This is a genomic window from uncultured Clostridium sp. (assembly GCF_947036855.1).
In the GTDB taxonomy this organism is placed as follows: domain Bacteria; phylum Bacillota; class Clostridia; order Clostridiales; family Clostridiaceae; genus Sarcina.
Genome location: NZ_CAMQRY010000001.1, coordinates 57,672 through 108,150 on the forward strand (window position 1 = coordinate 57,672; position 50,479 = coordinate 108,150).

57 protein-coding genes, 1 tRNA gene and 1 pseudogene (1 of these 59 running past the window's edge) are annotated in these 50,479 nt (G+C 28.9%); 57 read left to right on the forward strand and 2 right to left on the reverse strand.

Annotation, left to right across the window (positions count from 1 at the left end; all coding sequences use genetic code 11):
- From ychF to Q0V15_RS00280, 3 genes are all read left to right on the forward strand, one after another.
- On the forward strand, window positions 1–503 hold the 3' portion of the coding sequence (gene ychF / locus Q0V15_RS00270; RefSeq protein WP_297434987.1) for a redox-regulated ATPase YchF. The gene continues 595 nt to the left of window position 1, outside the view; only the last 503 of its 1,098 coding nucleotides appear in the window; its start codon lies off the left edge, out of view; it ends in the stop codon at window positions 501–503.
- A 153-nt stretch (window positions 504–656) separates the two neighbouring features.
- Window positions 657–875, forward strand: a complete 219-nt coding sequence (locus Q0V15_RS00275; RefSeq protein ID WP_297435044.1) for a helix-turn-helix transcriptional regulator — start codon at window positions 657–659, stop codon at window positions 873–875.
- Window positions 859–1,263, forward strand: a complete 405-nt coding sequence (locus Q0V15_RS00280) for a hypothetical protein (RefSeq protein ID WP_297434988.1) — start codon at window positions 859–861, stop codon at window positions 1,261–1,263. Before Q0V15_RS00275 ends, Q0V15_RS00280 begins: the two co-directional genes overlap by 17 nt.
- Window positions 1,264–1,307: 44 nt before the next feature.
- Here the strand turns inward: Q0V15_RS00280 and Q0V15_RS00285 are convergent.
- Window positions 1,308–1,404, reverse strand: a tRNA-Sec gene (locus Q0V15_RS00285).
- 256 nt (window positions 1,405–1,660) lie between these two features.
- Here Q0V15_RS00285 and Q0V15_RS00290 point away from each other — a divergent pair.
- From Q0V15_RS00290 to Q0V15_RS00385, 20 genes and pseudogenes are all read left to right on the forward strand, one after another.
- Window positions 1,661–1,903: pseudogene (locus Q0V15_RS00290) on the forward strand (hypothetical protein).
- Window positions 1,904–1,930: 27 nt separating this feature from the next.
- Entirely contained in the window at window positions 1,931–2,863 is a 933-nt protein-coding gene (rsmH, locus tag Q0V15_RS00295; RefSeq protein WP_297434989.1) for a 16S rRNA (cytosine(1402)-N(4))-methyltransferase RsmH, read from the forward strand.
- Window positions 2,864–2,908: 45 nt separating this feature from the next.
- Window positions 2,909–3,313, forward strand: a complete 405-nt coding sequence (locus tag Q0V15_RS00300; protein WP_297434990.1) for a septum formation initiator family protein — start codon at window positions 2,909–2,911, stop codon at window positions 3,311–3,313.
- 81 nt (window positions 3,314–3,394) lie between these two features.
- Window positions 3,395–5,620, forward strand: a complete 2,226-nt coding sequence (locus tag Q0V15_RS00305) for a stage V sporulation protein D (RefSeq protein ID WP_297434991.1) — start codon at window positions 3,395–3,397, stop codon at window positions 5,618–5,620.
- A gap of 77 nt (window positions 5,621–5,697) precedes the next feature.
- Window positions 5,698–7,875 (forward strand): stage V sporulation protein D, encoded by a 2,178-nt coding sequence (locus tag Q0V15_RS00310; protein WP_367173759.1) that lies wholly within the window; start codon window positions 5,698–5,700, stop codon window positions 7,873–7,875.
- 88 nt (window positions 7,876–7,963) lie between these two features.
- Window positions 7,964–9,412, forward strand: a complete 1,449-nt coding sequence (locus tag Q0V15_RS00315) for a UDP-N-acetylmuramoyl-L-alanyl-D-glutamate--2,6-diaminopimelate ligase (RefSeq protein WP_297434992.1) — start codon at window positions 7,964–7,966, stop codon at window positions 9,410–9,412.
- 13 nt (window positions 9,413–9,425) lie between these two features.
- The gene (gene murF, locus Q0V15_RS00320) at window positions 9,426–10,781 is read left to right on the forward strand and encodes a UDP-N-acetylmuramoyl-tripeptide--D-alanyl-D-alanine ligase (protein ID WP_297434993.1); all 1,356 of its coding nucleotides are present in this window, start codon (window positions 9,426–9,428) and stop codon (window positions 10,779–10,781) included.
- A gap of 51 nt (window positions 10,782–10,832) precedes the next feature.
- Window positions 10,833–11,816 carry a phospho-N-acetylmuramoyl-pentapeptide-transferase gene (gene mraY, locus Q0V15_RS00325; RefSeq protein WP_297434994.1) on the forward strand — a complete coding sequence of 328 codons (984 nt, stop codon included), beginning with the start codon at window positions 10,833–10,835 and terminating at the stop codon, window positions 11,814–11,816.
- A gap of 35 nt (window positions 11,817–11,851) precedes the next feature.
- Entirely contained in the window at window positions 11,852–13,021 is a 1,170-nt protein-coding gene (gene ftsW / locus Q0V15_RS00330) for a putative lipid II flippase FtsW (protein WP_297434995.1), read from the forward strand.
- 179 nt (window positions 13,022–13,200) lie between these two features.
- The gene (locus tag Q0V15_RS00335) at window positions 13,201–14,043 is read left to right on the forward strand and encodes a cell division protein FtsQ/DivIB (protein WP_297434996.1); all 843 of its coding nucleotides are present in this window, start codon (window positions 13,201–13,203) and stop codon (window positions 14,041–14,043) included.
- A gap of 19 nt (window positions 14,044–14,062) precedes the next feature.
- The gene (locus tag Q0V15_RS00340) at window positions 14,063–14,779 is read left to right on the forward strand and encodes a DUF881 domain-containing protein (protein WP_297434997.1); all 717 of its coding nucleotides are present in this window, start codon (window positions 14,063–14,065) and stop codon (window positions 14,777–14,779) included.
- 2 nt (window positions 14,780–14,781) lie between these two features.
- Window positions 14,782–15,126, forward strand: a complete 345-nt coding sequence (locus Q0V15_RS00345; protein WP_297434998.1) for a DUF1290 domain-containing protein — start codon at window positions 14,782–14,784, stop codon at window positions 15,124–15,126.
- A complete protein-coding gene (locus Q0V15_RS00350; protein ID WP_297434999.1) occupies window positions 15,123–15,827 on the forward strand; it encodes a DUF881 domain-containing protein in 705 nt (234 codons plus the stop codon). Before Q0V15_RS00345 ends, Q0V15_RS00350 begins: the two co-directional genes overlap by 4 nt.
- Window positions 15,828–15,905: 78 nt before the next feature.
- On the forward strand, window positions 15,906–16,568 hold the full coding sequence (locus Q0V15_RS00355) for a YggS family pyridoxal phosphate-dependent enzyme (RefSeq protein WP_297435000.1): 663 nt from the start codon (window positions 15,906–15,908) through the stop codon (window positions 16,566–16,568).
- Between the two features lie 23 nt (window positions 16,569–16,591).
- On the forward strand, window positions 16,592–17,065 hold the full coding sequence (locus tag Q0V15_RS00360; protein WP_297435046.1) for a cell division protein SepF: 474 nt from the start codon (window positions 16,592–16,594) through the stop codon (window positions 17,063–17,065).
- Window positions 17,016–17,834: an RNA-binding protein gene (locus tag Q0V15_RS00365; protein ID WP_297435001.1), complete on the forward strand. Its 819-nt coding sequence runs from the start codon at window positions 17,016–17,018 to the stop codon at window positions 17,832–17,834. Before Q0V15_RS00360 ends, Q0V15_RS00365 begins: the two co-directional genes overlap by 50 nt.
- A 15-nt stretch (window positions 17,835–17,849) precedes the next feature.
- Window positions 17,850–18,470: a DivIVA domain-containing protein gene (locus Q0V15_RS00370; protein ID WP_297435002.1), complete on the forward strand. Its 621-nt coding sequence runs from the start codon at window positions 17,850–17,852 to the stop codon at window positions 18,468–18,470.
- An 85-nt stretch (window positions 18,471–18,555) separates the two neighbouring features.
- On the forward strand, window positions 18,556–19,476 hold the full coding sequence (locus Q0V15_RS00375; RefSeq protein WP_297435003.1) for an RluA family pseudouridine synthase: 921 nt from the start codon (window positions 18,556–18,558) through the stop codon (window positions 19,474–19,476).
- Window positions 19,466–20,002, forward strand: coding sequence for a bifunctional pyr operon transcriptional regulator/uracil phosphoribosyltransferase PyrR (gene pyrR / locus Q0V15_RS00380; RefSeq protein WP_297435004.1), 537 nt, complete (start codon window positions 19,466–19,468; stop codon window positions 20,000–20,002). Before Q0V15_RS00375 ends, pyrR begins: the two co-directional genes overlap by 11 nt.
- A gap of 14 nt (window positions 20,003–20,016) precedes the next feature.
- Window positions 20,017–21,135 (forward strand): class I SAM-dependent RNA methyltransferase, encoded by a 1,119-nt coding sequence (locus tag Q0V15_RS00385; protein WP_297435005.1) that lies wholly within the window; start codon window positions 20,017–20,019, stop codon window positions 21,133–21,135.
- Between the two features lie 34 nt (window positions 21,136–21,169).
- Here the strand turns inward: Q0V15_RS00385 and Q0V15_RS00390 are convergent, their stop codons facing one another.
- Window positions 21,170–22,906 carry an NFACT family protein gene (locus tag Q0V15_RS00390; protein ID WP_297435006.1) on the reverse strand — a complete coding sequence of 579 codons (1,737 nt, stop codon included), beginning with the start codon at window positions 22,904–22,906 and terminating at the stop codon, window positions 21,170–21,172.
- A gap of 250 nt (window positions 22,907–23,156) precedes the next feature.
- Here Q0V15_RS00390 and Q0V15_RS00395 point away from each other — a divergent pair, with 250 nt between their 5' ends.
- The 34 genes from Q0V15_RS00395 to Q0V15_RS00560 all read left to right on the forward strand — a co-directional run.
- Window positions 23,157–24,161, forward strand: coding sequence for a hypothetical protein (locus Q0V15_RS00395; RefSeq protein WP_297435007.1), 1,005 nt, complete (start codon window positions 23,157–23,159; stop codon window positions 24,159–24,161).
- A gap of 76 nt (window positions 24,162–24,237) precedes the next feature.
- On the forward strand, window positions 24,238–25,587 hold the full coding sequence (locus Q0V15_RS00400; RefSeq protein WP_297435008.1) for a GspE/PulE family protein: 1,350 nt from the start codon (window positions 24,238–24,240) through the stop codon (window positions 25,585–25,587).
- Window positions 25,580–26,611, forward strand: coding sequence for a type II secretion system F family protein (locus Q0V15_RS00405; protein WP_297435009.1), 1,032 nt, complete (start codon window positions 25,580–25,582; stop codon window positions 26,609–26,611). The genes Q0V15_RS00400 and Q0V15_RS00405 overlap by 8 nt, the downstream gene beginning before the upstream one ends.
- Window positions 26,604–27,011, forward strand: a complete 408-nt coding sequence (locus Q0V15_RS00410; protein WP_297435010.1) for a Tfp pilus assembly protein FimT/FimU — start codon at window positions 26,604–26,606, stop codon at window positions 27,009–27,011. Before Q0V15_RS00405 ends, Q0V15_RS00410 begins: the two co-directional genes overlap by 8 nt.
- Complete coding sequence (locus Q0V15_RS00415; protein WP_297435011.1) at window positions 26,992–27,390, forward strand: hypothetical protein; 399 nt, start codon at window positions 26,992–26,994, stop codon at window positions 27,388–27,390. The genes Q0V15_RS00410 and Q0V15_RS00415 overlap by 20 nt, the downstream gene beginning before the upstream one ends.
- Window positions 27,375–27,875 carry a hypothetical protein gene (locus Q0V15_RS00420; RefSeq protein WP_297435012.1) on the forward strand — a complete coding sequence of 167 codons (501 nt, stop codon included), beginning with the start codon at window positions 27,375–27,377 and terminating at the stop codon, window positions 27,873–27,875. The genes Q0V15_RS00415 and Q0V15_RS00420 overlap by 16 nt, the downstream gene beginning before the upstream one ends.
- On the forward strand, window positions 27,865–28,272 hold the full coding sequence (locus Q0V15_RS00425) for a hypothetical protein (protein WP_297435013.1): 408 nt from the start codon (window positions 27,865–27,867) through the stop codon (window positions 28,270–28,272). The genes Q0V15_RS00420 and Q0V15_RS00425 overlap by 11 nt, the downstream gene beginning before the upstream one ends.
- 257 nt (window positions 28,273–28,529) lie before the next feature.
- Window positions 28,530–29,090 carry an elongation factor P gene (gene efp / locus Q0V15_RS00430; RefSeq protein ID WP_297435014.1) on the forward strand — a complete coding sequence of 187 codons (561 nt, stop codon included), beginning with the start codon at window positions 28,530–28,532 and terminating at the stop codon, window positions 29,088–29,090.
- 60 nt (window positions 29,091–29,150) lie between these two features.
- Window positions 29,151–29,510, forward strand: a complete 360-nt coding sequence (locus Q0V15_RS00435; protein ID WP_297435015.1) for a hypothetical protein — start codon at window positions 29,151–29,153, stop codon at window positions 29,508–29,510.
- 143 nt (window positions 29,511–29,653) lie between these two features.
- On the forward strand, window positions 29,654–30,538 hold the full coding sequence (gene spoIIIAA, locus Q0V15_RS00440; protein WP_297435016.1) for a stage III sporulation protein AA: 885 nt from the start codon (window positions 29,654–29,656) through the stop codon (window positions 30,536–30,538).
- Between the two features lie 13 nt (window positions 30,539–30,551).
- On the forward strand, window positions 30,552–31,070 hold the full coding sequence (spoIIIAB, locus tag Q0V15_RS00445; RefSeq protein ID WP_297435017.1) for a stage III sporulation protein SpoIIIAB: 519 nt from the start codon (window positions 30,552–30,554) through the stop codon (window positions 31,068–31,070).
- Window positions 31,071–31,091: 21 nt separating this feature from the next.
- A complete protein-coding gene (locus Q0V15_RS00450) occupies window positions 31,092–31,286 on the forward strand; it encodes a SpoIIIAC/SpoIIIAD family protein (RefSeq protein WP_297435018.1) in 195 nt (64 codons plus the stop codon).
- A 9-nt stretch (window positions 31,287–31,295) separates the two neighbouring features.
- Window positions 31,296–31,685 (forward strand): stage III sporulation protein AD, encoded by a 390-nt coding sequence (spoIIIAD, locus tag Q0V15_RS00455; RefSeq protein WP_297435019.1) that lies wholly within the window; start codon window positions 31,296–31,298, stop codon window positions 31,683–31,685.
- Window positions 31,686–31,688: 3 nt separating this feature from the next.
- On the forward strand, window positions 31,689–32,876 hold the full coding sequence (spoIIIAE, locus tag Q0V15_RS00460; protein WP_297435020.1) for a stage III sporulation protein AE: 1,188 nt from the start codon (window positions 31,689–31,691) through the stop codon (window positions 32,874–32,876).
- A gap of 1 nt (window position 32,877) precedes the next feature.
- Window positions 32,878–33,441 carry a stage III sporulation protein AF gene (gene spoIIIAF / locus Q0V15_RS00465; protein WP_297435021.1) on the forward strand — a complete coding sequence of 188 codons (564 nt, stop codon included), beginning with the start codon at window positions 32,878–32,880 and terminating at the stop codon, window positions 33,439–33,441.
- A gap of 3 nt (window positions 33,442–33,444) precedes the next feature.
- On the forward strand, window positions 33,445–34,053 hold the full coding sequence (spoIIIAG, locus tag Q0V15_RS00470) for a stage III sporulation protein AG (RefSeq protein WP_297435022.1): 609 nt from the start codon (window positions 33,445–33,447) through the stop codon (window positions 34,051–34,053).
- 23 nt (window positions 34,054–34,076) lie between these two features.
- Window positions 34,077–34,598 carry a SpoIIIAH-like family protein gene (locus Q0V15_RS00475; protein ID WP_297435023.1) on the forward strand — a complete coding sequence of 174 codons (522 nt, stop codon included), beginning with the start codon at window positions 34,077–34,079 and terminating at the stop codon, window positions 34,596–34,598.
- 88 nt (window positions 34,599–34,686) lie between these two features.
- Window positions 34,687–35,070: an Asp23/Gls24 family envelope stress response protein gene (locus Q0V15_RS00480; protein ID WP_297435024.1), complete on the forward strand. Its 384-nt coding sequence runs from the start codon at window positions 34,687–34,689 to the stop codon at window positions 35,068–35,070.
- 113 nt (window positions 35,071–35,183) lie between these two features.
- The gene (gene nusB, locus Q0V15_RS00485) at window positions 35,184–35,645 is read left to right on the forward strand and encodes a transcription antitermination factor NusB (RefSeq protein WP_297435025.1); all 462 of its coding nucleotides are present in this window, start codon (window positions 35,184–35,186) and stop codon (window positions 35,643–35,645) included.
- 23 nt (window positions 35,646–35,668) lie between these two features.
- Window positions 35,669–36,505, forward strand: a complete 837-nt coding sequence (locus tag Q0V15_RS00490) for a tetrahydrofolate dehydrogenase/cyclohydrolase catalytic domain-containing protein (protein WP_297435026.1) — start codon at window positions 35,669–35,671, stop codon at window positions 36,503–36,505.
- Entirely contained in the window at window positions 36,506–37,705 is a 1,200-nt protein-coding gene (gene xseA / locus Q0V15_RS00495) for an exodeoxyribonuclease VII large subunit (protein ID WP_297435027.1), read from the forward strand.
- A 10-nt stretch (window positions 37,706–37,715) separates the two neighbouring features.
- On the forward strand, window positions 37,716–37,934 hold the full coding sequence (locus tag Q0V15_RS00500; RefSeq protein WP_297435028.1) for an exodeoxyribonuclease VII small subunit: 219 nt from the start codon (window positions 37,716–37,718) through the stop codon (window positions 37,932–37,934).
- Window positions 37,934–38,809: a polyprenyl synthetase family protein gene (locus Q0V15_RS00505; RefSeq protein WP_297435029.1), complete on the forward strand. Its 876-nt coding sequence runs from the start codon at window positions 37,934–37,936 to the stop codon at window positions 38,807–38,809. Before Q0V15_RS00500 ends, Q0V15_RS00505 begins: the two co-directional genes overlap by 1 nt.
- A gap of 24 nt (window positions 38,810–38,833) precedes the next feature.
- A complete protein-coding gene (gene dxs / locus Q0V15_RS00510) occupies window positions 38,834–40,693 on the forward strand; it encodes a 1-deoxy-D-xylulose-5-phosphate synthase (RefSeq protein ID WP_297435030.1) in 1,860 nt (619 codons plus the stop codon).
- Between the two features lie 74 nt (window positions 40,694–40,767).
- Window positions 40,768–41,577 carry a TlyA family RNA methyltransferase gene (locus Q0V15_RS00515; protein WP_297435031.1) on the forward strand — a complete coding sequence of 270 codons (810 nt, stop codon included), beginning with the start codon at window positions 40,768–40,770 and terminating at the stop codon, window positions 41,575–41,577.
- A 12-nt stretch (window positions 41,578–41,589) separates the two neighbouring features.
- Window positions 41,590–42,435, forward strand: coding sequence for an NAD(+)/NADH kinase (locus tag Q0V15_RS00520; protein ID WP_297435032.1), 846 nt, complete (start codon window positions 41,590–41,592; stop codon window positions 42,433–42,435).
- A gap of 1 nt (window position 42,436) precedes the next feature.
- Window positions 42,437–42,886 carry an arginine repressor gene (locus Q0V15_RS00525; RefSeq protein ID WP_297435033.1) on the forward strand — a complete coding sequence of 150 codons (450 nt, stop codon included), beginning with the start codon at window positions 42,437–42,439 and terminating at the stop codon, window positions 42,884–42,886.
- Between the two features lie 16 nt (window positions 42,887–42,902).
- The gene (gene recN / locus Q0V15_RS00530) at window positions 42,903–44,606 is read left to right on the forward strand and encodes a DNA repair protein RecN (protein WP_297435034.1); all 1,704 of its coding nucleotides are present in this window, start codon (window positions 42,903–42,905) and stop codon (window positions 44,604–44,606) included.
- Window positions 44,607–44,757: 151 nt separating this feature from the next.
- Window positions 44,758–45,864, forward strand: a complete 1,107-nt coding sequence (spoIVB, locus tag Q0V15_RS00535) for a SpoIVB peptidase (protein WP_297435035.1) — start codon at window positions 44,758–44,760, stop codon at window positions 45,862–45,864.
- Window positions 45,865–46,047: 183 nt separating this feature from the next.
- The gene (spo0A, locus tag Q0V15_RS00540; RefSeq protein WP_297435036.1) at window positions 46,048–46,866 is read left to right on the forward strand and encodes a sporulation transcription factor Spo0A; all 819 of its coding nucleotides are present in this window, start codon (window positions 46,048–46,050) and stop codon (window positions 46,864–46,866) included.
- A gap of 201 nt (window positions 46,867–47,067) precedes the next feature.
- A complete protein-coding gene (gene spoIIM / locus Q0V15_RS00545; protein WP_297435037.1) occupies window positions 47,068–47,685 on the forward strand; it encodes a stage II sporulation protein M in 618 nt (205 codons plus the stop codon).
- 52 nt (window positions 47,686–47,737) lie between these two features.
- Complete coding sequence (locus Q0V15_RS00550; protein ID WP_297435038.1) at window positions 47,738–48,610, forward strand: site-specific tyrosine recombinase; 873 nt, start codon at window positions 47,738–47,740, stop codon at window positions 48,608–48,610.
- 150 nt (window positions 48,611–48,760) lie between these two features.
- Window positions 48,761–50,062, forward strand: coding sequence for a pyrimidine-nucleoside phosphorylase (locus tag Q0V15_RS00555; RefSeq protein ID WP_297435039.1), 1,302 nt, complete (start codon window positions 48,761–48,763; stop codon window positions 50,060–50,062).
- 112 nt (window positions 50,063–50,174) lie between these two features.
- The coding region (locus Q0V15_RS00560; protein WP_297435040.1) for an AAA family ATPase at window positions 50,175–50,479 on the forward strand (305 nt) is incomplete at its 3' end.

The window sequence follows — 50,479 nt, forward strand, 5'->3', positions numbered from 1 at the left end:
CAGTTCTTTATGCTTGTAATATATCAGAAGATGATATGATGGAAGGAAATCTTGAGAATGATATGGTTCTTAAAGTTAAAGCTTTCGCAGAAGGTGAAGAAGCTGGAACAACTATAGTATCAGCTAAACTTGAAGAAGAATTATCAGGACTTGATGATGATGAAAAGGCTGAAATGTTATCAGAGTATGGTTTAGAAGAATCAGGACTTGATAAATTAATCCAAGCTAGTTATAAATTACTAGGATTAATCAGTTACCTTACAGCTGGTGTTAAAGAAGTAAGAGCTTGGACAATAAAAGAAGGAACAAAAGCTCCTGCTGCAGCAAGTAAAATCCACTCAGATATTGAAAGAGGATTTATCAGAGCTGAAGTTGTAGGATATGAAGATTTAGTTGCATGTGGTTCAGAGCCAGCAGCTAAAGAAAAAGGTCTTTACAGATTAGAAGGTAAAGAGTACGTTATGAAAGATGGAGATGTAGTTCAATTTAGATTTAACGTATAATATATATTATAAGTAGCTATCAAAGAAAAATTTCTTTGATAGCTACTTTTTTATTGAAATAAAAATAAATGGAAAGCTAACTTTACAAATAATGGAATTTTATGGTATTGTAAATATAAAGCAAACTTGACATTTGAGATTGAGGTGAGAAGTATTAAAAATAAATTAGAAGCTATAAGAAAAGATAAGAAGATAGGGCAGGAGGAACTTGCAAAAGCAATGAGCGTGTCAAGACAAACGATAAGTTCACTTGAAAATGGAAGGTATAATCCATCTATAATATTAGCTTTTAAGATAGCTAAGTATTTTGACTTATTAATCGAAGAAATTTTTATTTATGAAGAGGGGATTAAATTTGAAACAAGAAGGTGAAAAAAATTTGGGTAGTAAAAAGATTTTAAATGGTGTTTTGGTAATTATAGCAGGAATAATTCAAGGGATAGGCTTGCTTGCATACTTTTTAAGTAAGGATATAAGAGTTGCAGTTATATGTACGGTAGTAGCAATAGGACTTGGAGGTTTAGTCTTAGCAAATACAACAACAGAAGAAAAAATAGAAATTAATGATGAAAGAAATGTTTATATTAGGCGAAAAGCAGTTTCAAGTGCTAGTAATATAACAATACTTATTGAGATTTTTGTAGCTTTTATATTAATGTTTTTGGGTGAAAAAGAGATAGCTACTTTGATATTTGGTTTTGTACTAATTAATTCATTTTTAACAGCTATGTTTTTAAAAAGATATGAAAAAAGATTTTAAGTAAATGAAAAGGTATGAGTTTTATAAAAAACTCATACCTTTTTTGGCGGGAATATGTGAGAATTGAACTCACCAATGATAGTATTAGTACCACAACTAGGTTTTGAAGACCCGTAGGGACACCAGCCCCTATCTACTCCCATATATCTACTTTATTTTATAATAGTCGATAGATAATGTCAAAAAAAAATATCGTATTGTAGTATAATATATGATATTGTATATAATTTGTTGAATTAATTAACAAATTATATAATAAAATTAATATTTTCCCAATAGTTTTTTAAAAAAAGTGGGTAAAAGTGGTTGAAAGTACTTGGCAGATAGTGTAAATTATATATATAAGGATAATTTATAGTTATATAAATTACTAGTATATGAAAAACAGGTGGAAAATATGTTCATAGGAGAGTATAATCATAATTTGGATTTAAAAAATAGAATAATTATACCCTCAAAGTTCAGAGAGCGTTTAGATGATATATTTTATATGACTAAAGTGCTTGATGGATGTGTATCATATAAACGAATGGGAAGAATTAAATAAGAAACTAAAAACTTTACTAAACTAAGTAGTAAAGAAAAATGGGACGAATATAATAATGAAAATATTGATTTTTCTGAAATTGCAGAAAAATGATGGATTTAGGAATATAAGGAGAACAAAATGGAATTTAAACATATATCAGTACTTTTAAATGAATGTATAGAAGGTTTGAATATAAAAAAAGATGGAATTTATGTTGATTGCACACTTGGTGGAGCAGGACATTCATCAGTTATTTTAGAGAACCTTGGAAATGAAGGAAGATTAATAGGTATAGATCAAGATAAAGATGCACTTAAAGCAGCTGGAGAAAAACTTAAAGATTTCCCAAATGCGACTTTAGTTCATAGTAATTTTGAAGAAATAAAAAATGTTTTAGATAATCTTGATATTGAAGGTGTAGATGGTATCTTAATAGATCTTGGAGTTTCATCTTATCAACTTGATACAGCTGATAGAGGATTTAGTTATATGAAAGATGCACCACTTGATATGAGAATGAATAGAGAAGAAACACTTAGCGCACATGAAGTTGTAAATGGTTATACAGGTGAAATGTTATATAGAGTTATTAGAGAGTATGGGGAAGAAAAATTTGCTAAGAGAATAGTTGGATTTATAATTAAAGCAAGAGAAGAAAAGGAAATAGAAACTACTTTTGAACTTGTTGAAATAATTAAGTCTGCTATACCAGCAAAAGCTAGAAGAGAGGGACCTCATCCAGCTAAAAGAACATTCCAAGCTATAAGAATAGAAGTTAATAGAGAACTTGCAATTATTAAAGATACTATTAAAGATGGAGTAAGTAAGCTTAATAAAGGTGGAAGAATGGCTATTATAACATTCCACTCATTAGAAGATAGGATTGTTAAAACAACATATAAAAGCTTAACAAATCCATGTACATGTCCAAGTGGATTCCCAATTTGTGTGTGTGATAGTGATCCTATCATAAAGATACTTACAAAGAAACCATTAGAGGCATCAGCAGAAGAACTTGAATATAATCCAAGAAGTAGAAGTGCAAAACTTAGAGTTTTAGAAAAATTATAATATAAGGTATAAAAAATAGGGTGAAATTAAGGGTGGTTTTATGTTATGGGTATAGAAAAATTAAAGCATAATATACAAGGAAATATAACCAATCCAAAGATAAAGGAACAAAATAACAAAAGAAGAAAACTAAGAGAGAAAAAATATTTAGAGAATCATGCATTAAGGGAAGAGCAGAAGAAAAATAGAGTTATATTTGGAACTTCAATCGTGATGTGTATATTTGTAGCTACATCAATATTTATATTAAGTAGATACAATGCAATATATACAATACAAACTGATATAACAAATCTTAATAATCAGATAAAAGTTATGTCAGAAAAGAATGAAGATTTTAATATAAAAATATCAGAAAGTGGGTCTTTAGAAAAAATAGAAAAGATAGCTTTTGATAAATTAGATATGGTCTACCCAAATAGAAATGATTCAATGAATATAGTTCCTTAAATAGTCTTAATAAATGGATGTACTTTAATAGAGTGCATCCATAATTTTTTATTTTAAAATATTATATTATCGGGGGAAAATATGTTGAAAGATAAAAAGACATCAAAAAATGGACAGTTTAAGTTAAAGGTTAGAGAGAGAAGTTCAAAAGTTCTTATAATATTTGGGGTAGGATTTTTATTTATACTATGTTTTTTAGTATATAGAGTAGTATTTAGAGGTGAAGTATATAAAAAAAGAGCTGATGAGCAAGTTATAAGTGAAATAGAAATAGAGGCTAAAAGAGGGCGTATATTAGATAGAAATGGTCATAGCATTGCTGTTAGTGGGGATGTTTATAGAGTTGATTTAGATATAGTTAGTATAAATCAAACATTAGAAAGAAAAGCTACTAGTGAGAATAGCGAAGAAAGTTTAGAAAATGTTTTAATAGAAAAACTAGCAAGTATTTTAAATCTTGATAAAGAATTTGTAGATAGTAAGGTGAATGCAAAACTTAAATCAGGTGCAGATGCAACAAGCTCTATTCTTGCAAGAAGAATTAGTAAAGAACAGGCAGATGCGATAAAAGAACTTGATACTTATGGAATTTTAATATCATCAGATACAAAAAGATATTATCCAAATGATGAATTTGCATCTTATGTTGTAGGAAATGTAAATGCTGATGGTAAAGGGCTTAATGGCATAGAGATGTATTATGATTCAGTTTTATCTGGTATATCAGGATATAGAATTGCGGGTATTGATGGTGACAAGGAGCATGAACTCCCACTTGAAGGTGCTAATTATATAAATCCAATCAATGGTAAGGATGTAATATTAACAATTGATGAGAAGATTCAATATTTTGCAGAGAAAGCAGCAGAGAAAGCGTTAAAGGCACATAAGGCTGATTCAGTTAGTGTTTTGGTTACAGAACCAAATACTAATGAAATATTAGCACTTGTTACAAATCCAGATTATAATCCTAATAAACCATATGAGGGTTTTGAAGGATTTAAGGGAGAAACAGAAAGTGAAAAAATACAACAAATGTGGAGAAATAGAGTTATATCTAATACATATGAACCTGGTTCTACATTTAAAATAGTTACAGCATCAGCTGGAGTGCAAGAAGGTATTGCTAATAGAGGTGAAACATATGTGTGTGGAGGATATAAGCTTATACAAGGGACAAGAATAAATTGCTGGAAGAGAGAGGGACATGGACCACAAACATTTAGTCAGATTATAGAAAATTCTTGTAATGTAGGTTTTATGGAGATTGGTGAAAAACTTGGTAAAGAAAAATTGCATGAATATATTACAAAGTTTGGTTTTGGAAAAGAAACGGGGATTGATATTACTGGTGAAGCAATTGGAATTATTAAGACTCCTGAAACAATGAGTGATGTTGACCTTGCAACTATATCTTTTGGACAAGCTAACACAGTTAGTATGATTCAACTTTTAACAGGTTTTAATGCTAGTATAAATGGTGGATATTTAGTTAAACCACATTTAATGAAAGAAATTTCAAGCACAACAGAAAATGGCACACTTGTTATAAATGATTCTTATAAAACAGAAAAAACACAAGTTATAGATAAAAAAACTTCAGATGTAATAAAAGGTGCTTTAGAGGAAACAGTTGCAACGGGTACTGGTAAATCTGCTTTTATTGAAGGCTTTAGGGTAATTGGTAAGACTGGAACAGCAGAGATGATAGATGAAGAAAATGGTGGGTATGGGCAAGGTAGAATTGCTTCATTTATAGCAGGGGCACCTGCAAATAATCCTAAAATAAGTATTTTAGTAGTAGTAGAAAATCCTAAAGTTGGAGCAGCATCAGGAAGTAGTATGGCAGCACCTGTTGTTAAAGAAGTTTTAGAGGGGATTTATACTTACAAGGGGATTGAGGATTTAGATTTTACACAGGATAATAATTCATCGATAATAATGCCTGAAGTAAGAGGACTTGAAGTAGAGGAAGCAAAAGATATATTTAAACGTGAAAATATCGAAATGAAAATTAGTGGTAAAGGCAGTAGAGTTAAAAGTTTAGATGTTTTACCAGGAAGCTTAATTAAAAAGGGCGCAGTAGTAAATGTAAAACTTACAGAGGGACAAAATTTTGAAAGTAAAGTTGTTGTACCAAACTTTATAGGTTATACAAATGATATGATTGAGAGTGTTTTTAATAAAATTGGTTTGAAGTATAAATTAGACAATAAAATAGGAATAGTTGAAAGGCAGAGTATTGAAGCAGGCGAAGTTGTAAATACTGGAGATACAGTTAAATTAATTTTAAAAAAGAAAGAGTAATTTAATTAAGTTAATCAACATATTATTTAAGGATATATCAAATTGATATATCCTTATTTTAATTTTGGAGGTTAATTATGGCGAGGAGTTTTAAAGATAGGGCTACAATGAAAAAGAGAATGCATTTTGGTTTGGTATTTTTAATTGTGATATTTCTTTTGTTAATAATGAGAGTTGTATATATTACAGTATTCAAATATGAAGAGTATTCAAGTAAGGCAATAGACCAGTGGACTAGTGATGTAAAGATAGCAGCGAAAAGAGGGAAGGTTTATGATAGAAATGGTAAAGAATTAGCAGTGAGTGGGAATGTATATAGGGTAGATATAGACTTAAAAACAGTTGCTAAACATAATAAAGATAATAAAACAACTAATGAAAGTCTAGCACCGGGACTTGCAAAAGCATTAGAAATTGATGAGGCAAAAGTATTAAAACAATTGAATTTTAGACTTCCGTCAGGTGCACCAGCTCAAAGTTCTATTTTAGCTAGAAGAGTTGATAAAGAAAAAGCAGATAAGGTTAAGGATTTGGACATAAGTGGGATTATGGTATCGGCAGATACTATGAGATATTACCCAGAAGAGGAAGTTTTGTCACATGTACTTGGAACTACAAATTCGGATGGAAAAGGGCTTACAGGAGTTGAGCTTGTATATGATGAAATACTAGCGGGTTCACCAGGTAGAAGAATAACTGAAATTGCAAAAGATGGAGCTGATATAACGGATACTATATCTAGATTTTCAGCACCTATTGATGGTAAAGATGTTACGCTTACTATAGATTTACAAATTCAAGAGTTTTTAGAAAAAGCAGCAGAGATAACAAAGGAAAAAAATAAAGCAGATGCAGTAAGTATAATAGCTATGGACCCAAGAAATGGAGAAATACTTGGAATGGCTAATTCACCAGGGTATGATTTGAATGATGCTCATGAAGGATTAGAATTATTTAAAGGTGAAACAGATGGTGATAAAGTTCAGAAAATGTGGAGAAATAGAGCGGTATCAGATACTTTTGAGTTAGGTTCTATATTTAAGGTTATAACAGCAACGGCTGCAATGGAAGAAAATCTTATTGGTGATGAAGACAAGTTTAATTGTAGTGGAAATAGAAAAGTTGGAGATAGAAATATAAGATGTTGGAAAAGGACAGGTCATGGGGAACTTGATTTTCATGGAATTGTGAAAAATTCATGTAATGTAGGTTTTATGGAACTTGGGCAAAGACTTGGACCAGAAAAAATGACTGAATATATAAAGAAGTTTGGGCTTGGTAGTAAATCAGGAGTTGATTTACCAGGAGAAGCTTCAGGTATTATTAAAAAAGCAGAAAAAATTACAGAAACAGATCTTGCAACAATTTCATTTGGACAAACTAATACTGCTAATATGATACAATTCATGACTGCATTTAATGCAATTGCAAATGGAGGGGATTTAATTCAGCCACATGTTATGAAAGAAGTTGGCTATACAGCAACAGATGGAGAAAAAATAATTACAGATGAATTTAAACCAACTGTAAAAGAGAATATTATAAGTGAGGAAACAGCAAAAGAATTTAGAGAAATACTAGAAAGTGTTGTTTCGGAGGGGAGTGCTAAAAATTCATATATTGAAGGCTATAAGATAGGTGGAAAGACTGGAACAGCTCAAAAGGTTAAGGAAACAGGTGGGTATGGTGGTGGATATGTATCATCATTTATTTCAATGGTTCCAGCAGATGACCCTAAACTTACTTTATTTGTTTCAATAGATAACCCTACTGCTGGTCAATATTATGGTGGGGTAATAGCTACGCCAGTTGCTAAAATGGTTTATGAAGATATTTTTAATTATTTAAAACCTTCATATTTTAATGCAGAGATTACAACGGAATGTGATATAATAATCCCTGAGGTCAGAGGTCTTAAAGTTTCTGATGCTAAGAAAATTTTAAAAGAATCAGGTTTAAAATTTGAAATAGAAGGCGAAGATGAATATATAGGTGATATGCTTCCAAAAGCAGGCTATATGGTTGCAGATGGAAGTAAGATAAAACTTTACACAGGTGGTAGTTCTAATTATAATAAAGATGTTATAATTCCAGACTTTCAAGGATATTCAAAGGAAATGGTAGAAAGTCTCATTAAAAAAATAGGACTTAATGCTAAATTTGAAGGCGAGGGAATAGTGAAGTCTCAAAATCACGAAAAAGGTGATGTAGTTAGAAAAGGAGAAACCATAACGTTTGTATTAACCACAGATTAGTTTGATAGTAAATTAGCATGTGGAGTACGCATGCTAATTTTCATGAATTAAAAAAGTTAATTAAGCATAATAATTAAGGAGTGAAATCATGCTTTTAAAAGAATTATTAAAAAAATTAGATTATAAATTAATAAATGGTAATGATGATATAATCATAGGGAATGTAAGATATGATAACAGACGAGTAAATCAAGGAGATTTATTTGTTTGCGTTAAAGGATTTAAAGTTGATGGGCATAGTTTCATAGGGGATGCTAAAAATAAAGGTGCTGTAGCAATTATAGTTTCAGAGGATATTGAAGCAATTGATGGAGTAACTATTATAAAAGTTGAGGATACAAGAAAAGCGTTAGCTATTGTATCATCTAATTATTTTGAAAATCCAAAAGATAAACTTAAAATTATAGGAATAACAGGTACTAATGGTAAGACAACTTCAGCTTTTATGATAAAAGCTATGCTTGAAAAAGCAGGGAAAAAGGTTGGGCTTATAGGAACGATTGCTAATTATATTGGTGATAAAAAAATTGATACTGAGAGAACAACTCCAGAATCATTTGAATTACATGAATTATTTAGTCAGATGGTAAATGAAAATGTAGAATATTGTGTTATGGAAGTTTCATCTCATTCTTTAGAACTTGATAGAGTTTATGGACTTGAGTATGAAGTTGGTATATTTACAAATCTTACAAGAGATCATTTGGATTTCCATAAGACATTTGAAAATTATTATAAAGCTAAGTTTATATTATTTGAAAGATCTAATATTTCAGTAGTTAACTTAGATGATGAATATGGAGTTAATGTTTTAGCTGATTTAAATAAGCTAGAAAAAGATACTATGACATTTTCTATTAAAGGTGATTCAGATTTTAAGGCTTATGATATAGAAATGAATGAAAATGGTTCTACTTTTAAACTTAATATAAAGGGTGAAGAAGTAATTTTTAATATGAATATACCTGGAGATTATAATGTTCAAAATGCACTAGGAACAATACTTATGGGTATTTCTTTAAATATTGATATGAAATTTATAAAAGAAGGTCTTGAAAATATTTTAATACCTGGTAGATGTGAAATGGTTGCTAAAGATAGAGAGATAAATTATAACATAATAATTGATTATGCTCATACACCAGATGGTCTTGAGAATATACTTGAAACAGTTAAAGGTTTTGCTAAAGCTAGAATTATAACTGTAGTTGGGTGTGGTGGAGATAGAGATAAAGTTAAAAGACCTCAAATGGGTAAAATAGCTTGTGATTTATCAGATATAGCAATAATAACTTCAGACAATCCAAGATCAGAAGAGCCAATGAGTATAATAAATGATATAATAAAACCTCTTGTAAATACAAATTATGAGGTTATAGAAGGCAGATATGATGCAATAGAAAGAGCTATGATGATTGCAAAACGTGGAGATGTTGTTTTAATTGCAGGTAAGGGACATGAAACATACCAAATATTAAAAGAAGAAACAATCCATTTTGATGAAAGAGAAGTAGTTAATGAAATATTAGATAAATAGGGAGATTTCTATTATGTTAGAATTAAACTTTAATGAAATTTTAGAAGCTGTAAGTGGTGAAAGTATAAAAGTACCTAAGACTTATAGTGGGAAAGAAGTATCAACTGATACAAGAAAAATAAAAGAGGGTAGTATATTTATTGCTTTAAAAGGTGAGAATTTTGATGGTAATAAGTATGCACTTGATGCAATAAATAAAGGTGCTGCACTTGTTATAGTTTCAGAGATAACTTTTGATATTGAATCTCTAGGTGAGAATATTGGTATTATAAAAGTTGGAAATGGTGAAAAAGCACTTGCAGAGCTTGCACATTTTTATAGAAATAAGTTAGATGTTAAAATTGTAGGGGTTACTGGTTCTACTGGTAAGACTTCTACAAAGGATATAATGTCTGCAGTTTTAAGTTCAAAGTATAAAGTTTTTAAAACTAAAGGGAATTTCAATAATCATATAGGACTTCCACTTATGATATTAGAACTTGATAGTAGTTATGATATAGCGATACTTGAAATGGGAATGAGTGATTTAAAAGAAATTAACTTCCTTGCCAATATTGCTAGACCAGAAGTTGCAGTTATAACAAATGTAGGATTATCTCATATAGAAAACTTAAAAACTAGAGATAATATATTAAAGGCTAAAATGGAAATTGTAGATTTCTTTAATAAAGAAAACACTCTTATAATTAATGCTGATGATGATATGCTTAAAACTGTTAAAGATACAGAGTATAAACTTATTAGATGTGGTATAGGAGAAAATCTTAGTATAAGAGCTAAAAATATGGAATTTGATAAATTAAGTTCAAGTTTTGATATTATTGATGAAAGCAAGTGTGATAGATTTAACCTTTCAATGCCTGGAAAACATAATGTAGGAAACTTTATGCTTGCATATTGCATTGGAAAATACTTTGATGTTTCTGTTAAGGAAATGCAAGAAGGTATGGATAATATAGAAGTTACATCAATGAGACTTGACCTTAAGGATGCAAAAGGCTTTAAAGTTTTGGATGATTGTTATAATTCTAGCCCAGATTCAGTTAAGTCAGCTATAGATGTTTTAATTTCATTAAAAGGTAATAAGAAAATAGGTGTTCTTGGAACTATGAGAGAACTTGGACTTGAGTCTGGAAATTCACATAGAGATATAGGAACATATGCTAAAAATAAAAAATTAGATAAAATATTTGTTTTTGGAGAATTTTCAGAGTTTATAAAATCTGGATTTGGAGAAGGTGCAAGTATTTATGATAGCAAAGAAGCTTTAATAACAGAGTTGAAAGAGTATATATCAGAAGATGATATAGTGCTTGTTAAAGCATCAAGAGGATTAAAATTTGAAGAGATAGTAAAATCTTTAGTTTAAAGAACATATTAGGAGGTGAAGCTGCCTAAAGTTTTAGGCAGTAGATTAATAATGGATATAATAAAAAATTTAATAGATGCAAAGATAGTCATAGCTTTAGGTTTAGGTTTTATAGTTTCTGTAATAATGGGACCTTTATTTATACCACTTTTACACAAATTAAAATTTGGACAAAACATCAGAGAAGATGGACCAAAGAGTCATCTGAAAAAAGCAGGAACACCGACAATGGGTGGAATAATATTCATAGTTTCAACAAGTATAGTAGCTTTAGGAGTAGGATTTGCAACTGATAGTACAAATATATCAGAAATAATAGCAGTAGTACTTGCATTCCTAGGATTTGGAGTTATAGGATTTATAGATGATATATTAAAAATAATTCACAGGAATAATTTAGGTCTTAGATCATGGCAGAAAATGATTTTACTATTAATAGTTTCAACAGCGATAGCAGTTTATGCACAGCGTACAGTAGGAACAGTTATAGCAATACCATTCTTCAATATTAATCTTAATCTTGGATATGCATATGTAGTACTTGCAATATTCTACTTTGCAGGAGCGAGTAATGCTGTTAACTTAACAGATGGACTTGATGGACTTGCTACATCTATTACTGTATTAGTAGCTACTTTCTTTGCTATAGTTAGTTATAATACAGGACATATGAGTCTTGCAATATTCTGCGTAGCACTTGCAGGAGCATTACTTGGATTCCTTAAATTTAATGCATTCCCAGCTAGAATATTTATGGGAGATACAGGTTCACTTGCTCTAGGGGGAGCAATTGCAACTGTAGCATTATTATTAAAAATGCCAATACTTCTTGCGATTGTTGGAGGGATATATGTTTTAGAAACAGTATCTGTTATTTTACAAGTTGGGTCATATAAACTTAGAAAGAAAAGAATTTTTAAGATGGCACCAATACATCATCATTTTGAACAAGTAGGATGGAGTGAAACAAAGATTGTTTCAATATTCTCAGTTATAACTGTAATTCTTTGCTTCATAGGATTCTTGTCTATTTAATTATTTAGGGGTAAATGTGTTTTAGGAGGAACTTTATGAGAGGGATTTTAAAAAATGGTAGTAAAAAAATAGTCAAAAAAGAAAAAAGAAAAAAGTATGATAGTTTTGATTTCACACTTTTTGCAACTATCCTAATTTTATTAGGATTTGGAGTTGTTATGGTATATAGTGCAAGTTTTTATAAAGCTACTATTAGTGAGAGTGATGGTATGTATTTCTTTAAAAGACAAGCAGGATTTGGTGTAATAGGACTTTTATTGATGCTTTTTATTTCAAAAGTAGATTATCATAAATTTAAAAAATTAAAGTGGCTTAGGTGGTTAGGGCTTGGAGTTTCAGCAACATTGCTTGTGATTACAATTTTAAAGATTCCAGGACTTACACATTCAGCATATGGTGCAACAAGGTGGATTAAGGTACCTATTATAGGGCAATTTCAACCATCAGAGATTGTAAAATATGCAGTAATTTTGTTTGTTGCAATTGAACTTTCAAGATTTGGTGTTAGAATAAAAAAATTTAAAGGACTATGGACAACACTTATTACCGTAGGTTTCTTTGCAGGGCTTATATATGCACAGAATAGTCTTAGTGTAGCTATGATAACTGCTGTTGTATGTGGAATAATGATCTTTGCAGCAGGAGCTGATCTTAGAATGATAGGTGGAGTTGCAGGACTTGGTATTATAGGAATACTTGGTATTGTTAATAAACCAGGATTTAGATCGGGAAGAATGGCGACATATTTTGATCCATGGAGTGATCCAACAGATAATGGATATCAAATTATACAATCATTCTTTGCACTAGGCTCAGGAGGGATATTTGGTCTTGGTCTTGGTGAGTCAAGACAAAAGACAATGTACCTTCCAGAACCACATAATGATTTTATTTTTGCAATAATAGGTGAAGAACTTGGTCTTGTTGGATGTTTATTTGTAATAGCGCTATTTATATTATTTGTATATAGAGGTATTGTTATTGCAATTACAGCAAAAGAAGTATATGGAACATTACTTGCAATTGGTATAACAGGTATTATTGGTATTCAAGCAATTATGAATATAGCAGTTGTAACAGGTGCAATTCCAGTTACAGGAGTACCACTTCCATTTATAAGTTATGGTGGAACAGCTCTTGTTATAAATTTATGTGCAATGGGTGTGTTACTTAATATTTCTAGGCAGTGTGAAAGAGAATATTAAAATATTAAATCTCTATGATAAAATGTTTATCATAGAGATTTTTTTTGCTTTAAAATAATAAATTGATTATAAAAAGCTAAATAACTTATCATATATAACAAAAATTAACACAAAAGTAATGAAAAAAGCAAATTTAAGTGATATTATTTACTTATATTAATTATGTTAAGGGGTTAATTATGAGTGTAATGACAAAAAAGAAGAGAAGTAAAAAAGTTGATGCTTATTTTCAAATTAAAGCAAGAAGAAAAAGAAGAAAAAAAATTATGTTTTTAATAATGATATTTATAATAGTTACAATTCTAGTTCTTGTTAAGGCACCTATGTTTGCAATTAAGGGAGCAAAGGTAACAGGAAATAAAATGATTAAAAGTGAGGGTGTTATTAATCAGAAAAATATTAAGGGACAAAATATTTTTTTAGTTGACACTAATGTTATAAAAAATGAAATATTAAAAAATCCATATATCAAAAGTGCGGAGGTTAAGAGGAAACTTCCTAATTTATTAGATATAAATATAAGTGAGAGGAAGATGTTTTATAAGATAAAGTTAGATTCTAAGATATATGTTTTAAATAATGAGTTGTATATAATGGATATTTTAGATGATGATAAAGACTTAGCCATTGTAGAAGTTAAAGGTTTAAAAGTTGAATCAGTTAAAATTGGAGAAAGAATAACAAGCAATGAAAAAGTGTCCCTTATATTATTAGATATTGCAACAAAACTTATTGATAAGAATAAGGATAGTATATTTACAAGTGTTGATGTTTCAAATAAGAGTGATATAAGCATTTTTAAAGGGGATATTGAAATCATTTTAGGACAAGCAATAGATTTAGATGAAAAATATAAGAAGGCAATGAAAATATTGGGTTCAAGTAATATTAAACTTAAAGATGGGTATATTGATGTTAGTGTAGTAGATGCTCCAGTTATAAAGGATAATTTGAAAACTGATAATGAAAAAGATGAAAATGCTAAAATTAAAAGTGAAGAAGAGAATATAGAAAGAGAATAAGTTTCTTTATGGGGGAGATATGAAAAAAAAGTATATACAATTATCAATAGGGAGTATTTGTGCAATAGTAGGTTTTCTTATGGTTTCACAATTTAAAATATTGAAAAACAATTCAGTAGACACTTTAAGTATGACTGATAAAGAAGAAATTATGATTGAAATAGATAATTTGAAGAATGAAAAGAGTGAACTTGAAAAGAAAAATTTAAATCTTTCACAGAAGTTAAGTAGTATTGAGGATAGTGCAGTAGATGAAGGAGATATAAGTAAAGTGGTTAAAGAAAGCCTTGATAAAACAAGGATGATACTTGGTGAGGAAGATGTTGAAGGCAGTGGGATTATAGTTAGTATAAATATTAAGTCACCACTTGTTATAGGACAAAATGCAGATACTATAAAAGAATACGAACTTACTCATTTAGTTAATCTACTTAATTTTTCAGAGGCACAGGCAATATCAATTAATGATTATAGAATAACACAGCAAACAGGGATTAAAAATGCTAGTGATTTTATATGGGTTGGTGATGGTAGGATTTCAAGTATAAAACCTATTGAAATAAAAGTAATAGGTAATATAAATAAACTCAAGGAAGGAATAACATTTCCTGGTGAAATGGAGTTTGGTTCGCTTATTAACTATGACTACAAAATGGAAGAATCAGATGAGGTTAAAATTAAAAAAAGTAATAAACCATTAGAAAGTAATTACTTAAATGAGTATAAGGAGGAGTAGAAATGTTGATTTTTTTAGGTATATCAATTGGGATAATACTAGGGGTAATATCACCAATTTATATAACAGATGAATTTTCTCCATATATAGCAATTATTATTTTAATAGGTGTTGATACTATATTTACAGGAATAAGAAATAATTTAAATCAGAGTTTTAAACAAGATATATTTATTTCAGATTTTATTGGAAATTCAATTCTTGGTGTTAGCTTAGTTTTTATTGGTGAAAAATTGGGAGTTCCAATTCATTTAGCTGTTTTAATAGTTGTGGTTGGAAGAATATTTAAGAATTTTTCACTGATGAAAAAAGGTATTATTATTGGTATGAGGAAGAAAGAAAAATGAAGAAAATTTTGATTTTAATTTTAGCAGTAATAAGTGGGTTTATAGTATCAATGGGTTTTAATATTAATAGACGTGGTGAAGTTATAGGTGTTAATGAGTATGAAGAACTTTATGAGGAAAGAACTAAAATACTGTCAAAAATAGGGGTGCTTGAGAGAGAAAATAAAGAACTTAATGAGAAAATAGATGTATATGAAGAGGGAAAAAGTGATGAGGATGAAACGGCTAGAATAATAGAGGAAGAACTTAAGATAAATAGGATGCTTATAGGTGAGGATAAAGTAGCTGGAGAGGGTGTTATTATAAAGCTAGAAGATGGATTTAAAACTTTAAATAACAAGCAAATAGATAGTTTTATAAGAAGACAAAGGACTATACACAATAATGATATTGTAGATATATTAAATGATATTAAAATAGCGGGAGGGGAGGCTATCTCTATAAATGATAGAAGGATAATTTTAAAAAGTTCGGTATACTGTGCAGGACAATTTTTAGTTATTGATGGTTATAAAACTCCTAGTCCATTTTATATAAAAGTTTTAGGTGATTCTGAAATGTTAGAAGAAAGTTTAATGGCAGATAATAGTTCAATTAAAAAATTAATTAATAGAGAGATAAAAATTGATATTAATAGGGAAAAAAACATAAAAATAACTGAGTTCACTGGAAAGATAGACTATACTAATATTAAAAAATAGAATAACCATGAAAAATGTAAATAAAATTTGAAATTTTTGAATAATAGTATAAAATAGTATATAGAGAGGTGAATTAGCATGGACATTAAAAAAAATATAGACATAGTAAAAGAAAATTTACCACAAGAGGTAACACTTATAGCAGTTTCTAAAACTAAACCTTTAGAAGATCTTGAAAAAGCATATGAACATGGAATAAGAGATTTTGGTGAAAATAAAGTTCAAGAAATTTGTCAAAAGTACGAAAATTTCTATAAGGATGTAAGATGGCATCTGATAGGAAATTTACAGAAGAATAAGGTTAAATATATTGTAGGTAAGGTACATCTAATTCATTCTATTGACAGTGCTTCTTTAATAAAAGAGATAGAAAAGAGATATAGAAAAGAAAATATTGTAGCAAATGGATTAATTCAAGTAAATATTGGTAGAGAAACACAAAAATATGGTGTCTTAGAAGAGGATATTTATGATATAATTGAGTTGATAGAAAATTGTAATAATATACGAATTAAAGGAATAATGGCAATTATACCCAAGGGTAGTGATGAAGAAAATAGAGAATGTTTTAAAAGAACAAAAGAACTTTTTGAAAAGCTTAAAAGTAAGGACTACAAAAATATAGAGATGGAAATTCTTTCAATGGGAATGTCAAGTGATTATAAAATAGCAATAGAAGAAGGTAGTTCTATGGTTAGAGTTGGGTCTGGTATTTTTGGAGCAAGGGATTATAATATTTAAAGTTTAAAGGAGGATATTTAGTGATGGAAGTTAAGGAAAAAGTGAGGAATTTCTTTGGGTTAAATACAGTGGATGTAGAGGAATATGATGATTATGAGGATATTGAAGAGGAAGAAGAGTATGAAGCACCAGTAAGAGGTGGAAATACTCCAGTAACACCAATTAATCAGTCAAATAACAATAATAATGGTAAGGTTCTTAATATACATTCAGCAGCAGATGCTAAAGTTATAATAACAAGACCTACTAAATATGATGATTCAGTTGATATATGTACAGCTCTTAGAAATAGAAATATTGTTATAATAAATACTAGTGCATTAGAAACAAAAGTAGCAAGAAGATTATTAGACTTTGTTAGTGGAGCAGCTTATGCTTTAGATGGAAATCTTGAAGATATAGAAACTAGAGTTTATGTAGTTTCACCATCAAATGTGCATGTAAGTAATGAGCTTAAAACAGAACTTAGTTCTAAAGGTATCTTTAACTGGAAATAAGATGAATAGAGATAGCTTTTTTAAGCTTTTAGATAATAAGCTAGATTTTGATATTGCAAAACTTTATAATACCTATGAAAAGGCAAGTAGTAGAGGAATAACTCTGTTTACAGAAGAATTTTACCCTCCTGCTATATGGAAAGCACTAGAGAAAATGTCTAACAAAGGATTAAATATAGAGTCTTATGGGATATTTGATGAATCTGATAGAAGAATACTAGCATTTAATAAATCTGAATGGGATTATTATCCTATAAGAATTTTAGAGATTAGATGCAATACTAAATTTACTAAACTTGAGCATAGGGATTATTTAGGGTCTATAATGTCTCTTGGAATAAAAAGAGAGAAAATGGGAGACCTTATTTTAAAAAATGATGATGTTTGTTATTTAGCAACTGATGATAAAATTGCAACTTTTATACAAAATAATTTACATAAGATAAAGAAGTTAAGTTGCGAGTGTACTATTTTGGATGAGTTTATTGAAATACCAAAAATAGAATTTAAAGAAGTAGTAGTAAATATAGCATCATTAAGGCTTGATTGTATTGTTTCAGAAATTGCGAATATGTCTAGAAATAAAGCTGTTGATTTGATTTCAAAAGGTTTAGTTCTTGTAGATTATATTGAGGTAGCAAGTAAGAGTTATGAAGTTGAAGAAGATGTAAGAATTACCATTAGAGGTGTAGGGAAATTTAGAGTAAAAGAAGTATCTGGAACTACAAAGAGTGGTAGGCTCAAAATTACAGTTTTAAAGTATGCATAGGGGGAGTTTGAGAATATGAAATTAACACCAATGGAGATAAATAATAAAGAATTTAAAAGAACTATAAGAGGTTATGCACAAGATGAGGTTGATGAGTTTCTTGATAGAATAGTTGAGGAATATGAAGCTTTATATAAAGAAAATACAAAAGTTAAAGAAAAACTTGAAAATGCAAATGAGAAGCTTGACCATCATATGCAAATTGAAAATACAATACAAAATACATTGATACTTGCTCAGGAAACAGCAGAGCAATCAAGAAAGACATCACAAGATGAAGCTGATAGAATAATAAGAAAAGCTAATGATACAGCTCAAAAGATTCTTGATAAGGCTCATAATGATGTTCTTCAAATTAATGATGATTATGATATTATTAAACAAGAATTTATAAAGTTTAGAGCTAAATTTAGAAACTTTATGAATTTCCAAATGGAAACATTTGATGATTTAGAGAAAGATTTTGTTAAAAACTTTAATGTAACTAAGCCAGAAATTCAAGAGCCTATTGAAGAAAAAGGTATAGAGATTAGTGGTTTTGACCAAAATAAAGAAATAAGTATTAAAGATATAGATGAAGATGTTATAATGGATGATGATATGAATGAAATCAAAAGTTATTTTGCAGAAAATTAATTTAATAAAATCTCACTTCTAATAATATGTTAGGGTGAGATTTTTGTTTGTTAAATAAAAAAAGAACACGAATAGGAGAAAAAATATGGAAACAAAAGAAATAATAGTTAGTGAAGCTGGTAATGGAGTAAGAGCAGATAAATATTTATCAGAAGTTTTAAATGATTTATCAAGAAGCTTTATAAAAGGACTATTTGATGATGGAAGTGTAATTGTAAATGATAAAACAGAAAAGGCTAAATTAAAGCTTAAAGAAGGCGATAAAATATTGATTTCTATACCAGAAGTTGAGATTTTAAAAGTTGAAGCTGAAGATATTCCTCTTGAAATAATATATGAAGATAGTGATATAATTGTTGTTAATAAACCTAAAGGTATGGTTGTACATCCTGCAATAGGGCATTTTAATGGAACTTTAGTAAATGCACTTTTACATCATTGTAAAGATCTTTCAGGAATTAATGGTGTTGCAAGACCAGGAATTGTACATAGAATAGATAAAGATACATCAGGAATTCTTGTTGTTGCAAAAAATGATAATGCACATAATGACTTAGCTAGACAGTTTAAAGAACATACAATAAAAAGAGAATATGTAGCTATAGTTGAAGGTAGAATGGGAAAAGAAGAAGGAACAATAGATGCACCACTTGCTAGACATGCTAAAGATAGAATGAAGTATGCAGTGGTTAGAGGTGGGAAAAATGCTATAACTCATTATAAAACGTTAGAAGTTTACAATTCTTGTTCACTTATAAAATGTAATCTTGAGACAGGTAGAACTCATCAAATAAGAGTTCATTTAGCATTTATAAGTCATCCTCTTTTAGGAGATACAGTTTATGGTCTAAAAAGACAAAAGCTTGTAAGCACAGGGCAAGCATTACATGCTAAAAAATTAGGTTTTATACACCCTGCTACAAAAAAATATATTGAATTTAATTCAGAGTTACCTGAATATGTTAAAGATTTAATAAAAAAATTTGGAGGAAGCTATGAAGATTAAAGCAACACTTTTAGATAAGAATGCTATAAGACGAACGCTTGTAAGGATTTCACATGAGATAGTTGAAAAAAATAAAGGTACTGAAAATCTAGTTTTAGTTGGTATCAAAAGAAGAGGATATCCAATTGCACAGAGAATAAGCGAACTTATAGAATCAATAGATAATATTAAAGTTCCAGTTGAAAGTCTTGATATAACATTATATAGAGATGATTTAAGTAAAGCGTCAGATGCTCCAGAAGTTAAAGATGCTAATATTGGTATTGATATAGTTGGAAAAAAAGTTATACTTGTAGATGATGTTTTATATACATGTAGAACTGTAAGAGCTGCTATTGATGCTATAATGGATAATGGAAGACCAGAGCTTATAGAACTTGCAGTACTAGTTGATAGAGGACATAAAGAGTTACCTATACGAGCTGATTTTGTTGGGAAGAATGTTCCAACAGCAAAAGAAGAGATAGTTAAGGTTGAAATTGAAGAAATTGATGGAGATGACTCTGTTACGATATACGAACAATAAGAGGAGATGAAAAAGTGGATTATAATTTAATAGCAACAACAACTTTTGGGATTGAAGCAATCGCAGCTAAAGAATTAAAAGCTTTAGGATATGAAGATTTAACAATTGAGAATGGTAGAGTTCATTTTGAAGGTGATGAAATGGATATTGCCATAGCTAATATGTGGCTTAGAACTGCTGATAGAGTTTTAATTAAGGCAGCAGAGTTTAAGGCAGAGAGTTTTGAAGAGTTATTCAACAAAACAGCTGAAATAGATTGGTCACAGTATGTACCGGTAAATGGTAAAATGCATATTACAGGTAAGTCTATAAAGTCAAAGCTTTATAGTGTACCAGACTGCCAATCAATTGTTAAAAGAGCTGTTGTAAAAAGTATGCAAAAGCATTATAACAAAGAATGGTTTGATGAGGATGGCCCAGTTTATAAAATTGAGGTTGGAATACTTAAAGATGTAGTAACATTAACTATTGATACATCAGGAGAAGGTCTTCACAAGAGAGGATATAGAGAGCATTCAGGTGGAGCTCCACTTAAAGAAACTCTTGCAGCAGCACTTGTTTTATTATCAAGATGGGATGCAGAGAAACATTTAATAGACCCAACTTGTGGTTCAGGAACAATTCTTATAGAAGCAGCTATGATAGCTAATAATATTGCGCCAGGACTTAATAGAAAGTTTGTAAGTGAAACTTGGCCAAATATTGATAAAGAGTTATGGGAACAAGTTAGAGAGGGTGCTAGAAAAGCTAGGAAAAATAATGAACTTAGTATCATTGGTTATGATATAGATGGAAGAGTTATGAGAACAGCTAGAAATAATGCAATAAAAGCTGGAGTTTCAGATTTTATAGAACTTCAAAGAAGAGATATAGCAGAGTTTTCAACACCTAGAAGATCAGGAGTTATTATAAGTAACCCACCTTATGGAGAACGTATGGGTGAGGAAGAGCAAGTTGAATTTATTAATAAGCAACTTGGTTTAATGCTTAGAAAATTACCTTGTTGGGATTTAAATGTGTTAACAGCATTTAAAGGTTTTGAAGATATGTTAATGGCTAAATCTAGTAAAAACAGAAAATTATATAATGGAACATTACAGTGTTATTACTATCAGTATCATGGTGCTAAGTAATAATTCTAATATGAAAAAGAGAAAGGTAAGCAAATTATTTGCTTACCTTTTCTGTTTCTATAACATTTGGTGGATCAATAAATAAAGTTTTATTTGTTGAATATGTTACCATTCCTGGTTTTGCACCAGATGGTTTTTTTACATTTTTTATAAGTGTATAATCAACCGGGACTTTTGTACTACCTTGACCTTTACTATAAAAAGCAGCAAGTGTTGCAGCTTCAAGTAAAGTTTCATCTGAAAACTCAAATGATGCAATTACAACATGTGATCCAGGTATATCCTTTGTATGAAGCCAAGTAAATCTTTTATCAGAAGATTTTAAAGTAAGTAAATCATTTTGTATATTATTCTTACCTACAAATATATCAATTCCCTCTTTAGATTTAAAGTGCATAGGCTTTGAGACTTTCTCTTTTTTTACTTTCTTTCTAGGGTCTCTTCTAAATCTTATATAAGAAGTAGCTATAAGTTCATTTTTAATCTCATCTATTTCAGCATAGTTATCTACATTTGCAAGGTTTGTTGAAACAGAATATAGATAATCCAGTTCTGCCTGTGCAAGTTTTAATTGTTTAAGTGCTTCAAGCTCTGCTGTTTTAAGTTTATTATATCTCTTAAATAGTCTTTGGACATTCTCAGATGGAGTTTTGTGGATATCAAGTGGTATAGTTACATATTCCTCTTCATCTGTATTATAGTAATTTAAAACAGTAGTATCTTTATCACCTTTCTTGAAACTATAAATATAAGATGTTAAAAGCTCACCTTTAATTTTATATTCATCTTTTTTTGCACAATCAGCAAGTGTGTTATTTAATATTTTAACTTTTTTTAGACAACGATCTGTGTTGGTATGCACAAGTCTTTGTATATTAACACTTTTTGCTGTAAGTCTATCTTGTTTGTCTTTCTTTGAATAGAAAGTTTCAAGTAGCTCACTTGCTGATGGAAGTTCTTCTTTTGAATAATCTTTGTATACTTCAAGGTCTTTTGAATAGAAATCAGTTATTAGTCCATTTTTAGAATAAATTATATGTTTATTACTTGTAAGTATATTATCTTTTTCCTTAGTTAAGAAATCAAATAGTATAGTTAAAACAAGTTCTTTGTCATATTCATTTATATATTTATTATAAAGTTCTTTTGAGTAGGTTTTAGCTACACCAGTTAGAATACCTGAGAAGAACTTTTCATTAAATTCAACTTGATTTTCTTTAAAGAAATCTTTTATAGTATCAAAGTTAAAATCAAGTATATTTATTTTGCTTGATTTTGGAGGATAAACATAGTCAACACCAGGATATAAAACTCTAAAACTATTTTGACTAGCATTTAAGTGTTTTATAGATTCCATAACCTTTCCATCTCTCTCTCTTACAAGTGAGATATTACTATGACGACCCATTATTTCAATTATAAGTTTATAGTGACTTTCAAATCCAAGCTCATCTTTAGCTTCTATTGTGAAAGTTAGAACTCTATCAAGGTCTAATTGTTCTATGTTAACAATTCTACCACTGCAAAGGTATTTTCTCATAAGCATACAAAATGTAGGTGCTTTAAGTGGGTTAGCCTTTGGTATATTTGTAAAATGTATTCTAGGGTATGTTGAACTAGAAGAGATAAGAAGCTTTTTATTTTCCTTTCCTCTTATAGTTAAAATTATTTCATCTTTCTCTGGTTGGTTAATTTTATCTATTTTAGAACCTATTAAAGATTCTTTTAATTCATTTGTTAGATTGTACATGAAAATACCATCTAAAGCCATAAAAATCAGTCCTTTCTTAGCTTTATAGTTTAAATAAGTATAACATTTTGAAGCAAGTAATGGAAATTTTAAAGTTTGTCTAGTAGTAAATAAACGTTTGATGATAATGATATAGATAGTAATTAAGTAAATTCTGAAAAATATATTAAGTTATTAGTATTTAGGTAATTTCATATTAGATAAATGATATAATATTTTTGTTATAAGAAGTTTAGATAGGATGAACTTTAGGATTAAGTGAGGGATGGAAATGAAAAAGAATTATAAAACAGTATTACTTGGGATTTCTTTTTCTATGATGTTTTTTTATGGCTGTGGAAAGAAGCCGATAGAGGAAGTTTCTTTGGAAAAAGTAGATATAGTAGACAATCTTATTATTGATATGGAAAATGATAAGGAAATATATAAGTACATAGATAAAGGTAATTTGGTGAGTTTGAATTTAGAGGCACATGGAAAGCTTAGAGCCTATAGTGAAAAGGCTGATGTTGCAGTGTTTTTGGAATATTCAGAGAATGGAAAGAAAATTAATATAAGATCTAATGATGAAATTAAAAGTTTTTTTGTGTCTGGAGATATAAGTTTTATAAATATTAGCAGTGATGGAGATTATATATTTCTAAAAACTACGACAGATAATATATCAGAATATAAAATAGTGGATAGACATAATTTATCAAGTGTTAATATATCAGATAATATAGCAATTTCAGGGGACTTAATAAGATTTTTAGATAATGATAATTTGATTTTTTATGGAGTGTATATGGATAATAATGATTGTGGTATATTTAGCTATAATATAAAAGATAGAAGTTATAAACTTCTTAAGGAGATTAAGGAAAAGTTTGTGAATTATATAGATGTTCTTTCTGATAGTGAAATTTTAATTGGACAGGTTATAGATGGGCAAAATAAAATTGCTTTATTAGATTTAAACACTTTAGAGGAAGAAATTTTATGTGATGGTTTTGAAAATATAGATACATCAGTAATTTATGAAGGTGATATTTATATGAGTGCATTTGAAAATGGGAATTATAATTTGTATAGAGTAGATATTAATAGTAAAAGCATCAAGAGATTAACTTATGGTTTTCCCAAAAGTTTAGGTAGAGAAAGTGGGTTTGTTATTGAGGAGAATAAAATTTATTTTTCAGATATAACAGGAAAATTATATTTTTATGATATAAAAAGTGAAAGTACAAATATTTTAGAAAATCAAATAGGAATGAATATGATAGTAGATAAATAATTTTATTGTTTATCTATTTTTTTATAGGTTTATTCTGGAAAAATATGTTAATAATCATATTTAAGAGGTGATAGATATGAATATAACAAAGGAAATTATTGATACAAAGGCTATGAAGAGAATACCTAAAACTATGGCAAGTAAATTTAATATGGTAATGACTAGAGATGATGATGATAATTTAGTCGCATGTAGTGATAGTATAACTATGGATAAGAAGCTTTACCTTAATCTTGTTTTTAATAAAGAGATTGATATTAAAAAGATAGAGAAAAGAAAAGTTGTAAGTATGATAAAAGAGTATAACTCAAATAGGGAAAATTCTGTTTTAAATGAGAATTATATAGCTGTAGAAGTTAAGAAGATTATTGATATAGCCATAAAGAAAGGGGCTAGTGATATACATATAGAACCTGAAATTTATTTCTCAAATATAAGATTTAGGATTAATGGTGATTTAGTTTTACATGATAGGCTTTCAAAAGATGATTATCAGTCAATTATCAATAGAATAAAAGTTTTATCAGCTATGGATATATCTAATAGACTTGAGCCACAAGATGGGAAAATGAAAGTGGATATAGGTATAGAGCAGATGGATGTTAGAGTTTCTAGTATTCCAACAACTAATGGAGAAAAACTTGTGTTAAGAGTTTTATATAAAGATGAAGGGCTTAATAAACTTAGTAATTTAAATTTTTCGAAGAAGCAGACACAGAAAATAGAGAGGCTTTTAAAATTTAAAAATGGAATGATAATTGTCAATGGACCAACTGGAAGTGGAAAATCTACGACATTATATGCATTACTTAATGAGCTTGATAAAAATATGCTTAATATATGCACTTTAGAAGACCCTGTAGAGTTTGATATGCCTATGATAACACAAAGTAATATTAATGAAAAAGTAGGGTTCACTTTTTCAAATGCACTTAGATATGTTTTAAGGCAAGATCCAGATGTTATTTTTGTAGGAGAAATTAGAGATGAAGAAACTGCAAAAATGTCTGTTAGGTCATCTATTACAGGTCATAAGGTTTTATCTACTATTCATACATCATCAGGTGGTGAAGTTGAGAATAGACTTTTAAATATGGGAGTTGAAAAGTATTTATTAGATGATGCACTACTTGGAATCATAACTCAAAGGCTTATAAAGACGCTTTGCAAAGCGTGTAGAGAGAAATATGACTATGAGGTTGATGGAGAAATTAAAGCCTTATATAAAGCTTGTGGTTGCAGTTTATGTAGTAATACAGGATATTCTGGAAGAACTGTTGTTGCAGAGGTAGTTAATTTAAAGGATGAGGAAGATATAAAATGGGGAGATGAACTTTTAGAGTCAGTAAAGGAACTTGTTTTAAATGGAGAAATAACATTTGACGATTATATTATTTTTAAAGATAGTGAGGGACTAGGTGATTAAATTAAAAAAGAGAAAAGATTATGCAAGTATAGTATATATTTTATCTAGTTTAGAAGCTTACGTAAGTTCGGGGATTAATTTTATGAAAGCACTAGAACTTATAGAGGAAGGACTAACTAATAAAAATTACAAAAAATCTATAGCCAGAATTTATAAAAGAATAAGTGAGGGTGAATCAATATCAGAAGCTTTTTTAGAAGAGGAAGATTTATACACGAGTGTATTTTCAGATATGTTAATTGTAGCAGAGCAGAGTGGAGAACTTGAAGTAGTTCTTAAAAATATGACCGTACATTTTGAGAAAAAAGCAAGTTTATCTAAAGAGGTTTTTGCAGCTACATTATATCCTAAATTACTTTTTGGTATTTCTTTTATAGTTTTTATGTTGTTTATAGATTTTGTATTACCGGAAATAGTATCAATGTATGAGGGGCTTGAGGCAGAGTTAAATATAATGACAAGGTTTGTAATTGCTTTAAATGGATTTTTTGAAATATATAATATTTATTTATTCTTTAGTGGAGTTTTAATAATTGTCATTGGTTTATATTTTTTTGTGAGATGGAAGTTTAAGGAAATTGATTTTATAGGATTTTTATCAATAAGAAAAAGATATAAGGAACTTAGTATTGTATCAATATTAAAACTTGTTATAGAGAGTGGTGTGCCACTTATAAGTGCCTTAGAAAGATTATCACATTCAATAGCTGAAAAGTATACAAGAGATTACATAAAGATTATTTTAGAGGCTTTAAGAAGAGGTGAGGATATGTCTTATGCAATAGGTCAGATAGATGTTATGTCTAGTGTTAGTAAAAGTTTCTTTTTATGTGGTGAAAAAAGTGGAAGACTTGATGTAACAACAAGTAAACTTGTTGGGATTTTAGAAAAAGATTTTTCAGGACGGTTAAAAAGTATGGTTTCAAAGATAGAGCCTATTAGTATATGCTTTTTAGGTGTTATAGTTTTGGGGCTTGTACTTATGGTATTTATACCTATGTATGACTATATGAGTTATGTTTAAAAGACGAGGAGTTACACTCCTTGAAACTGTTATTTATTTAGGGCTTTTATCAGTTGTTTCATTGATAGCATCTATGAATATAAATTATTTGATGGAAAGAAAAATTAAAAGTGAAGCTGTAAATGAGTTTGGGGAAATTAAAAATATGATAATATTAGAAACTTTGAATTGTAAAAAGGAAGGGATAACAAGTTCTGTAAACATTAAAGAAGAAAGTATTTTAATTGGTGAAAAAAATGAAATTAAATTTAAAAATTTGAAGAATTTAGGTGGCAGAGATAGTTATATTTTAAAGAAAAATGGAAAGTTTAATGGAGAATTTAAAATTGAATTTATAGATGAAAGTGGTGAAATATATAAAATTATTGATTGCAACAAGTGTGGAGGGATTCATAAATAAAAAGAAAAAAGGTTATTTGCTTATTGAGGTAGTGGTAGGATTTGCACTACTTAGTATAATTTCTGTTTGTATATTTAGTGCATTTGATATGGGGCTTAATATACAAAAGAAATCAAATGATAGCTATAATGAATATTCAGTTTTGTATGCTGTTAAAAAAGAGTGTTTGAATAATATGAGTATTTCAAATTTTAAAGATTCTAAAAAAGTTTTAGCTAAAGATTTTATAAAAGAAGATAGTAAACTTCATAGTATATTTGATATTAGTGGGATTTATATTGATATTTCAAGTGAAGATTTAAATGGTGATATTGAAATAAAAGTATTTAAAGAAAAAGAGGTTATAAGCTTTAGGAGGAATTCGTGCGTAGATATATAAAGCAAAAAAAAGGACATTTAATTTTAGAAGTTGTAGTATACCTTGCCATTGTATCAATTCTTATGATGTGTGTTATGAATCTTGGGATTTTTATAATAAAACAGCATAATCAATCAGTGAAAAAACTTGCAGATAAAGTTGACTTTATAAGTTTAGATGAGCGAATTAAAGGGATAATAAATAGTCCGATAAATAATGTTAAAGTTAAGGTCAATGAAGCAAATGATAAAAGACCAAATAATATAGAGGTTTATGAAATAGGTGAATACAATCAAAATAATAATACATATATCTATTTTGAAGCAGGGAACATAAGAATTGAAAATGAAAAATTAGAAGTAGGTGGAGTGATAACTGGAGATGATGATGTTGTAAACTTAGAAGGTGATCTTGAAAATATAATAATTACAGAGGATAGAAATTTAATATATATAGAATATATTTTTGTTAATATAGGGAAAAAGGTTGGGGTGTATGAAAAATAAAAAAGGAATTGTTACAGTACAAATAGTATGTTTTTTAAGTTTTATTTCAGTTGTTAGTTTATTAATTTTAAAAACTGAAATTAGTAAAACAAAATTTGTGGATTTTTATAAAAAAGAATCTTTTATAGAAGAGGATGTAAGAGAACTTGCGCAGAGATATTTATATAAATTTAAGACTGAAAAATTGGATTTACTAGAGCAATTAGATGATGAAAAAATTAGAAAGCAAGAGTATAGTCATTATGATAGTGGAAGTAAAATAAGTTATGATGAAGAAGCACAGGCGTTTAAAGTTACAGTTCATATAGATTATCAATTTAATTATTATGAATACTATAAATATAAAATTATAGAAGATAAAGGGATGAAAAATATTATTTTTAGTGAATTAAAATAAATTGTAAGTGATAAGGTTTAAATTAACTTTACTAGTTAAAAAATATAAAATTGAGATTATAATTAAAAATTGAGATAATATTTCTTAAAGTAATTGCATTTACAGGTACTATTTGTTAGAATTAGGGTTGTTGCTTTGCATAAAGCAGGAATTATTATCAAATTATTCATAGTATAATTTACTACATAGATAATGTGTATTATTCATAATATTAAGGTTATACTATAAATGAATTTATAGATTTTGGAGGGATATTTATGATATCAGCAGGTGATATAAGAAAAGGAACAACTTTTGAGATTGAAGGACAAGTATTTACAGTATTAGATTTCTTACATGTTAAACCAGGTAAAGGTGCAGCTTTCGTAAGAACTAAATTAAGAAATGTTATAGCTGGTGGGGCAATTGACAGAACATTTAACCCAACAGATAAATTACAAGAGGCTGTAATTGAAAGAAAAGAAATGCAATATCTTTATTCAGATGGAGCATTATACTACTTCATGGATAATGAAACATATGAGCAAATTCCACTTAACTTTGAAAAAGTTGAAACAGCTATTAAATACTTAAAAGAAAATATGTCAGCAATAATTAAATTCTACAAAGAAGATGCTTTCTCAGTTGAAGCACCAAACTTCGTTGAATTAGAAATTACACAATGTGACCCAGCAGTAAAAGGTAATACAGCAAACAATGCTTTAAGACCAGCTACACTTGAAACAGGTGCTACATCAATGGTTCCAATGTTCGTAGAACAAGGAGACGTTATAAGAGTAGATACTAGAACTGGTGAGTACATGGAAAGAATAAGATAATTAATGCTATAATGCTAAGTTCTTTTGAACTTAGCATATTTAATATAAGGAAGTGTATAAATGGATAATATTCGTGAAAATTTAACTCAGCTTAAATTTATTCTAGATGAAAATAAGGATATGGATAATATCTTTAATCGTAAGATGCTAGAGGTAGTTAATGGATTATATGATGTAGTTGAGGGTATGCAAGTAAATGTTGAAAGCATAGCTGAAGATTTATCATTTATAAATGAGGATTTATCTAATGTTCAAGAAGAACTTTTTGAAGAAGTATCTTTTGATGATTTAGATGATCAAGCAGATGAATATATTGAAATTAAATGCTTAAGTTGTGATAAACCAATATTTGTTGAAAATTCAGTACTTAAGAATAAAGAAAAAATACAATGTCCATATTGTACAAATCAAATAAGTTAGCAAATTAAGAAGATATCAGTGATGATGTCTTTTTTTTATGCCTAAAAAAACTTTACATAAATTTTGTAGAGTTTTTTTCAATTAAAAGGAATATTTTTTTATGTAAAGTAGTATTAATTTAAAGAGGTGAGAGGAGGGATTAAGTGGAGAAAATTTTAAGACTTTTACCAAAGAGTATAGCTAGCATGATAAGTGAACTAAATAAAAAAAATACTATAGAAGAAATTCGTATAGGCATAGGGAAGAAATTAAGGATTATAGAAAATGGAAATGAAATAGTAAAACCTTATGTAGCAACAAGTGAGGATATAAAGGGAATAGTTCAAAAAATAAGTAATTATTCATTATATGCCATTGAGGATGAAATAAGACAGGGATATATAACTGTTGATGGAGGACATAGAGTTGGTATTGCGGGACAGTGTATTATGCAAGGAAACTCAGTAAAAACAATAAAGCACATAAGTTCACTTAACATAAGAATTGCTAGAGAAGTAATAGGCTCTTCTGATAAAGTTATGAGGCATATTATAAGTGGTGAGAGAGTTAATAATACTCTTATAATATCTCCTCCACGTTGTGGAAAAACTACAATACTTAGAGATATAAGCAGAAATTTATCAAGTGGTTATTCAAAGCTTGGACTTAAAGGAAAAAGAGTTGTGATAATTGATGAGAGAAGTGAAATAGCATCATGTTACAGAGGTGTTCCACAGATGGATGTTGGTGATAGAACGGATGTATATGATAACTGTAAAAAAGAAGAAGGGTTAATTATGGCAATAAGAACCATGTCACCTGAAGTTATAATTTGTGATGAAATTGGTAGTGATAAAGATATTGAAGGGATAATTTCAGCATATAATTCGGGAGTAAATGTTATATGTACTTTGCATGGAAATAGTGTAGATGATTTATATAACAGAGAAGTTTTTAGAGAAGTTTTAAAACAAAAACTTATAAAGAAAGTAATTGTTTTAAGTGCTAAAAATGGAGCTGGAAGTATAGAAGAGGTCTATGATGTCTGATTTGGAGGGATAAATGTTTAAAATAATAATATTAGTAGCGATTGTACTTATTTGTTCGCTTATAGGTTATGTATACGGTGAAAGTTTTAAGGAGAGATATTTAGAACTTTCAGAACTTATGAGAAATCTTATAGATATGGAGAATGAGATAGTATATTCATACAGACCACTACCAGTTGTTTTAGAAATGGTAGGAAGAAAGTCAGATGGAGTTGTAGCAGATATATTTTTAGATACAGCGAGTCTTTTAGAAAATGGAGAAATGGATGATATAAAAACCGCATTTTCAATTTCTTTAAATAATCAAAAAGAGCAAATTGCAATGACAAAAGAAGATTTTGATATAATTTTAGATTTATCAAAATCACTTGGGGACACAGATATTTTAGGGCAGGAACATATATTTGCTTTAGCTAAAGAAAAGCTTTCAAAAAGGGTAAACATTGCAGAAAAAGAGTATTCAGATAGCTGTAAAATGTATAAATACTTAGGTGTTAGTGTTGGGCTTATGATAGCTATTTTCTTAATATAGATAGAATGGGAGGAAGAAGATATGGATTTAAGTTTAATTTTTAAACTTGCTGGTGTTGGAGTGCTTTTATTTATAGTTGATGAAATTTTAAAAATATGCGACAAAGGCAATTATGCAAAGGGTGTAAATATAGTGGCAATAATAATAATGCTTGGTCTTATAGTAAATGAAATAGCAGGTTTATTAAATGAAGTAAAAACTATATTTATGTTTTAGGAGAAGATTATGGAATTTATTATTAAAGTAAGTGCTTTAGCAATAGCTGCAAGTTGTATTCTGATAATTATATGTAATATACACAAAAATACAGGTTCGATGATTAAAATATTAGTTATTACAATGATAGTTGCTTTATTTTTACCATATATAGGTCAAATAATAAACTTTATAAAAGATATGGCAAATACAGCAGGTATAGATAGTTTATATATAGAAATTGTTATGAAAATAATTGGAATTTCATATGTAGCAACATTTTGTGGTTCTATATGTGATAGCCTTGGAATGGGTGATATTGGAAAAAATGTAGCTGTTGCAGCAAAAATAATGATACTTTTTTTAGCAATCCCAATACTTACAGGTGTATTAAATTCAATTTTAAGCATATTGAGGTGATTTATGGATAAGAAACTCGTAAGGTTTATTTTAAGTTTTTTTATTATGTTTAGTGGATTTAGTGTTATATGCCTTGCTAATGATACTGAGCTAAAAGATAGTTTTGAAAGTACAAAACAGGAACTTGAAACAGATGTGAGTATAGAAAAGTTTTATGAATATATAAATAATATGAATTCTGAAGTTGAAATGCTAGAGGGGATGAGTGCAAAAGAATATGTTGAAAAGTTTTTAGAAACTGGAGAATCACCTGTAGAAATATCTAAAGTTTTAAAAGGTGTTGTATCATTTTTCTTTAAAGAATTACTCGTGATGTTAAAACTTCTTACAGCTTTTATAGTAATAGCACTTTTAAGTTCTTTGCTTGAATGTTTACAAGATGCTTTTGATAATGAAACAGTTTCAAAAGTTGCATTTTTTGCATGTTATGCACTTGCAGTAATGCTACTTACTTCAACATTTTTATTAGGGCTTGGAATAGCTAAAGATGTAATAAATAATTTAGTCGGTTTTATGGGTGCTCTAATGCCTGTTTTAATATTTTTATTATCTACGGCAGGTGGGATTACTTCAGCAGTTACAATGGATCCAATAGTTATTTTACTTGTGTCAATTGTACCAAAGATATATATAGATTTTATATTCCCTTTAATACTTATAAAGTTTGCACTAGAGTTTGTAAATAATTTATCGGATGATATAAATCTTGATAAAATGTGTGATTTTTTTAAGTATATAGCAGCATGGTCACAAGGGATTTTACTGACAGTATTTGTTGGGATTATGGCAATTAGAGGGATAAGTGCAAATACAATTGATGCTGTAACTCTTAAAACAGCAAAGTTTGCAGTTGATAATTTTATACCAGTTGTAGGTAAATCTTTTTCAGATGCAATTACAACAGTAGCAGGGTACTCTTTAGTATTAAAAAATGCGATAAGTTCTGTTGGACTTGTAGCAATAATAGGAATGATGTTATACCCAGTTATAAAAATTGCAATGATGATTTTTAGTTGTAGATTAACAGAAGCACTTGTACAACAAGTTGCAAATAAAAAGCTTGTAGGTGCTATAGAATCACTAGGTGATGCTATGACTATGGTATTTGCATGTATTGCAAGTATAAGTATTATGTTTTTTATAGTAATAGCAATAATGTCTTCAGCAGGTGGATTTGTAGTAGGAGGATAAGATGGAGTATTTAAAGAGTTTTGCTATAACACTAACTAGCATGTGCGTGTTTATAGTGGCAGTAGAAATGATACTGCCGGAAAATAAAATAAAAAGCCATCAAAAGTTTGTTTTATCTTTAATAATATTATCCGTAATGTTAACTCCTATAGTAAAACTTCTAGGTGGAAATACAAACGATATTGCAAGAAAGATAGAAAATGCTATTGATAATGAGCTTACAGTAAGCTTACAGGAAAGCTTTTATGAAAAAGAAAGTAGCACATCATTTGTTGTAGAAAGACTAGAAGATGAGTGCAAAAATCTTTTAGAGAAAGAATTTACAGAATATAAGTTTAAGGTGAAAATGGATGCAAAAATGAATTTAGATACTTTTAATACTGATTTTAATAGTGTGAAGGTAAGTGTTAGTAAAAGAGATAAATCAAAGATTGATAAAGTTGAGAAAGTGCAAATTGGTGATGTGATTAAAGAAATAGAAAGTGAATTATCAAAAAAAATAAAGTCATTTATGGGTAAAACCCTTGAAATAGATGAAAAAATAATAAGTGTTTTGGAGGGATAGTGCTTGGAGGATAATAAAATTGAAATAATACTTGGGAAACTTAAAAAAAATAAAAAAGTAGGACCATTATTAATTATACTTTTAGTTCTAATAATAATAGGTTTTGGATTGTCATATTTAGGAGACATAAATAATATATCTAAGAAGGAAGAGGGAAAAGTTACTATTTTAAATGGTGATGAAGATGCAAGTATACCAACAATTGACCATGAGTATGAAGAAAAGCAAAGAACAGACCTGAGCAAGATATTAAGCAAAATAGAGGGTGTTGGGAATGTAGAAGTTATGCTTAGATTTGGTGGAAGTGAGATAAAAGTACCAGCAACAGATAATAATAATAAACAGAGCACAACAGAAGAAACTGATAGCGAAGGTGGAAAAAGAGTTAATACAGAGGCTTTAGATGATGATAAAGTGGTGATGAAAAATGATGAAGATGGAAATTCACCATATATATTAGAAACTAAGAAACCAGAGGTTACAGGAGTTATGATAGTTGCACAGGGGGCACAAGATAGCAAGGTTAAATATGAAATAAGTAAAGCAGTTGCTAGTTTGTATGACATAAGTTTAGAAGATGTAAGTATTTTTCCAATGGAAGAATCAAAATAAATTAAATTTACGGGGGTATTTATATGAATTACAAAGGTATTAACAGCAAACAGGCAATGATATTAACTTCATTGTTAGTATTATTATTAGGAGTAGGAGTTCTAGCACATAATGTAAACACAAAACTTGAAAATGGTGATCTTGCATTAACTATGAAAGAGCAAGGTAAGGAAGAAGAAGTTAAAAAAGAAGAAACTAAATCAGATGGAAATTATTTTTATGAAACAAGAAGTGTAAGAGAGCAAGAAGATGAAAAAGCTATAGAAACTTTAAAAGCAATAATTGCAGATGAAAATACATCAAAGGATCAAAAAGATTCAGCAACAGAAAATCTAACAGATAAAACAACTAATAGAGATTTAGAAAGCAGAATAGAGCTTGAGGTTAAAAGTAAGGGATATAAAGATGCAATTTGTTTTCTTGATGGAGAAAAAGCTAGAGTAGTTGTTGCAGAAGAGAAGTTAACAGAAGAAAAAGTTTTAGAGATTCAAGATATTGTTAAAAAGGTTGCACAAGTTTATGATGTTCAAATAGAAGCTAAATAAGTAATTGTATTGTAATAGCAAATTTGATATAATGTAGCTATAATTAACAAGTTTTAGAATTAAAACTAGGGTAGGAGGGTTCACTTTTATGGATCAAATGGATAAAGAGAATAATAACCTCGGAATAGTTAAAATTTCTGATGAGGTAATAGGAGTTATATCAGCTATTGCAGCTTCTGAAATAGATGGGATTGTTGATGCAGATACAAAAAGCTTAGCAAACAAGTTAAAAGGAAAAAAACATATTGGGAAATCTGTTAAAGTAAATATGGAAGCAGATGCAGCAGTAATAGAAATTGCCGTTGTTGTAAAATATGGAATAAATATTCCTGAAACTGTAATGCAAGTGCAAGAAAACATCAAGAGAACTGTTGAAGCAATTACAGGACTTAGTATTAAGGCTGTAAATGTAGTAGTACAAAACATAATTATTTCAAAGAATGAAGAAGAGAATGAAATTAAAGAGAGATAAAAGACACCCTCTGTGTTGCAGAGGGTGTTTGCTTGTTGACAAAATAGGGTAAGATAATATATAACTAACTAAGATATAGTTAAAAAGCAAGATAAAAACTTAGGAGGACAATTATGAATAGAAAGAAATCAAGAGAGTACTTAATGCAATTAATTTACCAAATGGATATAACAAAGGATAGTGCAGGTGATGTATTTGATACATTCATGGAAAATGAAGATATAGAGAAAAAAGGTATAGATTTATCATACATAAAAACTTGTTTAATAGGAATAATGAGAGATAAAGAATTAATAGATTCTAAAATAGAGAGTAAATTAGTTAATTGGAAGCTTAGCAGAATATCAAAAGTTAATATTGCAATAGCTAGATTATCTGTATTTGAGATGTTCTTCTATAAAGAAGATGATATTCCAGCAAAAGTTTCAATAAACGAAGCAATAGAGCTTTGTAAAGAATTCTCTGATGAAAAATCAGTAGCATTTATAAATGGATTATTAGATAAGGTTTATAAAGCAGAAGATATGGATGATACAGAGATAGAAGAAGAGGTTGTAGCAGAAATAGTAGAATAATTTAATGGTTAGGAGAATGGTATATGGGGGCAATAATCGATGGTAAAAAAGTATCAGAAGATATAAAGTCTGATATAAGGGTATTTGTAAATGGGAGAAAAGAAAGTGGTAAATCAGTTCCAAAGATAGCATCTATATTAGTAGGTGAAGATGGTGGATCTATTTATTATCAAAACTTTCAAGAGAAAATAGCATTAGATTTAGGTATAGAGTTTGAAAAAGTGAGATTTTCAAATGATATAAAGCAAAGTGAGTTAGAAGAAACAATAAATAAATTAAACAAAAGTGAAGAGGTAGATGGAATAATGTTATTATTACCTCTTCCTTTACATATTGATGAAGCATATATAACAGGCCTTATTAGTACGGAAAAAGATATTGATTGTTTATCAGAGAGTACAGTAGGACAGTTTTATAAAGGTGAAGATAGTTATAAACCTTGTACACCATATAGTGTAATAACTCTGTTAAAGAGTTATAATATAAAACTTGAATCAGCAAATGTTGTTATTATTGGTAGAAGCAATATTGTAGGAAAACCTCTTGCTCAAATGTTTTTAAATGAAAATGCAACTGTTACAATATGCCATTCTAAAACTAAAGATATAAAAGAAATTACAAAAAGGGCTGATATAGTAGTTGTTGCTATAGGAAGACCTAAATTTGTAGATAGTTCATATATTAGTAAAAATACAGTGGTAATAGATGTTGGAACAACTAAATTTGAAGGTAAAATTACTGGAGATGTAGATTTTGAAGATGTTAAAGATATAGCTAGCTATATAACACCAGTACCTGGTGGGGTTGGAGCTTTAACAACAACATTATTATTTAAAAATCTTTGCGAGGGAATGAGATAAATGAAATTAAAAACTTTAACAGTATCAGAAGTAAATAATTATTTAAAAAGGATTGTTGATAATGACTTTATAATGAATAATTTATCTGTTAAAGGTGAAGTATCTAACTTGAAGTTTCATTCAAGTGGTCATATATATTTTTCATTAAAAGATGGAGAAAGTAAAATTAACTGCGTTATGTTCAAAAGTGACGCAGTTAATTTGAATTTCCCACTAGAAAATGGAATGGAAGTAGGTATAAGAGCTAGGCTTTCATTGTACATAAAAGAAGGGAATTATCAACTTTATTGTAGAGAAATTTCGAATCTTGGAATTGGAGAGCTTTTTGAAAAGTTTGAAAAAATGAAAAAAGAACTTAAAGAAGAAGGTCTTTTTGAAACAGGATATAAAAGAAAAATACCAGAGTTTCCAAGGCGTATAGGAGTTATAACATCTCCAACTGGGGCAGCGGTAAGAGATATCATACAAGTTATAAGGCGAAGAAATAGTTTGGTTGATATAGTAGTATATCCAGCAAAAGTTCAAGGTCTTGCAGCTGAAAAAACATTAATTGATGGTATGCAGTACTTTAATAATAAAGATAATGTTGATACTATAATAATAGGACGTGGTGGTGGATCAATAGAAGAACTTTGGGCTTTTAATGATAAAGAACTTGCTTATGAAATATTTAATAGTAAAATACCAACAATATCAGCAGTAGGCCATGAAACAGATTTTACTATAGCTGACTTTGTATGTGATATAAGAGCTTCTACACCATCTGTAGCTGCAGAGCTTAGTGTTAAAGTCATTAGTGAGGAAAAATCTAAAATAGATGGTCTAAAAAGTATTTTAGAGAGAAATATACAAAGAATTATAGAAATAGAAAGTATGAATCTTACACATATATCTAAAGTTCTTGAAGCGAATCATCCAAGTAGGGTGGTTGAGCTTGAAAGAAAAAAAATAAATGGTATAGAAAAAGAACTTCAAAAACTTATAAAATCTAAAATAGAGAAAGAAAAGGAAAAGATAAATACTTGTAATAAATTACTAAGTAGCATGAATCCTTTAAACGTTTTAGATAGAGGTTTTTCAATAGTAAGTAATAAGAAAGGAACTGTTCTAAACAGTGTTTCCGACCTTTCAAAAACTACTGAGATTAACATAAAAATGAGTGATGGAGAAGCAAAAGGATTATTTGAATTTTTGGAATAGAGGTGATTTGATGGCTAGAAAAATAGATAGTTATGAAGAAACTTATGACAAATTAGAAGATATAATAAATAATATGGAAAATGGAGAAGCTTCACTTGATGAATCTATAAAGAATTATGAAGAAGGAGTAAAACTTTTAAATAAATTATATAAAAAGTTGAATTCTGTAGAAGGAAAAATTAAAATAGTAAATAATGGAGTAGAACAAAACTTTGGAGGAGAAGAGTAATGAAAATAAAGAACCTCAAAGATAAAATAGATTTATCTCTAGAAAATTACTTTAAAGATAAAGGTAGCTATAATAAAAATTTATATAAAGCTATGGAGTATAGTGTAAATATAGGTGGAAAAAGAATAAGACCAATACTTACAATGCTTTCTTACGGAATTTATAATGATAATTTAGATGATGTTATAGATATAGCAATGGCACTTGAAATGATTCATACGTATTCATTAATACATGATGATTTGCCAGCTATGGATGATGATATCTTAAGAAGAGGAAAGCCAACAAATCATGTTATTTTTGGAGAATCACTTGCAATACTTGCTGGTGATGGGCTTTTAAACGAAGCAATGAATATTTTATTTGATTATTCATTAAAACATGGTGAGCAGGCTGTAAAAGCTTCTAAAATTATATCTAATGCAGCAGGAGCTGATGGAATGATTGGTGGTCAGGTTGTTGATATAGAGTCAGAAGGTAAAGGAACAAAACTAACTTTAGATGAATTAAGATACATGCATAAAAATAAGACTGGAGCTTTAATTAAAGCTGCCATATTATCAGGTGCTATAATGGGAAAAGCTAGTAATGAAGATATTGAAAAACTATCATTATTTGGTGATTCTCTAGGACTTGCATTCCAAATAAAGGATGATGTTTTAGATGTTACACAAACAACAGAAATATTAGGTAAAACTGCAAATAGTGATGTAGAGAATGAAAAAACTAACTATATATCATTATACGGACTAGAGCAATGCCAAAAATTATGCAAAGAGCTAACAAATGAATGTGTAGAGTTGTTAAACGATATAGAGGGAAATATTGAAATTCTAAAGGAACTAACATTAATGTTACTTGAGCGAAAAAAATAATAGTTGAAAAGGATTTGATATTCAATGATAGAGATATTAAACAATTCTAAGGGGAAATACAAAATAAAAGATTTAAAGGAAAAAGAGATAGAAACTCTTGGACAGGAGATAAGAGAGTTTCTAATTGATAATATATCGAAAACAGGAGGACACCTTGCATCCAATTTAGGTGTTGTAGAATTAACACTTGCTTTATTTAAAAATTTTGATTTCGACAATGATAAAGTTGTGTGGGATGTAGGACATCAAAGTTATGTTCATAAACTTATAACTGATAGGAAAGATGATTTTACTACACTAAGACAATATAAAGGTCTTAGTGGTTTTCCAAAAAGAAAAGAAAGCAAATATGATTTCTTTGATACAGGACATAGTAGTACATCTATATCAGCAGCTATAGGTATGGCTAGAGCAAGAGACGTGAAAAAGGAAAATTCTAATGTTATAGCAGTAATTGGGGATGGTGCATTAACAGGTGGAATGGCTTTAGAAGCACTGAATGATATAGGATATAATAAGACGAAAATGATTATAATATTAAATGATAATCAAATGTCTATTTCAGAAAATGTTGGTGGACTTTCAGCTCATTTAAATAAACTTAGGCAGTACCCAGGTTATAATAAGTTTAAAGCCGATGTGAATGCCAGTTTAAATGGTACAAGTGCAGGGAAAAGTATAGCTAAATCACTTGGGAAAATAAAAGACAGTATAAAACAATTAATTGTACCAAGTATGATATTTGAAAATATGGGCCTTAAATATTTTGGACCAATAGATGGACATAATATTAAAGATTTAAATGAAATTATGGCAAATGCAAAAGCAATTGATGGACCTGTTCTTATACATGTTATAACTCAAAAAGGAAAAGGTTATAATTTTGCAGAAGAAAATCCAAATAAGTTTCATGGAGTAGGACCATTTGATTATTCAAGTGGTGAAGTTTTAAAGGGTTCTAAAACTAAGCAAAATTATTCTAATGCATTCGGAGATGCAATGATTAATTTAGCTAGTGAGGATAAAGATGTTGTAGCTATTACAGCAGCAATGCCAGATGGAACAGGACTTAAAAACTTCTCTAAAGAATTTAAAGATAGATTTTTTGATGTAGGAATTGCCGAGCAACATGCTACTACAATGGCTGCTGGAATGGCAACATCAGGATTGAAACCTGTATTTGCAGTTTATTCAACATTTTTACAAAGAGCATATGATCAGGTAATACATGATGTATGTATACAAGAACTGCCAGTAGTTTTTGCTATTGATAGAGCAGGGATTGTTGGTGAAGATGGAGAAACACATCAAGGTATATTTGATGTATCATATTTAGGTGGAATTCCTAGTATGACAATTATTGCACCTAAAATGGTTGAAGAAGTTGAACCTATGCTTAAATGGGCGGTGAATTTTGGAAAACCAGTAGCAATAAGATACCCAAGAGGAAATGATTATGATAATCTTTCACTAAAGCCTATAAGTGATGTTATACTAGGAAAGTGGGATACTATAAAAGTAGGAAATAAAATAACTGTAATAGCTAGTGGTAAAATGCTACAACATTCTGCAATAGCTATAAATAGTATACAAAGTAATGAGAATATAGAACTAGTAAATGCAACATTTATTAAGCCTTTAGATACGCAGTTCTTAGATAGACTAGCTATGGAGAATAAAAATATTCTTGTAGTTGAAGATGGAATCTTAAGTGGTGGAATGGGTGAGAGTATATTATCATATTTAAATACGAAGAATTACAAAGGAAAAATAAAATTACTTGCATATGAAGATAGATTTATAGAGCATGGTAAAGTAGATATGTTATATGCTGAAAATAATTTAGACCCTAATAGTATAAAAGCTAAAATTTTAGAGTTTTAGAGTTTAAAAATATATTAAAAGGGAATAAATTAATTATAAGCAGTGGCAGGTCTTTTATATTAAAGGAGAATATTATGGCTAAAAAGAAAGAACGATTAGATGTACTTTTAGTTGAAAAAGGTTTTTTTGAATCAAGAGAGCAAGCTAAAAGAAGTATAATGGCAGGAGAAATATTTATTGATAATCAAAGAGTTGATAAAGCAGGAGAAAAAGTTGATGTTGAAGGTGTTATAGACTATAAAGGTTCAAAGATGCCATATGTTAGCAGAGGTGGATATAAGCTTGAAAAAGCTATAAAAAACTTTGGTATAGATTTAAATGATACTATTTGTATGGATATTGGTGCATCAACAGGTGGATTTACAGATTGTATGCTTCAAAATGGAGCTTCAAAAGTATATGCAATAGATGTTGGATATGGTCAATTTGCATGGAAACTGAGAGTTGATGAGAGAGTTGTATGTCTTGAAAGAACAAATGTAAGATATGCAACTAACGAGCAAGTGCCAGATGAATGTGATTTTGCTTCAATAGATGTATCATTTATATCACTTAAAACAATAATGCCAGCAGTTACAGGTCTTTTAAAGGAAGATGGAGAGGTTATGGCACTTATAAAGCCACAATTTGAAGCTGGTAGAGAAAAAGTTGGTAAAAAAGGTGTTGTAAGAGATCCACAGACACATATAGAAGTTATTGAAAAGATAGTTAATTATGCATTAGATCATAATTTAAGAATACTTAATATAGACTTCTCACCTATCAAAGGACCGGAAGGTAATAGAGAATATCTTATACATTTAAAAAAATCTGCTGAAAAACAGATTGATTTTGATTTTAATATAATCGAGGAAGTAGTAAGTGCTTCACATACTACTTTGTAAAAGTGAGGATATATGAAAAGAGTTGGAATTTTAATTAATAAAAGTAAAGATTTAGATAATAAAATTGAAAAATTAGTTATTGATAAGACCAACGAGTATTTATGCCCTGATAGCATATCGGTAATGGGGCATTTAGATAATTTAGATAAAATGGAATTAAGTCAGCTAGATATATTAATGGTACTTGGTGGAGATGGAACTCTGCTTGGAACTGCTAGAAATTATGCCCATATATTAAAATGTCCAATACTTGGAATTAATATTGGGAATTTAGGTTTTATATCTAGTATAGAATTAACACACATAGATGAAGCACTTGAAAATATAAGAAAAAAGAATTTTAGCATAGAAGAACGAATTATGATAAAAGTACTTATTAATAATAAAGAGTTTGAAGGTAATAGAGCATTAAATGATGCCGTAATTGCAAGAGGAACTCTGTCAAGAATGTCAGAATATGAGGTTTTTGTTAATAATGAAAAATACACAGAATTTAATAGTGATGGACTTATAATTTCAACGGCTGTGGGATCAACTGCTTATTCACTGTCTGCAGGAGGACCACTTATAAGCCCAGATTTAGATGTTATATCTATTGTTCCTATATGTTCTCATAATCTTAACTCACGCCCACTTATTGTGAATGGGAATAGTGAGATTTTAATAAAGCCACAGATAATAGAAGAAGTTTATTTAACGATAGATGGACAAAAGTCTATAAAACTTAAAAAAGATGATGAGATAAAAATTTTAAAAGCACACACTACATTTAAAGTAATTTCATTTATGGAAAATAAATATTTTGAGGTTCTAAGAAAAAAAATATTTCGAAGAAGTCCAAAATTAAAGGGGATATAATATGAAGTCTAAAAGACATACTAAAATAATAGAAATAATAGGTAAAAAAGCAATAGAAACACAGGAAGACCTTGCACAAGAATTAAAGAATGCAGGTTTTGATGTAACACAAGCAACAGTTTCAAGAGATATTAAGTCATTAAAGCTTATAAAAACTCAAGATTCAAGAGGGAAGTATAAGTATTCAATAATAAAAAGTGAAACTAATGATATTCTTGATAAATTAGCAAGTATACTTAAAAATACTGTTAATGGAGTAGAGAATATAAATAATATAGTTGTTGTAAAAACTTTAAGTGGTTCAGCTAGTGCAGCAGCTGAGGCTATTGATAGTTTAGGACTTGGAGAAGTAGCAGGAACTATAGCGGGCGATAATAATATATTTATTTTACTAAGAGATAATAATAAAGCTGAAGAGCTTGTTAAAAGCATAGAGAAGATGATGAATTAAGTTTTGGGGGTGTAAGATGCTTCTACAAATATCAATTGAAAATTTTGCGCTTATAGAGAGTGTAAGTTTAGATTTAAAGGATGGATTTAATATTTTATCAGGTGAAACAGGTGCTGGTAAATCAATATTAATTGATTCTATAAATTATGTTTTAGGAAGTAAATTTAATAAAGATCTTATAAGAATAGGAGCAAATAAAACTTTTGTTGAAGCTATTTTTAGTGTAAGAAAAGAATCTAAAGTTAGAGAAATACTTGGGATATTAGAAGTTGAATGTGATGATTTACTTATAATATCAAGAGAGAGTTTTAGTAATGGTAAAAACGTTAGTAAGGTGAATGGAAAATCTCTTATACTTAGTGATATTAGAAGAATAACAAGTAAATTAGTTGATATTCATGGGCAACATAATAATCAGAATTTATTAAATAAAGAAATGCATATAAACTATTTAGATTCTTTTTGTGATGAAAAATTTGGACTTAAATTAGAAAAATATAAAGTTCAATATGAAAAACTTAAAGAAATTGATAGAAAAATTAATTTACTTAGTAAAGAAGGTAAAAATGAAAAGTTAATAGATTATTTAGATTTTCAGTTAAAAGAAATTAAAGCTGTTAATATAAAAATTGGCGAAGAAGATGAACTTAGAGAGAGATTTAATATATTATCTAATTCAGAGAAAATCGGAAAGGCACTAAGTTTATCATATGATAAACTTAGTGGGTCAATTTTAAATGGACAATCTATTATAGATTATGTGTCTGATATCAATAAAGATTTATCAAGTGTAGAAGTTCATTCAAAGAAGATTGAAGAAATTAATTCAAGAGTTAGTAATATTTATTATGAACTTGAAGAGATTTCAAGAGAAATTTCTGATGAAAATTCTAGTATAAATTATGATGATAGTGAACTTGATATAATAAACAGTAGACTTTATCAAATAGCTTCTATACAGAGAAAGTATGGAGAGTCAGAAAAAGCAGTGCTAAATTATGCTAAAGATTTAGAAATTCAACTTATTGAAATGGTTGATTGTGAGAGAATTATAGAAGAACTTAATGAAAAAAGAAAATTACAAGTTATCAAATTAGATTCAGTAGCTTTAGATTTACATAATATGAGGTGTAAAGCAGCAAAAATCTTAAAAAATGGTGTAAAAAGTGAGTTTGAATATATAGGTCTTGGGAAATGTATGTTTGAAGTTGAAGTTACACTTGAGGATAATTTTAGTGATATTGGTAAAGATAAAGTTCAATTTCTTATATCAACTAATCCAGGTCAACCAATGAAACCCATGGAACGAATAGTTTCAGGTGGAGAATTATCAAGAATTATGCTTGCCTTAAAAGCTGTGTTTATTGATAAAGATAATATACCTACGGTTATATTTGATGAGATTGATACTGGAATAAGTGGGTCAATAGCACAAAGTGTTGCTGAAAAGATGTATGAGATTTCAATTAAACATCAGGTTTTTTGTATAAGTCATTTACCGCAGATTGCAAGTATGTCTGATGAACATTATTTTGTATCTAAAGAGATATTAAATGGAAAGACATATTCAAAGGTTAATAAAATTGGTGAGGAAGATAAAATTATAGAAATTGCAAAAATGCTTGGTGGAGTTAAATTAACAGAGAGTGCACTAGCAAATGCAAGGGATATGATTGATCTTACTGAAAGTAAAAAAGAAGAAATAAAGAGTAAAAAGTAGAACTAATTAATATTAGTTCTACTTTTTTTCTATATTTAAAATTATTTGATAAATTTTCACATATTTAAATAAGTTTTGGGGAAACTAACAAAGTTAATACAACATAATGTTTGGATTCTAGGGAAAGCTAATAATGTAAAGGAGGAGATAAATGATGAAAGATAAGGAAAAAAGAGTTTTTAATAAAAATTTTATAGTTATGAGTTTACTTTTATCTTCAGTACTTGCGTTAAGTCTGCTTTTTATGAATATTGGAGAGCAGAAGTCAGTACTAGCAAATGAAAAACATGCTAATAATGAAAGATTAAAGGTGTATGCTGGTGGAGATAATATTGGAGTGAAAATTTCAATAGAAGGTGTTTTGGTTGTTTCATTTTCGGATATAGAATCTGTAGATGGGAAAATAATTAAAAGCCCAGCACAATCATCAGGAATTAATATTGGTGATACAATATTAAGTGTAGATGGAAAAAGTATAAATACATCTAAAGAACTTGTGAAAAATGTGAATGAAAGTGAAACAGGAACAGTAGCAGTAAAGGTTAATAGAGATGGTAGTGAAATTATTAAAAATGTAAATCTGTTGAAAAATAACTTAGGTAATTACAAGCTTGGTATGTGGGTTAGAGATTCCACAGCTGGGATTGGGACATTAACGTTCGTTGATGAAAATACAGGGGTGTATGGAGGTCTGGGGCATCCTATAACTGATTCTGAAACTGAGAGGGTGCTTAGTGTTCTAAAGGGTGATCTTATAAGGTCAACTGTTATCAATGTAAGGAAGGGGGAAGTTGGAAGCCCAGGAGAATTAAAAGGTATTTTTACTAATGAAAAAATGCCTATTGGTACTGTTGGGAAGAATACTGAAACTGGAATATTTGGTGTTGTTGATGCTAAAAATATGAATAGATTTAATGAAAGTAGTAAGTTATATGAGATAGGATTTAAAAATGAAGTTCAAGAGGGTAATGCACAGATAATAACAACGACAGATGAACAAGGACCAAAGTTTTATGATATAAGTATAGAAAAAGTTATTGGAACTGCTAAGGGGCCAAATAAAAATATGCTTATAAAAGTAACAGATGAAGAACTTTTAGCAAAAACAGGAGGCATAGTACAGGGAATGAGTGGAAGTCCTATAATACAAAATGGAAGAATTATAGGTGCTGTTACGCATGTACTTGTAAATAAACCGAACGTTGGATATGGAATTTATATAGAGAATATGTTAAATGATGCGAATTTGATAAAATAAGTGAGAGTATTACCAAAATGTGTTATAATATACTAAAGAATACATTAAAATGTTCTTTAGTATATTTTTTTTGAAAAAATTTAGAAAAAAAAAGGATTTGAATAATTTTTGTCGAATTTAAATAAAAGTGAATAAAAGTAAAAAAATACAATAAATGGTAAAAGTGGTAGGGGGAGACAAATTATGAACGATTCAAAAATTTCAGTTTTAATAGCAGATGATAACAAAGAATTTTGTAATATACTAAATGATTATTTATTAAATCAAAGAGATATAGTGGTTGTTGGGATAGCAAATGATGGGCTTCAAGCATTAGAGCTTATTGAAAGTAAGAAACCTGATTTGGTTATTTTAGATATTATTATGCCACATTTAGATGGGTTAGGTGTTTTAGAAAAGTTAAATACTGGCGTTATAAGTAATATACCAAGAATTATAGTATTATCAGCAGTTGGACAAGATAAAATAACTCAAAGAGCTATAACACTAGGTGCAGACTATTATGTTGTCAAGCCTTTTGATATGGATGTATTTATAAAGAGAATAAGACAAATGTTTAATAATACAATTTCTAGTGAGGACAGCATGAGACATTCATCATTTATGGAAATTTCTTCAGAGTCGCTTATGAATTCAAGAAGAAAGCCTATGGATTTAGAAGCAGAAATTACAAGTATTATACATGAAGTTGGAGTTCCAGCTCATATTAAAGGATATATGTATTTAAGAGAAGCTATAACTATGGTTGTAAATGATATGGAATTATTATCAGCTATAACAAAAGAGTTATATCCATCTATAGGTAAAAAGTTTAATACTACAGCTTCAAGAGTTGAGAGAGCGATAAGACACGCTATTGAGGTTGCTTGGTCAAGAGGACAAATTGATGCTATAAACAAAATATTTGGTTATACAATACACAATGAAAAAGGGAAGCCAACAAACTCAGAGTTTATTGCTATGGTCGCAGATAAACTTAGACTTCAAAATAAAGTAAGTTAATATAATAATGAATATTAATAAAATTTGAAATTATATTAAATATTAGGGCACATTTTAATTATTGTTTTACTTTAAGCAATGATTAAAAATGTGTCTTTTTTTATTTTATAAAATATTAAAAATTTGATTAACATAATTTTAGATAATAGGTAATAAATTTATTATGTAAAGAATAATATTAAAGTAAAGGGGTTGAGATATTTGAAGAATATATTGAAAAAGATACAATCAGTTTTAGCAGAGAATAGAATAATTTTTATGTGGATATTATTATTTTTCTTGATAGGAATAGTACTTGGCTGTTATACAGTTTATTATATGAGTGATATAGGAAAGGTGGAGCTTGGAGGATATTTTAATGGTTTTTTAGGATTTATGAAAACAAGTGAAATAGATTATATGTCAATTTTAATTAATAGTGCTAAAGGAATTATACCTATTATATTTATTATTATTGTTCTTGGGTATACATTAATTGGATTCCCTTTTGTACTTGTAATTAATTTAATTAAGGGTTATATACTTGGATTTACATTATCTTTAGTAATAACAGTTCTAGGGACAGGGGGAATAGGAATTATGTTTGCTACCCTTATAATACAAAATATTATTTTTGTTCCTATAATGATGCTGATAAGTGTATTATCTATGAAAGCCTCTATTATAAGGGTTAAGGCACTTAAGAATGAAGGAAGTAGAAGTGAGTTTAATGGTAAAGAGTATTTGATGGTACAAGGGATTTTAAGTGTAATAATTATACTTGGAATAGTTGTTGAAACATATATTTCACCTAATTTAGCAAAAATAGTAATTAGTTAGAGATTTTCATAATATAAATAATTATGTAATAACATTTTAGTTAGGAGTTAATATGAGAGATTTGGTGAAAAAGTATGAGATTTACTTACAATCAATTGGGAAGAGAAAAAATACAGTTAGTGCTTACATTACAGATGTGTCTATGTATTTAGATTTTGTTGAAGAAAAAAAATTAGTTGTTAATGAAGATGGGTATCCACTTATGTCATATATTCAAAATCTTAATGACAAGAGCAAATCACCATCGTCTATTCAAAGAACTATAATTTCTTTGAGAAACTTTTACAATTTTTTAGTAGCTGAGGGAAATTTAAAACATGTTCCAGAAACTAGTATTAAAAGAGAGAGAGTTGAGAAAAAGAAACCTGTTGTTTTAAGTATTGATGAAATTAATAAAATTATGAATACTACGAACATAAGTACAGAGAAGGGCGTAAGAGATAAAGCTTTACTTGAACTTATGTATGCGACAGGGATGAAGGTATCAGAACTTATAGGACTAGATATAGATGATGTGAATCTTGAGTTATCATTTGTTAAGTGCAAGGATAATAGAGATTATGAAAGATTAATACCTATAGGAAGAGAAGCTAAGGATGCAATTAAGAAGTATGTTTCGCTTAGAGATGAGACAGTTAGAACTACTGAAAAATTATTTTTAAATATGAGTGGAGATCCTATAACAAGACAAGGTGTTTGGAGAATAGTAAAAGAATATTCTGTTCTTGCAAATATCAATAAAGATATTAATTTAAATACTTTCAGACATTCTTTTGCAGTTCATTTACTTCAAAATGGAGCAAATGCAAAAGTTGTTCAAGAACTTTTAGGAAATCAAGTTATGACTTATATTGATATGTATTATGAAATTATTAATAATGAAAAAATAAATACTATATATAAGAAAGCACATCCAAGAGCATAACTATTAAATCGAAAAAGAGGCTGAGATGCCTTTTTTTCATTTTCAAAAGTTTACAATTTGTAGCGTTTACATAGATTGAAAAAAAGAACTTATTCTGTTAGTATATAACATATGAAAAGGTTACCAAAAACATCATAGGAGGAATATATTATGAGAATGTACGATTTAATTGTAAAGAAAAGACAGGGGAAAGAACTTACAACACAGGAAATAAATTATTTTATAGAAAATTATACAGATAATAAAATTCCTGATTATCAAGTATCAGCATTAATGATGGCAATATTCTTTAATAAGATGAATAAGAGAGAAACTGCTGATTTAACTATGGCAATGGTTAATTCAGGGGATATTCTTGATTTAAAAGAGATTGAAGGGATAAAGGTAGATAAACATTCAACAGGTGGAGTTGGTGATACAACAACTCTTGTTTTAGCACCAATGGTTGCAGCTCTTGGGATTCCAGTAGCAAAAATGTCTGGAAGAGGACTTGGGCATACTGGTGGAACAATAGATAAACTTGAAACATTCAAAGGATTCTCTGTTGAGATGACTAATGAGAAATTTATAAATAATGTAAATACGCTTAAAATAGCTGTTGGAGGACAAACAGGAAATTTAGCTCCAGCTGATAAAAAATTATATGCACTTAGAGATGTTACAGGAACTGTAGATAATGTATCTTTAATTGCTTCAAGTATTATGAGTAAAAAAATAGCTTCAGGAGCAGATGCTATAGTCTTAGATGTAAAAGTTGGAGATGGAGCATTTATGAAAACAGCAGAGGATGCTAGGATTTTAGCTAGAGAGATGGTTGATATAGGTACTAATGTTGGTAGAAATACAATAGCGATTATATCAGATATGGATCAGCCACTTGGTCTTGCTATAGGAAATGCTTTAGAAGTTGAGGAAGCTATTGAAACATTAAAAGGTAATGGACCAGCTGATTTAGTTGAATTATGCTTAGAACTTGGAAGTAATATGGTTTTACTTTCAGGACATGCTAAAACAGTTGAAGAGGCAAGAAATATGCTTAAAGAAACTATAACTTCAGGTAAAGCTATAGAAAAACTTAAAGAGTTTGTAGCAGCACAAGGTGGAGAAATTGATGTTATAGATGATACATCAAAACTTCCAAAAGCAGAGTTTGTTTTAGAAGTTAAAGCTTTAAAAGAGGGTGTTGTTAGTAAAATACACGCTGAAAATATGGGACTTATAGCTATGGAACTTGGAGCAGGAAGAGCTACAAAGGAAAGTATAATAGATATGGCTGTTGGAATGGTTCTAAATAAAAAGAGAGCAGACAAAGTTAAGATTGGTGATGTTTTAGCCTATGTACATGCTAATGATTTAGAAAAAGGTAAGAGAGCAGTAGAAAAAATACTTGAGAATTATGAAATTAGTGATAGTGTGGAAAATCTTCCATTAATCTATGATGTAATTAGATAGTTTAAATATATTAGGTAGTGCATAAAAGCACTACCTTTTTTGAATTATATATAAAAAATATTTAATGTATAGTAAAATATTAATTAGTAAAATTCAAAAGGAGGAGTTATTTGTGAAACCACTTGCAGAACTTATGAGACCTACTGATATAGATGAAATGGTAGGACAAAGCCATATTATATCAAAAGGTACGGTAATTAATAATCTTTTGAAAAATAAAACTTTAATAAATTCTATTTTTTATGGACCACCAGGGACAGGAAAAACAACTCTTGCTAGAATTATGGCAAAGTATACAGATAAAAAGTTTTATAAAATAAATGCAACAACAGCTTCAATTAAGGATATACACGAAATTGTAAATAATCTTGATAATCTTTTAAATTATAATGGAGTTGTATTATATATTGACGAAAT

Bases quoted from the DNA above. Each gene is read 5' to 3' on its own strand.
- rsmH (WP_297434989.1), top strand. From the start codon at position 1,931: ATGGAATTTAAACATATATCAGTACTTTTAAATGAATGTATAGAAGGT.
- Q0V15_RS00300 (WP_297434990.1), top strand. From the start codon at position 2,909: ATGGGTATAGAAAAATTAAAGCATAATATACAAGGAAATATAACCAAT.
- Q0V15_RS00305 (WP_297434991.1), top strand. From the start codon at position 3,395: ATGTTGAAAGATAAAAAGACATCAAAAAATGGACAGTTTAAGTTAAAG.
- Q0V15_RS00310 (WP_367173759.1), top strand. From the start codon at position 5,698: ATGGCGAGGAGTTTTAAAGATAGGGCTACAATGAAAAAGAGAATGCAT.
- Q0V15_RS00315 (WP_297434992.1), top strand. From the start codon at position 7,964: ATGCTTTTAAAAGAATTATTAAAAAAATTAGATTATAAATTAATAAAT.
- murF (WP_297434993.1), top strand. From the start codon at position 9,426: ATGTTAGAATTAAACTTTAATGAAATTTTAGAAGCTGTAAGTGGTGAA.
- mraY (WP_297434994.1), top strand. From the start codon at position 10,833: ATGGATATAATAAAAAATTTAATAGATGCAAAGATAGTCATAGCTTTA.
- ftsW (WP_297434995.1), top strand. From the start codon at position 11,852: ATGAGAGGGATTTTAAAAAATGGTAGTAAAAAAATAGTCAAAAAAGAA.
- Q0V15_RS00335 (WP_297434996.1), top strand. From the start codon at position 13,201: ATGAGTGTAATGACAAAAAAGAAGAGAAGTAAAAAAGTTGATGCTTAT.
- Q0V15_RS00340 (WP_297434997.1), top strand. From the start codon at position 14,063: ATGAAAAAAAAGTATATACAATTATCAATAGGGAGTATTTGTGCAATA.
- Q0V15_RS00345 (WP_297434998.1), top strand. From the start codon at position 14,782: ATGTTGATTTTTTTAGGTATATCAATTGGGATAATACTAGGGGTAATA.
- Q0V15_RS00350 (WP_297434999.1), top strand. From the start codon at position 15,123: ATGAAGAAAATTTTGATTTTAATTTTAGCAGTAATAAGTGGGTTTATA.
- Q0V15_RS00355 (WP_297435000.1), top strand. From the start codon at position 15,906: ATGGACATTAAAAAAAATATAGACATAGTAAAAGAAAATTTACCACAA.
- Q0V15_RS00360 (WP_297435046.1), top strand. From the start codon at position 16,592: ATGGAAGTTAAGGAAAAAGTGAGGAATTTCTTTGGGTTAAATACAGTG.
- Q0V15_RS00365 (WP_297435001.1), top strand. From the start codon at position 17,016: ATGAGCTTAAAACAGAACTTAGTTCTAAAGGTATCTTTAACTGGAAAT.
- Q0V15_RS00370 (WP_297435002.1), top strand. From the start codon at position 17,850: ATGAAATTAACACCAATGGAGATAAATAATAAAGAATTTAAAAGAACT.
- Q0V15_RS00375 (WP_297435003.1), top strand. From the start codon at position 18,556: ATGGAAACAAAAGAAATAATAGTTAGTGAAGCTGGTAATGGAGTAAGA.
- pyrR (WP_297435004.1), top strand. From the start codon at position 19,466: ATGAAGATTAAAGCAACACTTTTAGATAAGAATGCTATAAGACGAACG.
- Q0V15_RS00390 (WP_297435006.1), bottom strand. From the start codon at position 22,906: ATGGCTTTAGATGGTATTTTCATGTACAATCTAACAAATGAATTAAAA.
- Q0V15_RS00395 (WP_297435007.1), top strand. From the start codon at position 23,157: ATGAAAAAGAATTATAAAACAGTATTACTTGGGATTTCTTTTTCTATG.
- Q0V15_RS00400 (WP_297435008.1), top strand. From the start codon at position 24,238: ATGAATATAACAAAGGAAATTATTGATACAAAGGCTATGAAGAGAATA.
- Q0V15_RS00410 (WP_297435010.1), top strand. From the start codon at position 26,604: ATGTTTAAAAGACGAGGAGTTACACTCCTTGAAACTGTTATTTATTTA.
- Q0V15_RS00425 (WP_297435013.1), top strand. From the start codon at position 27,865: ATGAAAAATAAAAAAGGAATTGTTACAGTACAAATAGTATGTTTTTTA.
- efp (WP_297435014.1), top strand. From the start codon at position 28,530: ATGATATCAGCAGGTGATATAAGAAAAGGAACAACTTTTGAGATTGAA.
- Q0V15_RS00435 (WP_297435015.1), top strand. From the start codon at position 29,151: ATGGATAATATTCGTGAAAATTTAACTCAGCTTAAATTTATTCTAGAT.
- spoIIIAB (WP_297435017.1), top strand. From the start codon at position 30,552: ATGTTTAAAATAATAATATTAGTAGCGATTGTACTTATTTGTTCGCTT.
- Q0V15_RS00450 (WP_297435018.1), top strand. From the start codon at position 31,092: ATGGATTTAAGTTTAATTTTTAAACTTGCTGGTGTTGGAGTGCTTTTA.
- spoIIIAD (WP_297435019.1), top strand. From the start codon at position 31,296: ATGGAATTTATTATTAAAGTAAGTGCTTTAGCAATAGCTGCAAGTTGT.
- spoIIIAE (WP_297435020.1), top strand. From the start codon at position 31,689: ATGGATAAGAAACTCGTAAGGTTTATTTTAAGTTTTTTTATTATGTTT.
- spoIIIAF (WP_297435021.1), top strand. From the start codon at position 32,878: ATGGAGTATTTAAAGAGTTTTGCTATAACACTAACTAGCATGTGCGTG.
- Q0V15_RS00475 (WP_297435023.1), top strand. From the start codon at position 34,077: ATGAATTACAAAGGTATTAACAGCAAACAGGCAATGATATTAACTTCA.
- Q0V15_RS00480 (WP_297435024.1), top strand. From the start codon at position 34,687: ATGGATCAAATGGATAAAGAGAATAATAACCTCGGAATAGTTAAAATT.
- nusB (WP_297435025.1), top strand. From the start codon at position 35,184: ATGAATAGAAAGAAATCAAGAGAGTACTTAATGCAATTAATTTACCAA.
- Q0V15_RS00490 (WP_297435026.1), top strand. From the start codon at position 35,669: ATGGGGGCAATAATCGATGGTAAAAAAGTATCAGAAGATATAAAGTCT.
- xseA (WP_297435027.1), top strand. From the start codon at position 36,506: ATGAAATTAAAAACTTTAACAGTATCAGAAGTAAATAATTATTTAAAA.
- Q0V15_RS00500 (WP_297435028.1), top strand. From the start codon at position 37,716: ATGGCTAGAAAAATAGATAGTTATGAAGAAACTTATGACAAATTAGAA.
- Q0V15_RS00505 (WP_297435029.1), top strand. From the start codon at position 37,934: ATGAAAATAAAGAACCTCAAAGATAAAATAGATTTATCTCTAGAAAAT.
- dxs (WP_297435030.1), top strand. From the start codon at position 38,834: ATGATAGAGATATTAAACAATTCTAAGGGGAAATACAAAATAAAAGAT.
- Q0V15_RS00515 (WP_297435031.1), top strand. From the start codon at position 40,768: ATGGCTAAAAAGAAAGAACGATTAGATGTACTTTTAGTTGAAAAAGGT.
- Q0V15_RS00520 (WP_297435032.1), top strand. From the start codon at position 41,590: ATGAAAAGAGTTGGAATTTTAATTAATAAAAGTAAAGATTTAGATAAT.
- Q0V15_RS00525 (WP_297435033.1), top strand. From the start codon at position 42,437: ATGAAGTCTAAAAGACATACTAAAATAATAGAAATAATAGGTAAAAAA.
- recN (WP_297435034.1), top strand. From the start codon at position 42,903: ATGCTTCTACAAATATCAATTGAAAATTTTGCGCTTATAGAGAGTGTA.
- spoIVB (WP_297435035.1), top strand. From the start codon at position 44,758: ATGATGAAAGATAAGGAAAAAAGAGTTTTTAATAAAAATTTTATAGTT.
- spo0A (WP_297435036.1), top strand. From the start codon at position 46,048: ATGAACGATTCAAAAATTTCAGTTTTAATAGCAGATGATAACAAAGAA.
- Q0V15_RS00550 (WP_297435038.1), top strand. From the start codon at position 47,738: ATGAGAGATTTGGTGAAAAAGTATGAGATTTACTTACAATCAATTGGG.
- Q0V15_RS00555 (WP_297435039.1), top strand. From the start codon at position 48,761: ATGAGAATGTACGATTTAATTGTAAAGAAAAGACAGGGGAAAGAACTT.